Raw genomic sequence first — 57671 nt, forward strand, 5'->3', positions numbered from 1 at the left:
TGCGTCATTCGGCCCGTGCGGCGTTTGAGGACGAGCACGGCCGTCCCCAGCCCCCACCCACCCGGAGGGGGCTTGGCCTTGCGGCGCCGACCTCGCTTCTCGGCGCCGGTCGGCATCTCTCAGCCTGTCCGGCGTTTGAGGACGAGGCCCGTTCAGGGCCGATGCGGGGGTCTGGGGGCCGTAGGTCCTCAGGAGGGCGGGGTCGAAGGGGCGGTAGCCCCTGGGGGATGGGACGGGTAGGGGCGGCGGGGGCGAGGCCGGGGCCGGCACGCGCCCCGCCGAACCGTCCCTCAGGACGCCGTGGGCGACTCCGCGCCCGTGATCCCCTGCGCCGCCATCCGCGAGGACAGCGCGGTGTTGAAGCGAGTGAGGAGCGTGCAGAACGCCTCGCGCTCCTCCGGGGCCCAGTCGTGTGTCAGCTCGGCCATCAACTGACGCCGCGACGAGCGCACTTCCTCCAGCCGCGACTGCCCGCGCGGGGACAGCTGAAGCACCACGGCCCGCCCGTCCTCGGGGTGCGAGGTGCGCTTGACGAGTCCGGTGTCGACGAGCGGCGCGACCTGCCGGGTGACCGTCGACGAGTCGATCCCCATACTCGCGGCGAGCGCCTTGACGCCCATGGGGCCTTCCTTGTCGAGGCGGTTGAGCAGCAGGTATGCGGCTCGGTCCATGGAGTTGCGCACCTGCCCGACCCCACCGAGCCGGGTCTGTTCGGCACGACGGGCGAACAGCGCCACCTCGTGCTGCAGCGTGTCGAGGAGACCGCTGTCAGCGACGGTCGACATGTCCATCGACATTTCAGGTGTTGTGGGCATGGCCGGGGGCTCACTTCATGAAGGGGGTGCTGGGTTGGGGGACAGGGTACGCGGCCCGGACGCGGGCTGTACCGGCGCTGCGCAAACACATCTCGGTGCTTGGTCACACCAGGGCGTCGCGCCTGTGAACTGCGAGACTTGAGTCATGAGCTACAGCACGGCTGACTCCTTGCCGCCCGTCACCCTCGACGACGTGCGCGGCGCCCAGAAGATGCTGACGGGCGTGGCGCGGGTGACGGCGATGGAGGGCAGCAGGCACCTGTCCCAGCTGGTGGGCGCGCCGGTGCACTTCAAGTGCGAGAACCTCCAGCGGACGGGATCCTTCAAGCTGCGCGGCGCGTATGTGCGGATCGCCGGGCTGCTGCCGGAGGAGCGGGCGGCGGGTGTCGTGGCCGCGAGCGCCGGCAACCACGCGCAGGGCGTCGCCCTGGCGTCGGCGCTGCTCGGCGTGCGCTCCACGGTGTTCATGCCGAAGGGCGCCCCGCTGCCGAAGATCAGCGCCACCCGGGACTACGGCGCCGAGGTGCGCCTGCACGGCCAGGTGGTCGACGAGACGCTGGCCGCCGCGCAGGAGTACGCGGCCGAGACGGGCGCGGTGTTCATCCACCCCTTCGACCACCCCGACATCATCGCGGGCCAGGGCACGGTCGGCCTGGAGATCCTGGAGCAGTGCCCGGAGGTGCGGACGATCGTCGTCGGCATCGGCGGGGGAGGGCTCGCCGCGGGTATCGCGATGGCGGTGAAGACGCTGCGGCCGGACGTGCGGATCGTGGGTGTGCAGGCGGCGGGCGCGGCGGCGTACCCGCCCTCGCTGGCGGCCGGCCGCCCGGTCGCGGTCGACAACCCGGTGACGATGGCCGACGGCATCAGGGTCGGCCGGCCCGGTGACGTGCCGTTCCGGATCGTCGGTGACCTGGTGGACGAGGTCCGCACGGTCACCGAGGACGAGCTGGCCACCGCCCTGCTGCTCTGCCTGGAGCGGGCCAAGCTGGTCGTGGAACCGGCCGGGGCGAGCCCGGTCGCGGCACTGCTGAGCGACCCGGCCGCCTTCGAGGGCCCGGTCGTCGCGGTGCTGTCCGGCGGCAACGTCGACCCCGTGCTGCTCCAGCGCGTCCTGCGGCACGGCATGGCCGCGCAGGGCCGCTACCTGGCCGTACGGCTGCGGCTGACGGACCGGCCGGGCGCGCTCGCCACGCTTCTCGGGGTGTTGTCAGTGGTGGACGCTAACGTCCTCGATGTGAGCCACGTACGGACCGACCCACGGCTCGGGCTCACGGAGGCGGAGGTCGAGCTGCACCTGGAGACGAAGGGCACGGCGCACTGCGTCGAGGTCGGCCAGGCCCTGCGCGAGGCGGGTTACACGGTCATCGGCTGAGGTCAGGCCCCTCTTCGTCACTCGTTCGAGTAAGTTCATTGAGAGACGCGATACATCGCGTTATGGTGTGTCTGTATTGCATGGCAGTAATCCCCAACGACGTGGAGACTCATATGCCAGGCGCCATCTATGCCGAAGGCCTGGTGAAGACCTTCGGTGACGTAAGGGCTCTGGACGGCGTCGACCTCGATGTTCCCGAGGGCACGGTCCTCGGCCTGCTCGGGCCGAACGGCGCGGGCAAGACGACGACCGTCCGCTGTCTGACCACCCTGTTGCGTCCCGACAGCGGCTCGGCGGTCGTCGCGGGCATCGACGTCCTCAAGCATCCCGACGCCGTGCGCCGCTCCATCGGCCTGTCCGGCCAGTTCGCGGCGGTCGACGAGTACCTCACCGGCCGCGAGAACCTGCAGATGGTCGGCCAGCTCTACCAGATGAAGGCGAAGGCGGCGAAGGCCCGCGCGGCCGAACTGCTGGAGCAGTTCGATCTCGCCGACGCCGCCGACCGCCCCACGAAGACCTATTCCGGCGGCATGCGCCGCCGCCTCGACCTCGCGGCCGCCCTGGTGGTCTCACCGCCCGTGATGTTCATGGACGAGCCGACGACCGGCCTCGACCCGCGCAACCGTCAGCTGCTGTGGGAGGTCATCAAGCGACTGGTCTCGGGCGGTACGACCCTGCTGCTGACCACCCAGTACCTCGAAGAGGCCGATCACCTCGCGCACGAGATCGCGGTGGTCGACCACGGCCATGTCATCGCCACGGGCACCTCCGACCAGCTCAAGGCCCGCACCGGCGGCGAGCGCGTCGAGGTCGTGGTGCACGAGCGCGAGGACATCCAGTCCGCCTCCGAGGTGCTCCGCGGCTTCGGCAAGGGCGACACCACGGTCGAGGACCACATGCGCAAGCTCACCGTGCCCGTGACCGGGGGCGCCAAGCTCCTCGCCGAGATCATCCGCGAGCTCGACACCCGCGGCATCGAGATCGACGACATCGGACTGCGCCGCCCGACCCTCGACGACGTCTTCCTGTCCCTGACAGGACACGTGGCCGAGGTGAAGGACGAGGAGAACGGCAAGGAGACCGTCAAGTGAGTGCTCTCGACGCCGTGCGGGTCGCACCGGCCGCGAACCCGGTCAGCCAGTCCTTCCGGGACTCGATGGTCGTCGCGAAACGCAACCTGATCCGGATGTCCCGGATCCCCGAGATGATCATCTACGGGCTCATCCAGCCGATCATGTTCGTGGTGCTGTTCACCTACGTCTTCGGCGGCTCCATGCAGATCGGGGGCAGCACCAGTGCCGTCGACTACAAGAACTTCCTGATGGCGGGCATCTTCGCGCAGACCGTCACCTTCGCCACCGCCAGCTCCGGCGCGGGCATCGCCGACGACATGCACAAGGGGCTCATCGACCGCTTCCGCTCCCTGCCCATGGCCAGGGGGGCGGTGCTCACCGGGCGTACCTTCGCCGACCTCGTCCAGACCGCCCTGACCCTGGTCGTCCTGGCCGTGGTCGCCCTGCTGGTCGGCTGGCGGATCGGGTCGGACGGAAACACCAACGCCGGCCGGGTGCTGGGGGCCTTCGGGCTGCTGCTCCTGCTCGGGTACGCGTTCACCTGGATCGGCGCCCTGATCGGCATGTCCGTCCGTACTCCCGAGGCGGCCACGTCCAGCGGACTGATCTGGCTCTTCCCGGTCACCTTCATCTCGAACGCGTTCGTGGACACCAGCCATATGACCCCGTGGCTGCGTCACGTCGCCGACTGGAACCCCTTCAGCGCCACGGTCCAGGCCTGCCGCGAGCTCTTCGGCAACCCGGGGGTCTCGCCCTCGGACGCCTGGCCCATGCAGCACCCGGTCTGGGCCTCGCTGATCTACTCGGTCCTGATCATCGCGGTGTTCCGGACCCTCGCGGTACGGAAGTACCGCTCGGCGACGGCGTGAGGGACGAAACCCCTGGCGTGACGAAGCCCCCGGCGCCGCATGGGCGCCGGGGGCTTCGTCAAGGACATGCCGGGCGGGGTCGGCCGCCGTGCCGTCCGGGTCAGCCGCTGTAGGGCTCGGCCTTCAGGATCTTCACCGAGGCCTTCTTGCCGTTCGGCAGCTCGTACTCCGCGTCCTCGCCGACCTTGTGGCCGATCACGCCGGAACCCAGCGGGGACTGCGGGGAGTACGTCTCGATGTCGGCGCTCGCGTATTCGCGTGAGGCGAGCAGGAAGGTGAGCGTGTCGTCCTCGTCACCGTCGAAGGCGATCGTCACGACCATGCCGGGGGCCACCGCACCGTCCGCCGAGGCCGGCGCCTCGCCGACCTTGGCGTTCTCCAGGAGCTGGGTCAGCTGGCGCACGCGGAGCTCCTGCTTGCCCTGCTCCTCCTTGGCCGCGTGGTACCCGCCGTTCTCACGCAGGTCGCCCTCCTCGCGCGCGGCCGCGATCTTGGCGGCGATCTCCGTACGCGCAGGACCAGACAGGTACTCCAGCTCGGCCCTGAGCTGGTTGTACGCCTCCTGGGTCAGCCAGGTGACGTTCTCGCTGGTCTGGGTCACAGGTGCTCCTCGTAGGTACTGGGAATACAAAGCATCGCCCTACCCAGAAGGATGTTCCTTCACGGATGGGCGAAACCACGAGCCTAACAATTCAATGCCCGAAGGGGGAGGACATAAGCCATCAGAATCACGTCAACGCAGGTCAGGGCCTATGGATTCCGGGCGAATCCGGTCGGTGTCGACCACGGGCGGTCGGTTCCGGACGCGGTTCGGTCGTCGGTCGGTCGTGAGCCGGTCGCGGATCCGCCGGAGGTCCGTCGGGGGTCCGTCGCGGGCAGGCCGGGAGGGTCAGTCGGCGTGGCAGCCGAGCAGCTCGGCCGTCGTCCCCTGGGACGTCGTACGGAGTGTGACGACCTTGTCGATCCGGGTGGCGTCGCCGTCGAAGCGGAAGTCGGCCCGGCCGACCTCGGCGCCGCTCTCCGCCTGGGAGCGCAGCGTGCAGTAGCCGGAGGCGCCGGCGTCCTTGCGGACCTCCAGGTGGACCTTCACCGCGTCCTTGCCGGCGTCGAACTCGATCACCTCGGCGCTGATCTTGTTCTGGCCGACGTAGTGGTAGCCGAAGTAGCCGACCAGCGCCAGCAGGGCCACCCCGAGGGCGGCGCCGACGACCTTGAGCGTGCGGTCGGAGCGCGCGTCCGAGGAGCGGCCGTAGCGGCCCTCGGGCAGCCGCGTGCTCGCCATGCTCATGATCGTCCTCTCGGCAGGGGCGGGACGGATCTCCCAAAAGGGGCCTGCGTGCCGTACCCCGGAATTATCCGCCCCCCGATTCGGTCACTATAGAAGCCGCCGATCGCACCGGTTCACACCGGGCGCCGACTTATGAGGATTGAGTCTTGACTGACCAGTTGCGACTGATGGCCGTCCACGCCCACCCCGACGACGAGTCGAGCAAGGGCGCGGCCACGATGGCGAAGTACGTGTCCGAGGGGGTGGACGTGCTGGTCGTGACCTGCACGGGCGGGGAGCGCGGCTCCATCCTCAATCCCAAGCTGCAGGGCGACAAGTACATCGAGGAGCACATCCACGAGGTACGCAAGAAGGAGATGGACGAGGCCCGCGAGATCCTCGGGGTCAAGCAGGAGTGGCTCGGCTTCGTCGACTCCGGCCTGCCCGAGGGGGACCCGCTGCCCCCGCTCCCGGAGGGCTGCTTCGCCCTGGAGGACGTCGACAAGGCGGCCGGTGAGCTGGTGAAGCAGATCCGTCGCTTCCGTCCCCAGGTGATCACCACCTACGACGAGAACGGCGGCTACCCGCACCCCGACCACATCATGACCCACAAGATCTCGATGGTGGCGTTCGAGGGCGCGGCGGACACCGAGAAGTACCCGGAGGCGGAGTTCGGGCCCGCGTACCAGCCGCTCAAGCTCTACTACAACCAGGGCTTCAACCGCCCGCGCACCCAGGCGCTGCACGACGCGATGATCGCGCGCGGTCTGGAGTCGCCGTACGGGGACTGGCTCAAGCGCTGGGACGAGTTCCAGCGCGCCGAGCGCACGCTCACCACGCATGTCCCGTGCGCCGACTTCTACGAGATCCGCGACAAGGCCCTGATCGCGCACGCCACCCAGATCGACCCGGACGGCGGCTGGTTCCGCGTGCCGATGGAGCTCCAGAAGGAGGTCTGGCCGACGGAGGAGTACGAGCTGGCGAAGTCCCTCGTCGATACCTCCCTCCCCGAGGACGACCTCTTTGCGGGCATCCGCGACAATGCCTGACATGAGCGCAAGCGCAAGCCTGGCAATGACACACCTCACCACCCTCGCCAAGGAGGTGGACGAGGACAAGGTCACCCCCGGCGTCCTCGGCTTCATCGTCTTCGCGGTGATGGCGTTGGCGGTGTGGGGCCTGATGAAGTCCATGAACCGCCACATGAGCAGGGTCGACTTCAAAGAGGCCCCGGACCCGAAGGCGGACGCCGGGAACGCCCGGGACACCTCGGCCTCCGGCTCGGCGAAGCCGTAGCAGGGCTCACCGGGCGGGTGCACGTACGCCGTACCCGTCGGCGAGCGCGGGCGGCGTCTTCGCGGGTACGGTCCGTCACCCACAGGTGTGACGGACCGTACGGTCCGCGCGTCTACGTCCCGGCCGCGACGCCCACCCCCATCACCTCCCGCGCGTGGCGGTTGGGCACCATGCCGAGTCGCCAGGCCTGCCAGCCCTCCTCCAGGTTCACCCCGCGCTCCAGCAGGAGCAGATACGCCTCGACGTAGTCGCTCAGCTTTCCGTCCCGCAGCTCGTGCCCGGCGCGGCCCAACCGGGTCAGCTCCTCCTGTGCCACCGCCGTCCCGACCTCGACACCGCCCGGCGCCGCGTACGGCAGCAGCGTGCAGCGCAGGAAGCGGGCCCAGTCCTCGCCCCTGCGGTCGCCGTAGGACACGAACAGAGCGACCGCGTCCTCGCACAGGGTCAGCGCCTGCTGCGTACGGGCGTTCCCGGCGTCCACCACCGCCAGCTCCAGGCACGTCCATGCCTCGCCGTGGGCCACGCCGATGCGCTGGAAGTCGGCGCGGGCGTCGACCAGGAGCTGGCGCGCGAAACCGGAGTTGCGCAGGGAGCCCGTCTGGGCCGCCCGCTGGTCCCGTGTCACCCGCGCCGAGTGGTGCCGGGCGCACGCCAGGCCGTACACGTCCCGCATCCGGGAGAACATCGTGCGTGAACGTTCCAGCTCCCGTACCGCGAGGTCCAGGTTGCCCGTCTCCTCCAGGGCCTGGCCCAGGTAGTAGACGGACCATGCCTCGCCGCGCGCGTCCTCGTTGTCGCGGTGGTGGGAGGCCGCCTGGCGCAGGCCGTCCACCGCGGGGGACGGGTCGCCGGCGACCAGGCGGGCGCGGGCGAGCTGGGTCATCGCCCACGCCTCGCCCCGGGCGTCGCGGGTACGGCCGTACAGGTCCAGGGCCGTGCGCAGCTCCGACTCCGCGCGCGGTACGTCGCCCATGCGCAGGCCCAGCTGACCCAGCTGGAAGTGGGCCCAGGCCTCGCCGTGGATCGACTCGCCATCGCGGTGCAGGGCGAGGGAGCCGGTCAGCAGGTCCAGTGACTCGCGGACGCGGCCGCGGTCGCGTTCCACCGCCGCCAGCGCGTGCATCGTCCAGGCGCGGTCCGTCGCCAGAGCGGGCGCCGACTGCAGGTCCAAGGCCTCGCGGAGTTTCGTCGCCGCCTCGGTCAGGTTGCCCTGGTGGTGGAGGGTGATGCCGAGGGAACACAGGGCCCGGGCCGCGCCCGCGTCGTGATGGGCCTCCATGTAGAGGTCGACCACCGAGGTCAGGGTCGTGCGGGCCTTGTCGAGTTCGCCGAGCTGGCGGGCCGCGATGCCCGTACGCCACTGCACCGAGCGCACCAGCAGGCCCTGGTCCACGGCCTGCGCGAGCTCGCTGATCTCGCCGAGCCGGTAGAGGTCGCCGCGCAGCAGGCAGTAGTCGCACAGCGCGCCCAGCAGGTTCAGGACCGCCGCCTGGTTCACGTCCTCCGCGTGCCTGAGCGCCGCCGTGATGAAGCTCGACTCGTCGTCCAGCCAGCGCAGCGCGTCGTCCAGCGAGGTGAAGCCGTGCGGGCTGAAGCGGTCCGAGCGGGTCGACATGTTGCCGTCGACCAGGCGAAGCACCGAGTCGGCGAGGTCGGCGTAGTTCACGATCAGCCGCTCCTGCGCCGCCGTACGCTCCGCCGGGTCCTCCTCGTCGAGGAGGCGGGCGTGGGCGAAGGCGCGGACCAGGTCGTGCAGGCGGTAGCGGTTGCCGCGGACGTGGTCGATCAGGCCCGCATCGGACAGGGCCACCAGGTGGCGGGTCGCCTCCGCCTCGTCGGTGGCCAGCAGCGCCGCCGCCGCTGCCGCGCCCAGCGATGCCCGGCCCGCCAGCGCGAGCCGGCGCAGCAGGCGCCTCGCCGACTCCGACTGGTCGGTGTAGCGCAGCCACAGCACCCGCTCGACCGGCTCCACCGGGCCGTACGCCCCCAGGTCCGTCGCCAGCGTGCGCGGTGATCGCGGCCCCAGTGCCGAGCCCGCGATGCGCAGCGCCAGCGGCAGCCCGCCGCACAACTCCCTTATCCGGTCCGCGGATTCGGCGTCGTAGGGACCCGAGGAGTCCTGCGCCGCCGCGCTCAGTAGCTCCTCCGCGCCGGCCGCGTCCAGCGACCCCACCGGCAGCTGATGCACCCAGGCGGCGAGATCCGCGGGCAGGTCGAGGGGCTCGCGTGCGGTGACCAGGACCAGGCTGTCGCAGCGCTCGGGAACGAGGGTGCGGACCTGCTCCGGGTCCGAGGCGTCGTCCAGTACGACGGTGACCGGGAGGCCCGCGAGGTGCTGGTGGTAGAGCTCGGCGAGCCGCTTGACCTGCTGCTCCGCAGATGAACGCTCGCGGAACAGGAGCTGCTCGCGCGGGGCGCCCAAACGGTTCAGCAGATGCAGCAGCGCGTCCCGGGTGGACAGCGGCGCCTCCTCGGCGGTGTCGCCGCGCAGGTCCACCACGCACGCGCCGCGGAACTGGTCCTTCAGGTCGTGGGCCGCGCGGACCGCCAGTGCCGTACGACCGCTGCCGGGCGACCCGTGCAGGACCACGACCGTCGGCTTCGTCTCCGTACTCGCCCGCGCCGCCTGCACCCACTGCCGGATGCGGGCCATCTCCTGCCTGCGGCCCGCGAACGGTCCCGTCGGCTCGGGGAGTTGCCCGAACGACTGCGCCAACAGGTTCCGCCCACGGGCGGCGGCGCTCTTGTCGGCGCCCTTCAGCCGCGGCCCCGTCTTCTTCGGGCCGGTGGACGCGCTCAGCACCCGCTGCTGGTCGAGGAAGGGACGGATGCCCCGTACCTCCAGCGCCGTCAGCCACTGCAGCCGCAGCTGTTCCGGGCCGCCGGGCTGGCCCACGGCACCCGCGCGATGGTGCGCGGCCGGCAGATGCGTGCCGGCCACCTTCACGACCGTCGCCGCCGCGCCCACGACACCGACGGTCACGCCCGCGCCCACCGCGGTGCCCGTGCCCGTGCCGAGCGCCAGGTCGGTGACGACGGCGGCGAGCGCCGCGACGCCCGCCACCATCAGCGGCGTACTGCCGCTCTCCCGCGCGAACCGCTGCCCGAACGTCAGCCGGCCGGCCTCCGCCTCGTCCAGCGCGCGCGTATACGCCTCGTACTCCTCGGCCGCCGACTGCGCCATGGCGTCCAGCGCCCCACGCGCCCGTGACAGCAGCACCTGCCCGTCGGTGCGCCCGCCCGAGCGCCGCACTTCCTCCTCCACGGCCCGGACCAACAGCCGCTCGGCTTCCGCCCGATGGCTGTCTCGCATGTCACGTCCCCCTCCGGCGGCAACGGCGTTCTTGGTCAAGTGTGCTGCGGATGGCGCGTTGTGGGGAGAGGGGCGGGTGGTCGGGGGACGGGGAAGCTCGACGTCACCGTCTCGGGGACGCCTGCCGAGTGACGGACGGGGTACTGCGGCAGGATGGACCTCATGCCGAACCGACTGGCTCACGAGACGTCCCCCTACCTGCTCCAGCACGCGGACAACCCCGTCGACTGGTGGCCGTGGTCGGCCGAGGCCTTCGAGGAGGCACGCAAGAGCGGTAAACCGGTCCTGCTCAGCGTCGGCTACAGCAGCTGCCACTGGTGTCACGTGATGGCCCACGAGTCCTTCGAGGACCAGGAGACCGCCGACTACCTCAACGCCCACTTCGTCAGCGTCAAGGTCGACCGCGAGGAACGCCCCGACGTGGACGCCGTCTACATGGAGGCCGTCCAGGCGGCCACCGGCCAGGGCGGCTGGCCCATGACCGTCTTCCTCACCCCCGACGCCGAGCCCTTCTACTTCGGCACGTACTTCCCGCCCGCCCCCCGGCACGGCATGCCGTCCTTCCGGCAGGTGCTGGAGGGCGTCCGCAGCGCCTGGACCGACCGGCGGGACGAGGTCGCCGAGGTCGCCGGGAAGATCGTGCGGGATCTCGCCGGGCGGGAGATCTCCTACGGCGGCACCGAGGCACCCGGTGAGGAGGAGCTCGCGCAGGCGCTGCTCGGGCTCACCCGGGAGTACGACCCGCAGCGCGGCGGGTTCGGGGGCGCGCCCAAGTTCCCGCCGTCCATGGTGATCGAGTTCCTGCTCCGGCATCACGCGCGGACCGGGTCCGAGGGCGCGCTGCAGATGGCCCAGGACACCTGCGAGCGGATGGCCCGCGGCGGGATCTACGACCAGCTCGGCGGCGGGTTCGCGCGCTACTCCGTCGACCGTGACTGGATCGTGCCGCACTTCGAGAAGATGCTGTACGACAACGCCCTGCTGTGCCGGGTGTACGCCCACCTGTGGCGCTCCACCGGCTCGGAGCTGGCCCGCCAGGTCGCCCTGGAGACCGCCGACTTCATGGTGCGGGAACTGCGTACCGCGGAGGGCGGGTTCGCCTCCGCGCTCGACGCCGACAGCGACGACGGGACCGGCAAGCACGTCGAGGGCGCGTACTACGTGTGGACTCCGCGGCAGCTGCGCGAGGTGCTCGGCGACGACGACGCCGAGCTCGCCGTTGACTACTTCGGCGTCACCGAGGAAGGCACCTTCGAGCACGGCTCCTCCGTCCTCCAGCTCCCGCAGCGGGAAGGTGTGTTCGACGCCGAGAGGATCGCCTCCGTGAAGGAGCGCCTGCTCGCCGCGCGGGCCGACCGCCCCGCCCCCGGCCGTGACGACAAGATCGTCGCCGCCTGGAACGGCCTCGCGATCGCCGCCCTCGCCGAGACCGGCGCCTACTTCGACCGCCCCGACCTGGTGGACGCCGCCCTCGGCGCCGCGGACCTCCTCGTACGGCTGCACCTGGACGAGCACGCCCGCCTCGCCCGCACCAGCAAGGACGGCCAGGTCGGCGCCAACGCGGGTGTGCTGGAGGACTACGGCGACGTCGCCGAGGGCTTCCTCGCGCTCGCCTCCGTCACCGGTGAGGGTGTCTGGCTGGACTTCGCCGGGTTCCTGCTCGACCACGTCCTGGCCCGCTTCGCCGACGAGGAGTCCGGCGCCCTCTACGACACCGCCGCCGACGCCGAGCAGCTGATCCGCCGCCCCCAGGACCCCACCGACAACGCCGCCCCCTCCGGCTGGAGCGCCGCGGCCGGCGCCCTGCTGGGCTACGCCGCGCAGACCGGCGCCGAGCCCCACCGCGTCGCCGCCGAGAAGGCGCTGGGCGTCGTCAAGGCCCTCGGCCCGCGCGTCCCCCGCTTCATCGGCTGGGGGCTCGCCGTCGCCGAGGCCAACCTCGACGGGCCGCGTGAGGTCGCGGTCGTGGGACCGGCGATGGACGACCCCGCCACCAAGGCCCTGCACCGCACGGCACTCCTGGGCACTGCCCCGGGGGCGGTCGTGGCCGTGGGAACTCCGGAGAGTGGCGAGTTCCCGCTCCTCGCCGACCGTCCCCTGCAGCAGGGTCAACCCGCCGCTTACGTCTGCCGTAACTTCACCTGCGACGCCCCGACCACCGATCCGGACCGGTTGCGAACCGCTCTGAGCAGCTGAAACGGCAGTGTGCGCGGGGCAGTTACGCGGCCCGTGTTCGAATTGTTCACTCTCGGGGCTCGTTGTGACGAAACGAGCTCTTCATCCAAACAGCCTGCGTACTTCACAGATCCCCCCTACTGTCTACACAGTTCCGCGACAGATGTGACGTGCTGTCGCGGCAGGGGGCATTGGGGATCTGGGGGGATCTGTTGCTGACGTCTGTCTTTATAGCCGTCGTCTCGCTGGCCTTGTTCTGGATGGCGGCTTTCACCCTGTGGTGGCAGATGCACGCGTGGCGTACGCCCGAGGTGCTCGCCTCCACCCGGTTCAGCAGACCGGACGGCGGCGAGCACGTGTCGTTCTCGCTGCTGCTCCCGGCCCGGCACGAACAGGCCGTGCTGGACCACACCATCCAGCGGCTGCTGGAGTCCACACACACCGACTTCGAGATCATCGTCATCGTCGGGCACGACGACCCGGAGACCACCGAGGTCGCCGAGCGGGCCGCCGCTCGCGACCCACGGGTCCGCGTCGTCGTCGACACCCACGAGAAGAAGAACAAGCCGAAGGCCATGAACACGGCGCTGCCGCACTGCCGCGGCGACGTCGTCGGGGTCTTCGACGCCGAGGACCAGGTCCACCCGGAGCTCCTCGCCCACGTCGACCACGCGTTCCGGACGACGAAGGCTGACGTGGTCCAGGGCGGCGTCCAGCTGATCAACTTCCACTCCAGCTGGTACAGCCTGCGCAACTGCCTGGAGTACTTCTTCTGGTTCCGGTCGCGCCTGCACCTGCACGCGCAGAAGGGGTTCATCCCGCTCGGCGGCAACACCGTCTTCGTACGCACCGACGTGCTGCGGGAAGCCGACGGCTGGGACCCGAACTGCCTCGCCGAGGACTGCGACCTGGGCGTCCGGCTCTCCAGCGTCGGCAAGAAGGTCGTCGTCGCCTACGACTCCGACATGGTGACCAAGGAGGAGACGCCCGGCAGCCTGATGTCGCTGCTGAAGCAGCGCACCCGCTGGAACCAGGGCTTCCTGCAGGTCTACCGGAAGAAGGACTGGAAGCAACTGCCCACCTTCGGGCAGCGGTTGCTCGCCCGGTACACCCTCATGACGCCGTTCATGCAGGCCTTCACCGGGCTCGTCATCCCGCTCAACATCGCGATCGCGGTGTTCCTCGACGTGTCCGTGACCGTCGCCTTCATCACCTTCCTGCCGGCCGTCACCGCGCTCGTCACCTTCGTCTTCGAGGTCGTCGGACTGCACGACTTCGGCAAGCAGTACGGACTGCGCGTCCGCTTCGTCCACTACCTGAAGCTCATCGTGGGCGGTCCCTTCTACCAGGTGCTCCTCGCCGGGGCCGCCGTCCGCGCCGTATGGCGTGAGCAGCGCGGCCGCAACGACTGGGAGCTGACCACCCACGTCGGCGCGCATCTCACCACCGCCGAAGCGACCCGTGACCTCCGAGAGGACGTCCCTGCGTGACCTCCACCCTTCCCGCGGTGACCACTCCGAAGGTCCCCGCGCAGAGACAACCTGTCCCCATCGAGCGTTCGGCCAGTCGAACGAGCCCGCCGCTCCGCCTCCGCTCCTCCCGCCCCGACCTGGTCCTGTGCGGCGTGCTCCTCGTCGCGATCCTCGTCGTCCAGGGCTGGAACATCGCCGACTACCCCACCCTCAGCGACGACGAGGGCACCTACCTCGCCCAGGCCTGGGCGGTCCAGGAGGGCCGGGGTCTGGCCCACTACACCTACTGGTACGACCACCCGCCCCTCGGCTGGATCCAGATAGCCCTGCTGACCTGGATACCGGCCGCGCTCAGCCCCGAGTCGATGACCGTCGGCACCATGCGCGCCGCGATGCTCGTCATCAGCGCGGTCAGCGCGGTCCTCGTCTACGTGCTCGGGCGGCGGCTCTCCCTGCCGCGCTGGGCGGCCGGGCTCGGCATGGTCCTGTTCGGACTGTCACCCCTGTCGGTCGTCCTCCAGCGAGAGATCTTCCTCGACAACCTCGCGGTGATGTGGACGCTCCTCGCGTTCGCGCTCGCCGCCTCCCCGAGCCGCCACCTCTGGCACCACTTCGGCGCCGGGATCGCGGCCGCGACGGCCGTACTGACCAAGGAGACGATGCTCTTCGTCCTCCCGGCGGTCTTCGTCACCATGTGGCGGCACAGCCACCGCGACACCCGCAAGTTCGCCCTCACCGGCGCCGTCACGGCCTGCGCGCTGATCGGCCTCTCGTACCCCCTGTTCGCCCTGCTGAAGGGCGAGCTGTTCCCGGGCAGCGGCCACGTCTCGCTCTGGGACGGCATCAAGTACCAGATGACCAGGCCCGGTTCGGGCTTCATCCTCGACCAGGGCTCCGGCTCCCACGGCGTCCTGCGGTCCTGGCTCTACTACGACCGCGTCCTCATCCTCGGCGGCCTCGCGGGCGGCCTGCTGCTCCTGGCCACCTGGCGCTGGTCGGTCACGGCCCGGTCGCTGGCGGGACCGTCGTTCGCGGTGGTGATCCTCGCCCTGGTGGCCATGCGCCCCGACGGCTACCTGCCCGCCATGTACGTCATCCAGGCACTGCCCTTCCTCGCCCTGGTCCTCGCCGGAGGAACGGCCTCCGTCGCCCACGCCGTGCTGCGGCGATGGCGCTCCGAGGCCGAGAAGCGGTACGTCACCGGCGGGCGGTACGCCCTCGCGGCCGTGCTCGCGGTCGCCGCCGGCGCCTATGTCGTCCCGCGCTGGTACGACGGCGACCGCACCGCCGTCACCGCCGACGCCAACGCGCCCTACCAGGCCGCCTCGAAATGGCTGGCCACGGAGGTTCAGGACCCCGAGGACACCCGGGTCCTCGTCGACGACGCGCTGTGGCTGGACCTGGTGCACGCCGGGTACAAGCCCGGGCTCGGCGCCATCTGGTTCTACAAGGCCGACCTCGACCCGGCCGTGACGAAGACGATGCCGCGCGGCTGGAAGGACCTCGACTACGTGGTCGCCTCGCCGACGGTACGGCGGGACGCGGTCGACCTGCCCAACGTGAAGGCGGCGATGGAGCACTCGACGGCGGTCGCCGTGTTCGGCCGCGGCGCGGACCGCATCGAGATCCGCCAGATCCAGACAGCCTCCGGAGGCGTTCGATGAGCCAGGAACACACCGCCCCCGAGGAGCTGGGCGATCCGGCCGTGGAGGTCGCCGAGGTGGCCGAGCCGGGCGCCGTCACCATCGTCGTACCGACCTTCAACGAGTCGGCGAACGTACGGCAGTTGTTGCACCGGATCACCGAATCGGTGCCGTCCCGGCTGCCCTGCGAGGTCGTCTTCGTGGACGACTCCACCGACGACACCCCGCAGGTCATCAAGGAGGCCGCGCAGGACTGCCCGTTCCCCGTCACCGTCATCCACCGGGACGAACCGGTCGGCGGGCTCGGCGGCGCGGTCGTCGAGGGGATGAAGGCCGCCGGGTCGGACTGGATCGTCGTCATGGACGGCGACTGCCAGCATCCGCCGTCCCTGATCCCGGAGTTGGTCGCCACCGGCGAACGCGCGAACGCCGGTCTCGTCGTCGCCTCCCGGTACATCAAGGGCGGCAGCCGGGCCGGACTCGCGGGCAGCTACCGCGTGGCCGTGTCACGTGGAGCGACCTGGCTGACCAAGTCCCTGTTCCCGCGCCGGCTGCACGGCATCAGCGACCCGATGAGCGGCTTCTTCGCCATCCGCCGCAGCGACATCACCGCGGAGGCGCTCAAGCCGCTCGGCTACAAGATCCTGCTGGAGCTGGCCGTGCGGAGCCGCCCGCGCGCGGTCACCGAAGTGCCGTTCGTCTTCCAGGAGCGGTTCGCGGGGGAGTCCAAGTCCACGGCGGCGGAGGGGCGCCGCTTCCTGCGGCACCTCGCCGGGCTGCGTACGGCCGACCCGCTGGCCCGGATGGTGGTGTTCGGGCTGATCGGGCTGACCGGGTTCGTGCCGAACCTGACCGCGCTGTGGGCGTTGACGCAGGCGGGGCTGCACTACCTCCCCGCCGAGATCGTCGCCAACCAGTTCGGCGTCGCCTGGAACTTCCTGCTCATCGAGAAGCTGCTGTTCCGCGACCGCCGCCGGCACCGCCACTGGGCCGACCGCACCGTACGGTTCGCGCTGCTCGCCAACGCCGACCTGGTGCTGCGCATCCCGCTGATCGCGCTGCTCGTCGGCCAGTTCGGGCTGGCCGTACTGCCGGCCACCGCGCTGGCCCTGGTCATCACCTTCGTCCTGCGCTTCGCCGGTACGGAAGCGCTGGTCTATCTGCCGCGCAGGAGCCGCACAGCAAGGAGTTCAGCGTGAGATCCAGCCGTATGAGAGCAGGACGGAGAACGGCCCTGCTGGCCGCGATGGGCCTCACCGGAGGCCTGCTCCTCACCTCACCCCAGCCCGCCTCCGCCGCCAACCTCATCAAGAACCCCGGCTTCGAGACCGCCGGCACCGGCGACATGCCCTACTGCTGGAAGAAGTCCGGCTGGGGCGACAACGACTTCGCCTTCGAGACGACGGCGGACGCTCACAGCGGCTCCAAGGCGATGAAGGTGTCCCTCACCCGCCGCGTCGACGGCGACCGCAAGGCGCTGATCACCGAGTCCGCCGAGTGCGCGCCCGTCGTCACCGTGGGCAAGCAGTACGACCTGGGGCTCTGGTACAAGTCGACCACCCCGGACACCGCGATCACCCTCTTCCGGCACGACGCCACCGCCGGATGGCAGTACTGGACCGACCTCAAGACGCTGGAGCCGGCGGCCGGCTGGACCGAGGCCACGGTCCGTACGCCCGAGGTGCCCGCCGGCACCGACCGGATCGCCTGGGGCGTCTCCGTCTACGGCACCGGCTCCGTCACCACCGACGACTACACGATGGACCAGGTCGCCGACCCGGTCCCGGACCCGGTGTGCACGGGCACGGCTCAGGAGTGCGCGAACGGCCGCTGGGACGTGCTGCCCACGAAGAACCCCGTGCGCTCCATGCACTCCGTCGTCCTGAACAACGGCAAGGTGCTGCTGATCGCGGGCTCCGGCAACGACCCGGAGAAGTTCGCGGCGGGCACGTTCACCAGCGCGGTCTACGACCCGCAGAACGGCACGTACAAGCAGATCCCCACGCCGAAGGACATGTTCTGCGCCGGCCACGTCCAGCTGGACGACGGGCGGGTGCTCGTCATGAGCGGCAACAAGGGCTATCCGTCGGCCGACGGCAAGATCGGCTACCAGGGCTACAAGGACTCGTACCTCTTCGACCCGGTCACCGAGACGTACAGCAGGACGAACGACATGAACGACGGCCACTGGTACCCGTCGGCGACGATCCTCGGCAACGGTGACGTGATCTCGTTCGGCGGGCTGAAGGAGGACTCCACCGGCTCGGTGACCGCCGAGCGGTGGTCGGACGCCGAGCAGCGCTGGCTGCCGACGTGGCAGGTCAACCAGACCTGGTCCTTCTGGGGCCTGTACCCGTCGATGATCCTGATGCAGGACGGCCGCCTGTTCTACTCGGGCAGCCATGTCTTCGGCAACAACATCCCGGGCACCGGATCGGCGATCTACGACTACGACGCCAACACGATCACCCAGGTCCCCGGCCTGCAGAACAAGGACGAGCGCGACCAGTCGGCGAGCGTGCTGCTGCCTCCGGCCCAGGACCAGAAGGTCCTCACCATCGGCGGCGGCAACATCGACTCCAACCCGGACGCGAACCGCCTCACCGACGTCATCGACCTCAAGCAGCCCAACCCGTCCTACGTCGCCGGCCCGCCGCTCCCGCAGGGCACCGTCGACCTCGGCGGCGGCAAGGTCCCGCAGACCGGCAACCAGGGCAAGATGTACGCCTCCGCCGTACTCCTGCCGGACGGCAAGGTCCTGGAGACGGGCGGCGCCCTGCACAACCGGGCCGACCCGGTGTACGAGTCGTCGCTCTACGACCCGGCGACCAACACCTTCGACCCGGTGGCCACGGACCCGGAGGAGCGCGGCTACCACTCCTCCGCCTTCCTGCTGCCCGACGGCCGGGTGATGACGACGGGCGACAACCCGGGCAACGGCACCTGGAACCACGACGTGTCGGTCTACACCCCGCCCTATCTCCTCAAGGGCGAGCGCCCGACGATCACTTCGGTCATCGACACCGAGTGGACGTACGGCGACACCCAGCGGATCACCGTCGACCGTCCCATCGCCAAGGCCGAGCTGATCCGCCCGGCCGCCGTCACCCACTCCTCCGACCCCAACCAGCGCTTCGTCGACCTGCCGCTGTCGGTGGACGGCAACAACGTCGACCTGAACGTGACGAGCAACCCCAACCTGGCGCCGCCCGGCTGGTACATGCTCTTCGCGGTCGACGCCAACGGCGTCCCGTCGGTCGCCAAGTGGGTGCACCTGCAAGGACCGCAGGCCCTCACCGCCACGGATGCGTCGGCTCACGTCCATGACTTCGCCGACGACCTCAAGGGCAAGGTCACGGGCCCCGGCAAGAAGCGCACGTCCCAGAAGGTCAGCCCGACCGTCTCCGGCTGCGACCGCCACTACGGCTCCGCCAACGTGTGCGTGCCGACGGACTTCCCGCCGACCGTGAAGACGACGACGAAGTCCCGCTGCGACTGGCTGAAGGCGAACGACTACGGCCGCCTGAAGGTCAACGGCAGGGACGACCCGCTGCGGCTGGACCGGAACGGGGACGGAATCGCCTGCGGCAAGAAGGATCTAACGAGGCGCTGACGCGCCCCGAAGGGGCGCGGGGCTGTATCGATTTGCGGCGCCGCCGCGCGGGCGCGACCAGCCACAGCGGCGCCGCAGTTCCCCACGGCGCTCAACCATCAACGGCGCTCCGAGCGGAGCGACATCGCGTGCTCCACGATGGCCACCAGCTGTTCGTGGTGCGCGCCCTTCCAGTACGCCCGCCCGCACCGGGTGCACTGCGCGAAGACGTCGTACGACCGCTGCGTCCCGCCCTCCAACTGGTCCGCCACCTCCTCCTTGGTGGCCTCCTTGAGCAGCCCGTTGCAGGCGGTGCAGCGCGTCCAGGGACGCAGTTCGGGCCGGAACCGGTCGAGGATGTCGCGGAGCTGCTCCTCGGGCCGGGTGCTGTAGACGAAGGCGCCGGCCCACAGCTCACGCCGGCGCAGCAGCCCCCGGTCCCGGCTCAGCATCACCCGCTGCTCGGCGGCCGAGCGGGCGGCGAGCGCCGGGTCGCCGATGTCCGTCGACTCGTACGCCGTGTCCACGCCGAGCAGGCGCAGGCGGCGGGCGAGGGTGCCGAGGTGGACGTCGAGCAGGAAGCGCAGGGGAGCGCCGGGCACCCTTTGGGGGCGCTGGACGGGCCGTACGGTCACGGACTCGCCCGCCGCCGGGACGTGCGCCACCGGCACCTCGCGGCCGTCGACGATCAGGGTGCCGACCTCGGTCAGCGGGACGCCGAGGGACTCCACGACATGGCCGAGGGCCGAGACGCCGTCGGTGGTCACCTGGGCGGCCCCGCCCTCGCGCCGTCCGTTCGGCAGGAACAGACGCAGCTCGGGGGCGAATTCGACGTGGATCTCGGGTCCGTTCACCTGGTCAGGATGTCACGGCCGGGGGCTCGTGCCTCAGCTGTTTTTCGCGGGGAGACCGTGCTCGATCACGTCCAGGGCGCGGTCGAGGAGGTCGCGGAGATCGTCCTTGAAGTCGTTCTCGGCCCAGTACAGGGAGATCTCCGCGAGGCCACCGATGAGGGAGTTCGTGAAGACCCGCACCTCGAAGTTGTCCCGCGGCAGGCCGGTGCGATCGGCGACGGCCTCGGAGAGCATCCGGCCGGTGACCGACATGCTCTCCAGCATGCGGGAGCGCACCGCGGGGACCTGGACCATGAGGTGCGACCGCAGCCGGGTGGCCTCGGGCTCCTGCTCCAGCCCGGTGCTGATGGCCAGCCTCATGACGTACCGCAGTGACTCCATCCACGGCTCGTCCGCCGGCCGCTTGCGCAGTTCGTCCAGCAGGATCGGGTCGTACTCGTCCGTGAGGACGATGTCCTCCTTGGTCGGGAAGTAGCGGAAGACCGTGGACGGCGACACCTCCGCGCGCTCGGCGATCTGCTCGACCGTGGTGGCGTCGTAGCCCTGTTCCTCGATCAGGGCGTAGGTCGCGGTGCGGATCGCCATCCGGGTCTTGATCTTCTTCCGCTCACGAAGTCCCAGCTGAGGGCCGTCGGGGAGGGGGAGGGAACCTGCGGGTGTCATGGGGCTCATTGTCGAGCATCGGCCTGCGCGTCAGCCATGTCAGGAGGCGTGGAGGTCTCGGTCGGACGAGGTGTGGCCGGCAGGAAAGCCGCCGCCAGCAGCGCGGAGACGAGGGCCGCGATGCCGCACACCAGCAGGACCACGCCCATGCCGTGGACGTAGGCGCTGTTCGCGGAGGCGGCGAGCTCCGCTGCCTTTTCGGGGCTCGCCCGCTCGGCGACGAGGTGCGCCGCGACCACGGACTCCCCGGCGGTGTCGGCGGCCTGCGCGGGCAGCCCGGTGACGTCGAGCCGGTCCCGGAAGGCGCCGGCGAGCAGGCTGCCGAGCAGCGCGATGCCGATCGCACCGCCGACCTGACGCATGGTCATCAGCAGTCCGGAGCCGCTGCCGGCGCGGTCGCGGGGCAGGGCGCTCAGGCCGCCGTTCATGGCGGGGATGAGCGAGAGGCCGAAGCCGAGGCCGGTGATGGTGAGCCACAGCGCGACGAATCCGTAGCCGGAGTCCGCGGTCGTACGGCTGCCGAGGATCCCGGCGAAGGCCAGCACCACCAGGCCCGCGCTCACCGCGGCACGCGCACTGAAGCGGGCGACGACCTGCGGGGCGAGGCGGGAGGCGACGAGCAGTCCGCCCATCATCGGCAGCAGCCGTACGCCGGTGCCCAGCGCGTCGTGGCCGAGGACGGCCTGGAGGTAGGGCGGCAGCACGAACAGCAGGCCCGTCAGGATGAACGTCACCAGGGTCGCGGCGACGGTGTTGAACAGGAAGCCGCGGTGGGCGAGCAGGGTCATGTCGAGCATGGGGCGCTCGACCCGGCGTTCGCGCAGCACCAGCGCGGCGATCAGGAGCACGGCCGCCCCGAGCATGCCCAGGACCACCGGGTCGCCCCAGCCGCGGGTCGGCGCCTCGATGATCGCGTAGACGAGGGCGCCGAGCCCGGTCACGGCGAGCGCGGTGGAGAGGGTGTCGACCTTCGGGGAGGCGGGGTCCTTCGTCTCCGGGAGCAGGAAGACGCAGGCGGCGATGCCGATCGCGGCCATCGGGACGTTGATCAGGAAGACCGAGCCCCACCAGAAGTGGTTCAGCAGCCAGCCGCCGATGATCGGGCCGAGCGGCAGGCCGAGCGCGGAGGCGGCAGAGGTGATGCCGACGGCCTTGGTGCGCTCCTCGGGGCCGAAGAGCGTGGGCAGCACGGAGAGCGAGAGCGGGGTGACCAGAGCCGCGCCCACGCCCATCACCGCACGCGCGGCGATCACCGCGTTCACGTCGTCGGCGAGCGCGCCGACCAGCGAGCCGGCGAGGAATATCCCGAGGCCGGTGATCAGCATCCGCCGCCGCCCGAAGCGGTCTCCGAGCAGGCCCGCGGGCAGCATCAGCGCGGCGAAGACGACGACGTACGCGTCCGCCATCCACTGCTGTTGGCCGGTGCCGGCGCCAAGATCGGCGGCCATCGTCGGCAGCGCCACGTTGAGGATCGTCATGTCGAAGCCGAGTGTCAGCATGCTGGCGACGAGGGCGCCGAGCGCCCACCAACGGCGAGGGTCCGGAGTGGCAGTTTCCATGAAATGAGAGTAGCTCTCAAAATAGAGTGACTGTCAATCGGTTTCGGCATGCAAAAAGGGCCACGGCTCGCAAGCCGTGGCCCTGAACGAAGCTGCGCGTGGGTCACCCGTGCTGGTAAGCCACCAGCGAGATTCCGACGTAGTGCGTGATGAAGGCCGCCAGGGTGAAGGAGTGGAACACCTCGTGGAAGCCGAACCAGCGCGGTGACGGGTTCGGGCGCTTGATGCCGTAGATCACGCCGCCCGCGCTGTAGAGCACGCCGCCGACGATCACCAGGACCAGCACCGCGATGCCGCCGGTGCGCATGAAGTCCGGCAGGAAGAAGACGGCCGCCCAGCCCATCGCGATGTAGCAGGGGGTGTAGAGCCAGCGCGGGGCGCCGACCCAGAAGACGCGGAAGACGATGCCCGCGGCCGCCGCGGCCCAGATGCCCCACAGCAGCCACTGACCCTTGGCCCCCGGCAGGAGCAGCATCGTCAGCGGCGTGTAGGTGCCCGCGATGATCAGGAAGATGTTCGCGTGGTCGAGTCTGCGCAGGACGCCGTCCATGCGCGGGCTCCAGGTGCCCCGGTGGTACAGCGCGCTCACGCCGAACAGCAGGCAGGCCGTGAGGGCGAAGATCCCGCAGGCGATACGGCCTCTCGTCGAGTCCGCGAGGGCGGTGAGCACCAGGCCCGCGACGAGCGCGGCCGGGAACATGCCCAGGTGCAGCCAGCCGCGGAGCTTGGGCTTGATCTCGTCCGTGAGGTGCTGGGCGTGGTGCGCGATCTGGTGTGGCAGGGAGGACGCGGCGGGACCCCGGCCGGCGGCCGGTGAGTCCGTGGGCGCGTCGGGGGCGGGCGACGTCATGCGGGGCATCGTACCTACGGGTCCGTAAGTGACGTATCAGGGTGGCCAGATGACCGCTCGGAAGTGGCCATCGTCTCATGGGGTACCCGGAATGGGCGCACCCGGGGTGAAGCCGTGGTGACGCATCGAAAACATCTGGATGAGTGGCGATGCTCACGCCGCTCACCTGTGACGCCCTCTGGACATATGCGCAGACGCGTCGGATGATCAAATGAGTGCGGTCGGCACCGGATGAGCGCGGAAGATCGGGTTGGCGGATCCAGTCCTCCCGTCCGCGAAGCATCCGGGTCGCGGCCCCCACGGGGCATACAAGGGCATATTCAGGACAAAATCCCTCACTTAGGAGCAACCGTGGCGCGCGACATCGCGGCTCCCCCCGTCGTCCCCACAAACCACCAGGCACTGGTCTCGTGGGTGAACGAGATCGCTGAACTGACGCAGCCGGACAGCGTGGTCTGGTGTGACGGATCCGAGGCCGAGTACGACCGCCTGTGCGAGGAGCTCGTCGCGAAGGGCACCTTCAAGAAGCTCGACCCGATCAAGCGCCCCAACTCGTACTACGCCGCCTCCGACCCGACCGACGTCGCGCGCGTCGAGGACCGGACCTTCATCTGCTCCGAGAAGGAGCAGGACGCGGGACCGACGAACCACTGGATGGACCCCGCCCAGATGCGTGAGGTCTTCTCCGGCGAGAAGGGCGTCTTCCGCGGCTCGATGCGCGGCCGGACGATGTACGTCGTCCCGTTCTGCATGGGCCCGCTCGGCTCGAAACTCTCCGCGATCGGCGTCGAGATCACCGACTCGGCCTACGTCGCCGTCTCCATGCGCACCATGACCCGCATGGGCCAGGCCGTCCTCGACGAGCTCGGTGAGGACGGCTTCTTCGTGAAGGCCGTGCACTCCGTCGGCGCCCCGCTGGAGGAAGGCCAGGAGGACGTCCCCTGGCCCTGCAACCAGACCAAGTACATCTCCCACTTCCCGGAGAGCCGCGAGATCTGGTCCTACGGCTCCGGCTACGGCGGCAACGCCCTGCTCGGCAAGAAGTGCTACGCCCTGCGCATCGCCTCCGTCATGGCCCGTGACGAGGGCTGGCTCGCCGAGCACATGCTCATCCTGAAGCTGACCCCGCCCACCGGTGAGTCGAAGTACGTCGCCGCCGCCTTCCCGAGCGCCTGCGGCAAGACCAACCTCGCCATGCTGGAGCCCACCATCTCCGGCTGGACCGTCGAGACGATCGGCGACGACATCGCCTGGATGCGCTTCGGCGAGGACGGCCGTCTGTACGCCATCAACCCCGAGGCCGGCTTCTTCGGCGTCGCGCCCGGCACCGGTGAGCACACCAACGCCAACGCGATGAAGACGCTGTGGGGCAACTCGGTCTTCACCAACGTGGCGCTGACGGACGACGGCGACATCTGGTGGGAGGGCATGACGGAGGAGACCCCGGCCCACCTGACGGACTGGAAGGGCAACGACTGGACGCCCCGGTCGGAGACGCCGGCCGCCCACCCCAACGCCCGCTTCACCGTTCCGGCCTCCCAGTGCCCGATCATCGCGCCCGAGTGGGAGGACCCCAGGGGCGTGCCGATCTCGGCGATCCTCTTCGGCGGCCGCCGCGCCACCGCCGTACCGCTGGTGACGGAGTCCTTCGACTGGAACCACGGCGTGTTCCTCGGCGCCAACGTGGCGAGCGAGAAGACCGCCGCCGCCGAGGGCAAGGTCGGCGAGCTGCGCCGCGACCCGTTCGCGATGCTCCCCTTCTGCGGCTACAACATGGGCGACTACATGGCCCACTGGGTCGACGTGGCCAAGGGCAAGGACCAGTCGAAGCTGCCGAAGATCTACTACGTCAACTGGTTCCGCAAGAACGACGAGGGCAAGTTCGTCTGGCCCGGCTTCGGCGAGAACAGCCGTGTCCTGAAGTGGATCGTCGAGCGCCTGGAGGGCAAGGCCGAGGGCGTCGAGACCCCGATCGGCATCCTCCCGGCCAAGGGCGCCCTGGACACCAACGGCCTCGAACTGGGCGACTCCGACCTCGACTTCCTCCTCACCGTCGACAAGGAGGTCTGGCGCGAGGAGGCAGCGCTCGTCCCCGACCACCTCAACACCTTCGGCGACCACACGCCGAAGGAGCTGTGGGACGAGTACCACGCGCTGGTGCAGCGCCTGGGCTGAGCACAGCCCCCGAAGACGCCGCGGCCGGCTCCGATCGTGCCCTGACCAGCAACATCGTCACGGCCGGCCGCGGTGACCGCACCGAACAGCACCACAGACCGGCGAGGTTCCGTACAACGGCGTGCGGGGCTCTGGGCCTGTCGCTGCGTTCCCGTCCGCATCGAGGGAAGCGCGCGGTGACAGGCCCTCGCCTGTATCCGGCAACCTTCTGCCGTCGCGCCCCTTGATCGCAGGATCTTCATGGCTGTTACATGTTCAACACACGAGTGTCACTGATCTCAGTGAGCACTCAATTCAGCCTGTGGGGGGCACAGTTGAATACAGCACACCGTCCCAGACGCCTCGCGGCCACGCTGCTCGCCGCCACACTCGCCGGGACCGGCCTGACCGTCGCCGCCGCACCCGCGGCCCACGCGGCGGCCTCGGACGCCGTGGTCAAGCTGCCGATCTCGTCGTACTCGGCGCTGGCGGTCGACAACGTCCACGAGCGGATCTTCGTCGCGGACAGCAACACCAGCTACTCCGGGAACAGCGGCACCATCGCCGTCTACAACTTCCAGGGCGAACGCCTCACGACGATCACCACGACCAACCATGTCTCGGGCCTGGCGCTGAGCGCCGACGCGTCCAAGGTCTACGCCGGTCTGCGCGACCGGATCGAGTCGTACGACACCACCACCTTCCAGAAGACCCACGTCGCCTACGCGAACACCGACACCTGCGGTCGTGATCTCGCCCACTCCGGCGGCCAGTTGTACTTCACGACGCCGTACTCCCAGTACGTCTCCCAGTGCGCCACCGCCGGCACCTACGTGGACGGGGTCGTCAACGGCGCCCTCACCCGCACCGGCTGGAACGACTCCGGCGAGCTCCAGCTGGAGTCCGGCCCCGGCAACAGGATGCTCATGGGCCAGCCGCTCAACGCGAACGCGCCCAACCCCTTCGTCACGGTCTTCGACACCAGCGGCGACAGCCTCGTACGCAATGCCGCGCGCCGCTTCGCCGACAGCGACGGCAAGGGCGCCCTGGACTTCAAGGACATGGCGTTCTCCCCGGACGGCGCCAAGGTCGCCGTCGCCGACGCCGCGTACGGCACCCGGCTGCTGAACGCCGACGACCTGTCGGACGCGGCGACCGGCTACCAGGCGCTGCCGTCCGGCGCCGCCGCCAGCTCGGTCGCCTTCAGCGGCGACGGCAAGTACATCGCGCGCGGCGCCTCGGCCACCGGCTCCACGCCCGACCTGCTGGTCCAGCCCGCCGACCCGGCCGACGCCACCGCCCCGCTGGAGTTCGTCTTCGAGGGCAGCCTCGACGGCGACAAGGTCGTACCGCGCGGCATGGAGTGGTCGGCCGACGGCTCCCGGCTGTTCGCGGTGACCACCAACGCGGTCGGCACCCAGTACTGGCTGCACATCATCCAGCCCCCGGCCGTCCAGTACGACGCCCGCTTCACCGGCGGCCTCACGCACAGCCCCGCCCAGGCCGTCGCGGGCGAACCGCTCGCCGTGCGCGGCAAGCTGGAGCAGGACGGCCCGGCGCCCGCCGAGCCCCTGAAGGTCAATGCGACCCGCACCGACGCCACCGGCGCCCACGACCTGGGCACCTTCACCGTCAAGGCCGACGGCACGTTCACCGTCCTCGACGAGCCCGACCTCGTCGGCGACGCGACCTACACCGTCTCCTACCTCGGCGACCTGACCCACCGCCCCGCCGAGGACGTCACCACCACGGTGTCCGTCGGCAAGGCGCCCACGTCGATCGCGCTCACCGCGCCCGAGGAGGGCTCGCTGAGCACGGGCGTCGAGATCACCGGCACCTTCACCGCACAGGGCAAGGCGCTGCCCGACCGGGCGGTCCTCAAGGTCACCCGGATTGACCGGCTCGGCACCGGCACGCTGTCGTCGGTGACGGTCGGCGCCGACGGCACGTTCACGATCAACGACCTGCCGCGCACCCGGGGCGACGCGGACTACACGGTCAGCTGGCCGGGCGACGACCTGCACAGCGCGTCGTCCGCCTCGGCGACGGTGTACGTCAGGCGGTAAGGCCGCCTCCGGTCCCGCCCCGGTCCTCCAGATAGCGGGTGTGGGACTCCTGGCGGCGGGCCTCCACCTCGCGCAGGCCCGCCGCCAGGCGCTCGGCGTCCTTCTTCAACAGGCCGAGCTGGCGCTCCAGATGGAGTTCGGGCGACTCGGTGCCGGGCGTCATCCGCGTCCACCACCGCGTCCGTACGAAACTGTCGACGGCCTCGGGAAGATCGCGCCGCACGATCCGGGAGAGCACGTGCACGCCCTCCGGGTCGTGCGCGAGCAGCTCGGCCACCCAGCCCCGGTCGAGCAACGCGCCCAGCAGCTCGGTGAGTTCACGCAGTCGCGCGGCCACCGTGACCGACAGCTCGACGTCCGTCAGATAGCCGCGCAGCCTCTCGAAGTCGTCCCGCACTTCGTCGAGTTGGGCCGACGGATCCGGGAAGTCGGGCAGCGCGGGCCGCTCCGGCGGGGCGATCAGCGCGCCCGCGCCGTAGAGGCCGGCGACGACGACGGGCCAGTACGGCCCCGCGACCCCCGCGAAGGTCAGCACGAGCCCGACGACCCCGCACGCGCTCCCCGCGATGTTCTTGCGGGACTCCAGGTACGCCAGTGCCTTGCCCGGAGCGGACTCATTGGTAGCCACGGATCTCCTCGAAGGCGCCGTCCAGCGAGCCCTCCTGGGCGTCGAAGAGGCGGCCGCCGGTCAGCTCGGCGATGTGCTCCAGCTCGGACCGGTCGGAGTCGCCGAAGAGGATGGGGAAGACGGGGATCTGCTTCCCGGCGGGCGTCAGACCGTTCCGGTAGAAGGTGTCGAACTCCCCGGCGTCCGCGCCCGCCGTGTTCTCGCCGTCCGTCATCAGCACGATCGACGTGAACGTGTCCTTGTCGGTGCGCAGATGGTCGTACGCCTTCTGCAATGAGGTGAAGATCGCGGTGTCGCCCTCGGCTTCGAGCTCCTTGGTGTCCTTCCTGATCCCGTCGAGACCGGCCTTCGGATCCGCCGGGTCGACGACATGGGTCCGCACGCTCTTCACGTCCGACCCGAAGGGCATCAGCGTGACCTCCTCGCGTTCGCGGAAGTCGCCGGTGAGGTCGGTGAGCGCCCGCTTCAGCTGCTCGAGGCGGTCGCCCTCCATGGAGCCCGAGGTGTCGAGTACGTAGACGGTCCTGGACGGGCGGCGCAGATCGTTCTCGTACGAGTCGAGCAGGCCGTCGGCGACGGAACGGCTGCCCGGGAAGGGCAGTTCGCGTCGGCGGCTGGTGTCGAGGCCGGACGCGGGCGGGACCGAGGCGACGACCGGGCGGCGGTGGGTGCGCTCGGTGATCAGCCGCTGGATGTCCTCGGTGCGCAGCGCCTCGGTGATGCGCCGGACGTCCTCGCGGATCGCCGCGTTCGTCGAGGCGAGGGAGGAGAGCGGGTAGTCGGCGGTGACGACGCCGTCCTTGGGGCGGATCACGGTCAGGCCCGGGATGCCCTTGAGGACGGACTCGTAGTTGAGCAGGGCGTCGACGTTCCCGCGCCGCTCGTACGCCGTCGCCAGCCAGCCCGAGGAACCCGACGTCAGCTTCTGCCCCTGGAAGAACTCCTTGAGGCGGGGCGTGGCCCTGTCGACGTCCGTGTCGGTGAGCGCGGACTGGGCGCCCGAGAGGGCCGAGGCGACCGAGACGAGCGTGGCGAAGCCGGAGTTGGAGCGGGCGGGATCGGTCATGCCGTAGGTCAGCCTGCCGTCCTGGACGGCCTGCTCGATCTGCGACCAGGTGACGTCCTCGGGCTGCCAGCCCAGCGAGCCGAGCGTCGTCGACCTGACCCCGACGGCGACCGGGCTCGACATGACCGGCGTCTGCGACACGACCTTCTTCGCCGCGTCGGGGCGCAGCCGCAGATAGTCGTTGGAGGACAGCCACAGCGCGTCGTACTGCCCGTCCGCCTTGCCCTTCGCCAGCAGTTCCACCGCGTCGAGGGTGCCCATGTAGGTGGGCCGCACCTTGATGCCGGTGTCGTCGGCGATCCGGTCGAGGACCGGGCTCATGTCACTGAGCTCGCTGGAGGCGAGGACGCGGAGGGTGCCGGGCTGCGGGGCGTTCGGGTTCGGGTCGTCGTCGGCCTGTTGCGAGGTGCAGGCGGTCAGCAGGGCCAGCGCGGCGAGCGCGGGGGCGAACAGTCGTGCTCTCATCCGAGCCCGCCTTCCAGCGCACCCTGGGAGCGGCTGCGCTCCAAGTAGGCGCTCGCGTGCCGCAGTTCCGCGGTCAGGTTCTCCACCGTCGTCGCCATCGCCTCGGTCGCCTGGACCTTGTAGGTGTCGATGGCGTCGAGCGTGCGGTAGATCTGCTGGAAGGCGCTGCGGAGGGTCTCCGCTCCCACCGCCGGGTCGGCGGCGATGCGCTGGATCTCGCCGCCCTGCGTGGCGAGCATCTCGGCATTGCCCCGAATGAGCTCCTCCGTGGTCCCGCGCAGGGCGTTGACCTGCTCGACGACCTTCTTCTGGTTGTCGAGCGCGGACGCCAGCATCACGGAGATCCGCAGCGCCGAGACGGTGGTCGTGGCCGCCCGGTCGACGCCCTTGATCAGCTCCTCGTTGTTGCGTCGTACGACGTCCATGGCGAGGTAGCCCTGCGCGCACACGGCGAGCTGGGTGAGCAGGTCCTGGTGCTTCTGCCGGACCGGGAAGAGGACGTCGGCCCGCAGGGAGTCCGCCTGCTGCGGGTCGCTCCCGTCGACCCCGGCGATGTGCCGCTCGACGGCGGTGTCCAGGGCCTGTGTGAGGACGACGTACTCCTGGAGCTTGCCCATGGTCTCCCACAGGCGCACCCGCTCGGTCTGCAGCGCGGCGTTGTCCCGGCGCAGCTCGTCCTGTCCACCCCGCAGGGACCCCACGATCTTGTTGAGGGTCCCCTGCGCGGAGGCGTACTTGGCGACGTGGTCGCGCAGCCTGTTCCCGCCGGGGAGCCGGGAGAGGAACTTGCGCCCCTTGGCGGCGGGCAGATCCCTCGGATCCAGGTCCTCGACCACCCGCCGCAGTTCCACGAGCGAGCCCGCGACCTGCGATTGGGCGTCCCCGCCCTTGTCGGGCAGGCTCCGGACGGTCCTCTCCAGCATGCGGTTGGACTGCGCGGCGGCGGTGCGCATCTCACCCGCACCCAGGGCGGTGATCTCGCCGACCTTGCCGGCGAACTCGGGGGAGCGGGCGTCGAGCGCCGCGAGCTCCTCCACATAGGCGGAGGCCTTCTCGGCCATGTCGGTACGGACGGCGTCGTCCACGGGGACGAGCCCGCCCGCCTTCTCCCGCGGCACCGTGGCCACGGGCTCGGGCGGCGTGAGGGTGAAGGTGTCGTCGTTGCTGTTCATGAGCTGCTGTCCCCCTTATCCGCGCGCCCGTCGCGCCAGCTCGTGCAGCACCTTGGCGGTGGGCACGGGCGCCTGGCGGACGCCGGTCAGCTCCTGCTTGAGGTAGGTGGTGTCCGAGGTGAACTCGGCGGCGCCGCCCTGCGGCCGGAAGCCGTGCCGGACCACCAGCTCGCGCAACTTCGGGTCCGAGGAGAGGAGTTCGGCCACTGCCTTGCCATTCTCGGTGAGCGGTACGGCGGTGTGGTCGCTGTTGACCGTGGTGTCGGGGTAGAGGACGACCAGGTCGTCGGGCTTCTGCCCGTCCGCCGACAGCGAGGCGACCTGCGACTCGTAGACCACGACGAGCGGATTGCCGGCACCGCTGACGAAGTCCCGGAAGGCGGCGTCGCTGCCGGCCTGCTGGGCGCCCTGCACACTGACCAGCTTGCGCAGCAGCGGTGCGGTGCGATCGACCTCGGCGTCGGTGGCGACGACCTTGCCGCCGTTCGCGACGTAGGAGGCGGCCGCGAGATAGAGGGCGCCGGAGTTGGAGGTCTCGGGGTCGGTGCTGGACAGGTAGAGCGTGCCCGTCAACTCCCCGTACTTCTCGGCCCCCTTGAGCTGCTGCCAGGTGCGGTCGGTGCGGGCGGCGTCCAGATAGGCGGCCATCCTCAGCGTGCCCCGGTGCGCCTCCTCCAGCGCGGCGAGGCCGTTCGCCGCGAGCACCTCGGCGGCGTTCTTGTGCGCCACGACGACCAGGGGCGAGTAGAAGGGGCGGGGGAGGGCCCCCGTCACCTTGTACTTCGCGGCGAGTTCGGCGGCCGGCGCCTGGCTCGACGGCAGCGCGAGGTCGTACCCCTTGAGGTCCAGCCCCTCCATGGCCCACGACCCGGAGGTCTCGGCCTTCACGGTGTAGCCCTTGGCGGCGAGGGCCTTCACCACGTCGGGATCGGCGAAGAACTCCGCCTTCTCCGATCCGATCACCGCGCGCACGGTCTTCGTTGCCGTGCCGTTGTCCTCATCACTGCGACCCGCGACGACGGCGGCCACCACGCCACCGATCAGCAGAACCGCGAGGACGATCCCTGCGATACGTCTCACGCAGGGAAGAGTGCTCCCGGAATCCAACGTTCCCCGCCGAAAGGGGTGAACGGCAGGCGTCGTGCCGGTCTCGGTACAACACGGGGGGCGGCAACGCCCCGCTTTTCAGGGGCGCGGGGCTGCGTCGATATGCGGCTCCGCCGCGTGGGCGCGACAAGCCACACCGAACCGCAAGCCGCGACACGACAGCTCCCCTATGGCGAGGGCGAATGTCGGCCAAAGCCAACGCAGTGAACTCGTGGCGCCCGGTCCGCGCGTCGCTGCGGGTGCACGCGGACCGGGGCCGTTCAGGGGGTGTCAGCCGACGCCGGTCAATTCCTCCGACTCGGCCAGCGCGGCGGCATGCGCGTCCATACGCTCGGCGGCGAGGATCGCGGCAGCCGTATCCGCACGAGACGCGGCAACGACCAGCGCGCGGCCCGCGAGGGCGTGTGCCCGCTGGTGCAGGGCGGTGAGGTCGGTGCCCGAGGGTGCCGCGGACATGCGGGCCGGCGTCACCCCGCTCCGCAACCGGGTCACCTGCGCGGCGAGCCGCTCGGCCGCCTCGTCCACGTCGGCGGAGGGCGCCGCCGCGCGCAGCTCATCGGTGACGGCCAGCAGCGCCGCGAGGTGCCCCGCGAGCTGGATGTCCAGCTCCTCCTCGCGCGAACGGTGCGGAAAGTCGGAGGTCGAGCCGGCCATCGTGCTGTGGACCGACTTGGTGCGGATCGGTTCGTACATGGATGGCCTCCTGTGCTGTCAGGAAGCCATCCTAGCTTAGATTCCGTCTAAAGTTGAGCGAGCGCAAAAGATCTACGGCTGGCTGTATCCGTCCAGGAATCGCCCGATCCGCCCCACCGCGTCCCGTAGATCCGTGACCGTCGGCAGGGTCACCACCCGGAAGTGATCCGACTCCGGCCAGTTGAAGCCGCTGCCCTGGACGACCATGATCTTTTCGCGCCGCAGCAGGTCCAGGACCATTCGCCGGTCGTCCTTGATCTTGAAGACCTTGGGGTCGAGGCGCGGGAAGAGATACAGCGCCCCCTTCGGCCGTACGCACGTCACCCCGGGGATCTGTGTCAGCAGCTCGTACGCGACATCCAGCTGTTCCTTCAGCCGCCCCCCGGGCAGCACCAGGTCATTGATGGTCTGCCGTCCGCTGAGAGCGGCCACGACCCCGTGCTGACCGGGCATGTTCGCGCACAGCCGCATGTTCGCGAGGATGGTGAGGCCCTCGATGTAGGAGTCGGCGTGGGCGCGGGGGCCCGAGATCGACATCCAGCCCACCCGGTACCCGGCGACCCGGTAGGCCTTCGACATGCCGTTGAAGGTGAGGGTGAGCAGGTCGGGGGCGACGGCGGCGGTCGGGGTGTGCGTGGCGCCGTCGTACAGGATCTTGTCGTAGATCTCGTCGGAGCAGACGAGGAGGTTGTGCCGGCGGGCGATGTCCGTCAGCCCCCGGAGCATGGCCTCGTCGTACACGGCCCCCGTCGGGTTGTTGGGGTTGATGATGACGATGGCCTTGGTGCGGTCGGTGACCTTGCGCTCGATGTCGGCGAGGTCGGGCATCCAGTCGGACTGCTCGTCGCACCGATAGTGCACGGCGGTGCCGCCGGACAGGGACACGGCGGCGGTCCACAGGGGGTAGTCGGGCGCGGGCACGAGAACCTCGTCCCCATCATCAAGCAGCCCCTGCATCGCCATGACGATGAGCTCGGAGACGCCGTTGCCGATGAAGACGTGCTCGACGTCGGTCTCGATGCCGAGGGTCTGGTTGTGCATGACGACGGCCCGGCGCGCCGCGAGCAGCCCCTTCGCGTCGCCGTAGCCATGGGCCGTCGACACGTTGCGGAGGATGTCCTCCAGGATCTCGGGCGGACACTCGAAACCGAACGCGGCCGGGTTCCCGGTGTTCAGCTTGAGGATCCGATGCCCCGCCGACTCGAGCCGCATCGCCTCCTCGAGCACCGGGCCCCGGATCTCGTAACAGACGTTGGCGAGCTTGGTCGACTGGATCACCTGCATGTCAAGGAGCTTACGGCCCGGTAAAGCCCACCGGGCCGTGTTTTCCGACACGTGAGACGCGGGGGTTTGGGCCGTTATCGCCGGTGGCTGTCCCACGGGCCGCTCCCGTCCCTAGAATGCGCGGTCATGTCCAGGCCACCCAAGCGCGAAAACGAGCCACCGCAGGCGCCGCCGAACGTGTACCTCCCGCAGCCGACGGCATCCCCCGCCTACGAGGAGTACGCGGATCCGGCGGCGGCACACGGCTGGCAGAACGCGTACGACGAGACGGCGCAGCTGCCGCCGGTGGCCGACGCGGGCACTGGGGCACTGGGCGGGGCGGCCCCCGTGAGGGCTGAGGTCGGCGGCGAGGGTGCGGGGGACGGTTACGACTACAGCTATAGCTATAGCTACAGCTACAGCTACGGCCCGAATGCCGACTACGACCATGACCATGACCACGACCTCGACCACGACTACGGATTCGGCGACGGACGCCCTGGTCGGCGGGGCGAGGGTGCGGGCCGGGGCACGCGGCGCAAGCCCAGCACCTGGCAGTCGCGTCGCGTGGCGGTCATGGCCGGTGCGGTGGGCGTGGTGTCGGCGGCGGCGCTGATAGCGGGGTTCTCCCTGTCCGGCTCTTCGCCGGAGGATGACGTGCAGGTCAAGCAGGACCGGACGAGCCCGACGGCGGATGACCCGGCGGACCCGGCGGACCCGACGGAACCGTCCGATGGCACGTCGGCCGGCGCCCGCCCGCCCGACGCCACCGAGCCGTCACGCTCTTCGCCCGCCACCGCCTCGGCGAGTCCCTCGGCCACCGACGACCCCACGGACAAGGCCGGCACGCCCTCACCCACCCCGTCCACGAGCAGCACGGCCCCCACCACACCCACGGCCTCCCCGACCACGCCCGACCCGGGAAACGCCAACGGCAATCCCGGCCGCGGGCAGGGCAACACCAAAGGGCCCAAGTAGCGGAAGCCGCTCAGGGCGTGAGGTGCTTGGCGACCGCCCTGACGAGGTCGGTCTTGGCAACCTGCAGCGCGAAGCGCCCGCCGCTGTCCGGGACCGGTTTCGCGTACCAGGGCAGCCCCCGGCGACGCCACTTGGCCGGCGTCACCTTCTCCGGGAGCAGCTCAGGCAGAGGCCAGGACCAGTCCCCGAGCCGGAGCTCAAGACGGCGCTGCCGCCCTGCCCGTCCTCCAGTACGGCGGCCAGGGAGCCGTCGGGGCGTGCGGAGGGAGTGCTCCGGCCGGTGAACTCCAGCTCGGTGGCCGCGTCGGCAGGCGGAGTTCGTCCTCGGCCCGAGTGCCGGCACCGTCGATGGCGCGGACATCGAGGCCTCCCAGGGCGCGTGAGCCCCCGGTGTGCCCGCTGTGGTGATCTCACCGTCCTCTCGTGAACGTCCTGCGCCGCCGGCTCAAAACCCCCCGATCGCCGTGATAGGGAAACCCCTACGGCTTGAACTCACCGGTAAGTAAGTCCTTGTCCGTACCCCCCTCATGTGGTGACAATGCGCATGACAAAAATGCGGGTGACCGGAAGTTCTTCGGTCACCCCTCTTCGTATGAGGGGACCCCCACATGAGAAAACCGCTCGGCGCCGCCCTCCTCGCCCTGGCGATAGCCGGGGCCGGCGCCGTACCCGCGGTCGCGGCTCCCGGGGACTCGGCCGAGTCCTTCGGCAAGAGCGCGGACACGGCCGGTGTCACGTCTGTGGTCAATGACGCCGTCGCATCCACCGCGCAGACCCTCGACCAGGTCCTGAACCCCAAGGTCCAGGCCGTCAACTTCGCGGGCACCGTCGCGCTCAGCAACTGTTCCGGCTCCGTCGTCCGCTTCTCGGACTCGGAGGACAACGACCCGGCGCTGGTGATGACCAACGGCCACTGTCTGGAGACCGGCATGCCCGGACCCGGCCAGGTCGTGGTCGACCGGGCCTCCAGCCGTACCTTCAGTCTGCTCAACTCCTCGGGCAGCCGGGTCGCCACCCTGCGGGCCAGCAAGATCGCCTACGGGACGATGACCGACACGGACGTCGCCTTCTACCAACTCACCACCACGTACGGGCAGATCAAGAGCTCGTACAACATCAACGCGCTCACCGTGGCCGAGACCCACCCGGTCGCCGGCACCGCCATCACCGTCGCCTCCGGCTACTGGAAGCGGCTGTACAACTGCAACATCGACGGGTTCGCGTACCGCCTCAAGGAAGGCGACTGGACCTTCAAGGACTCCGTCCGCTACACCTCCGCCTGCAACACCATCGGCGGCACCTCCGGCTCCCCGGTCATCGACCAGGCCACCAACAAGGTCGTCGCCGTCAACAACACCGGCAACGAGGACGGCGAGCGCTGCACGGTCAACAACCCGTGCGAGGTCGACGAGAGCGGCAACGTCACCGTCCGCCAGGGCATCAACTACGCCCAGCAGATCTACCAGATCCCCGCCTGCTTCGGCGTCGACAACAAGCTCGACCTGAGCGCGAGCGGGTGCGTGCTGCCCAAGCCGTAACCCGGCTACGCGGTTCCACGGATCGCCCGTCCCGCCAGTACGTCCGTGCGGCGGCCGTCCTCGATCACGAAACGGCCGTCGATCAGGACGTACGGGATGCCCGTCGGTAGCGTGCGTGGCTCCTCGAAAGTGGAGCCCGCCGCTACCGTCGCCGGGTCGAACAGCACCAGGTCCGCCCGGTGGCCCTCGCGGACCAGCCCCCGGTCCGGCAGCCGCAGCCGCGCCGCCGGGCGCGAGGTCAGATGGGCCACGCACTCCTCCAGGGACAGGATCCCCAACTCCCGTACGTACCGGCCGAGGTAGTGCGGGAACGTGCCGTACGCCCGCGGATGCGGCTTCGTACCGCGCAGGATGCCGTCCGAGCCGCCCATGTGCACGCGGTGCCGCATGATGGTCCGTACGTTCTCCTCGTGGCCCACGTGCTGCAGGATCGTCGAGCCCAGCCGGTCCGCCAGGAGCAGCCGGCGAGCGGTCACCCAGGGGGCCTCGCCGCGTGCGGCCGCCGACTGTTCGACCGTACGGCCGACGAAGTCCCCGAGCGCCGGGTCGCTCACGCCCGAGATCTCGATCGTGTCCCACTCGATCGGCACGCCGTGGCAGCCGTCCGCGCCGATGACCTCCATGTGGTGGCGGATGCGCTCGGCCGTCGCGTCGTCCGAGAGGCGGGCCAGGATCGCCTCGGGTCCCCCCTCGCTCGCCCAGCTCGGCAGCATGGCGACGAGAGTTGTGCAGCCGGGGGTGTAGGGGTAGGTGTCGAGGGTGATGTCGGCTCCGGACTCCAGCGCCTTGTCCAGGAGGGAGAGCAGCTCCGGCGCCCGGCCCTTGTTCACGCCGAAGTTCATCGTGGCGTGGGCCAGGTGGAGGGGGCAGCCCGCCTCCCGCGTCAGGGCCACCATCTCCTCGTACGCCTCCAGGGCGCCGGCCCCGTACGAGCGGTGGTGCGGGCAGTAGTAGCCGCCGTACGACGCCACCACCCGGCACAGCTCCGTCAGCTCGGCGTCCTTGGCGTACATGCCCGGCGTGTACGTCAGCCCGGACGACATGCCGACCGCGCCCTGCTCCATGCCCTCGGCGACCAACCGCCGCATCCGGTCCAGCTCGTCCGGCGTCGCCTCCCGGTCCTCCCAGCCGACGGCGAGCGCGCGGACCGTCCCCTGGGGGATGAGGTACGCCGCGTTCACGGCGATGCCCCGGCCTTCGAAACCGGCGTCGAGGCGGTCCAGGTACTCGCCCACCGTCCGCCAGTCGAAGTCGATGTCGTCGCCGGAGCCGTTCCAGCCGGTGATCGCGCGGCGGACCTCGGCGAGGGTGCGGTCGTCGACGGGGGCGTACGACAGGCCGTCCTGGCCGATGACTTCGAGAGTGACCCCCTGTGCGGCCTTCGCGCTGTGGTCGGGGTCCCGGAGCAGCGCCAGGTCGCTGTGGGCGTGCATGTCGATGAAGCCGGGGGAGAGGGCGAGACCCTCCGCGTCCAGTTCCCGGCGTGCCTTGGGCCGTTGGCAGCCGGCGGCGGCCGCCTCCTGGACGATGGACACGATCCGGCCGCCGTCCACGACCACATCGGCGCGGTAGGACGGACCGCCGCCGCCGTCCACGACCTCCGCGTCCCGAATGACGAGCTCTTCCACGACCGCCACCCCCTAGAAGAACGTGCGGATGTAGTCGACGACCGTCCCGTCCGCCTCCGCGACCGGAATCAGCTGCCACTTGTCGAACGACGTGCACGGATGGGACAGCCCCATGCCGAGCCAGTCCCCGACCTCCAGGTCCGCCTCCTGCGTCGTACGCAGCCAGGCGTGCTGATCCGACAGGGCGGTGACCGAGATGCCGGTCGCCGGGCGTTCCGGACCGCCCTCCCGGCGGACCACCTGGGCGAACGGCAGATCGAGGTCGTACGCCGCGTCCCGCTTGCCCGCGTTGACGAAGGCCTGCTCGGGGGAGGGGCGGGAGACGACCTGGGCCCACAGCCGGAAGGCGGGTTCGAGGGCGCCCTCCTCCGGGACCCGGTTGAACGGCGTCAGCTTGCGGTAGTGGCCGTCGTCGTGCGAGACGTACGCGCCCGAGCGCAGCAACTTCAGGACGGGCAGGGAGAGTTCGGGCATCTCGGTGAACACCTCCGCCACCGCGTCGAACCATGCGCTGCCGCCCGCGCTGACGACGATCTCGTCCAGCCCCGCGAACCGCCCCGCCTTGTCGAACTCGACGGCGAGGGTGACGAGCCGGCGCAGCCATGCGTGCACCCGCTCGGGGTTCGCCTGCGGAACCTCGCCCTCGTACCCCGCGACGCCGACCAGCCGCAGCGTGGACACGGCGGCCACCGCGTCCGCGACGGCCGCGCATTCGGCTTCCGTACGCACGCCGGTACGGGCGCCGTCACCGGCCGCCAGCTCGACGACGACGTCCAGCGGGCGACCGGCCCCGGCGTCCCGCAGCGCCGCGTCCATCTGCTCCACGCCGCGCACGGAGTCGACGTAACAGAGGAGACGGAAGTCCGGATCGGCGGCCAGCTCGCCGGCGATCCAGCGCAGGGCGGCCGCGTCCACCAGCTCGTTCGCGAGGAAGACCCGCTGGGTGCCGTACGCCCGCGCCACCCGCACCTGGTGCGGCACCGCGAGCGTGATGCCCCACGCCCCGTGCTCGATCTGCCGCTGGAACAGCTGGGGGGCCATGGAGGTCTTGCCGTGCGGCGCGAAGGCGAGGCCGTGGCGCGCGGCGTACGTCTCCATGAGGTCGAGGTTGTGCTCCAGGCGCTCGGCGGAGAGCGCGAGCACGGGGGTGGCGAAGCCGCCGGTGAAGAGGTTGCGGCGCTGGGCGGCCAGCTCGCCGACGGTCAGGCCGTCGGCGTCCGGGGGGAGGCCCTTGAAGCGGTGGTCGACGCGGTCCTCTGCGAGGCGGGCGAGTGCTTCGGAGGGGGTGTCGGCTGTCATGGAGCCTCCCTGATCTGGGGGGTTGCATTGTATGCAACGCTCATTGCGTATAGCGCTTACGGCTGTCTAACATCTCGGCCAACGCGGGGTCAACGGAGCCGCGTCCCGCGCAACCGCCGAGGAGCCACGACGATCGTGACTGTCACCGGACCGTGCAATGCCCTCGACGTCGTCGACGTTGTCGCGCTCGGCGAGTCCATGGTCACGTTCCTGCCCACCCGTCCGGGACGCCTCGCCGATGTGCCGTCGTTCGAGCGGGGGATCGGGGGTGCGGAGTCCAATGTCGCGTGCGGGCTCGCCGCCGCCGGGCACTGCGTGCGGTGGGTGAGCCGGGTGGGGGCGGACGGGTTCGGCGACCACTTGGTGGAGGCGATCGGGGGGTACGGCGTCGACGTCTCGGCCGTACGGCGGGATCCGGCGCGGCCGACGGGGGTGTACTTCCGCACGGCGGGAGACCGGGGCACGGCGGCCCATGAGGTGGCGTACTACCGGGCGGGTTCGGCGGCGTCGGCGATGTCCGTGGAGAACGTGGACCTTGGCGCGGTGCGTTCGGGGCGGGTACTGCATCTGTCGGGGATCACGGCGGCGCTGTCGGGTGGGTGCCTGGAGCTGCTGCGTGAACTCGTCGCCCGGCGGCCCGGTGGCCCGCTCATCTCCTTCGACGTCAACTACCGCCCGGGGCTGTGGCGGGACGCCGACGGGCCGAGGGTGCTGCTGGAGCTGGCGCGGGCCTGTGACTTGGTCTTCGTGGGTGCCGACGAGGCGGAGGCGGCTTGGGGGGTGACCGGGGGGCCGGAGGCGATCCGCGCGCTGCTGCCGGAGCCGGGGGTGCTGGTGGTGAAGGAGGGGGCGAGGGGCGCGACACTCTTCGACCACGCAACTGAGGCACCACGGCACACGCCGAACCCGCAAGCGGCCGCCCGACCGACTGCCTCCGCCGGCCCGCGGCGGGCCGACGGGCCGGCCCCGCTCGCCCAGCTGCGGCCGGCCGTCGGGCTGGGCCCGTCTGCTCAGCCGGGGTCGGTCGACGGGCCTGAGCGATCCGTCCAGTCGCGAGTAGCCGATGGGTCGGCCCCGTTGGCTCAGTCGCGGTCGGTCGATGGGTCGCATCCGTCCGCTCAGCCGGGGGTAGCCGACCGCTCGGCCCTGTCCATCCAGTCGCGGGGAGCCGATGGGCCGGACCCGGCCGCTCAGCCGCCGCCGGTCGACAGGCTGGACCCGTCCGCCCAGCCGCGGGCATTCGTGCCGCCCAGGGTGGTGCCCGACCCAGAGAAGGGCGGCGCCCCGTCGGGGCCGGGTTGCGCGACCCACCCCCGCCCGGCCCCCACGCCGGGTGACTCGCAGACCCACTCCGCCGAAGCTGCCTCGCCGGGCCCCGCACAGCCAACCGTCTTCGTCCCCGCCCCCCACGTCCACATCGCGGCAGCGACCGGCGCGGGCGACGCCTTCGCCGCCGGATTCCTCTCTGCCACCCTGCACGGGCTGCCGGTCCGCGACCGGCTGAGGCACGCCCACCTCTGGGCCGCCGCCACCCTCACCGCCCCCGGCGACCTCGCCCCACCCCCTTCCCGCGACCACGCCGACCGCCTGGTCGCCCTCGACGACGCCGCGTGGGAGAAACTTCGACTCGGCCCCGGCTGGACGCAAGCCGCAGAAGAACGGGCCGACGAGGAGGTACGTACGCCATGAGCCAGACCGTCGACCGCGCGCTGAGCATCCTGCCGCTGCTCGCCGAGGGGCCCGCCGACCTCGGTCAGGTCGCCGACCGGCTGGGGGTCCACAAGTCCACGGCCCTGCGCCTCCTGCGCACCCTCCACGAGCACGGCATGGTCTACCGCCAGTCCGACCAGCGCTACCGCCTCGGCGCCCGCCTCATCGCCCTCGCCCAGGAGGCGATGGAGAACCTCGACATCCGCGAGATCGCCCACCCCCATCTCGTACGTCTCAACGAGCAGTGCGGCCACACCGTGCACCTCGCCGTGTACGAGGAGGACGAGGTGCTGTACATCGACAAGGTCGAGAGCCGCTACCCCGTGCGGATGTACTCCCGGATCGGCAAACCGGTCGCCATCACCGTCGCCGCCGTCGCGAAGCTGCTCCTCGCCGACCTGCCCGAGCACGAGCGCCGGGCGCTGGCCGACAAGCTCGACTACCCCCTGTACACGGCCCGTTCCACCCCCAACGCACCCGCCTTCCTACGGGAGTTGGACAAGGTGCGCGAACAGGGCTGGGCCACCGACCTCGGTGGCCACGAGGAGTCCATCAACTGCGTCGCCGCACCGATCCGCGGCGCCGACGGCCGGGTCGTCGCCGCGATGTCGGTCTCCGCGCCGAACGTCGTCGTCACCGCCGACGAACTCCTCACCCTGCTCCCGCTGGTGCGCCGTACGGCGGACGACATCAGCGGCGAGTACTCCGGCAGGACCTCAGCGAAAGGCACCGCATGACCGAGAAGATCGCGCTCACCCCGAAGACCCACACCGCCCCGCCCGCCAAGTTCTCGCACGGCGTGAAGAAGGGGAACATCCTCCAGGTCGCGGGCCAGGTCGGCTTCCTCCCCGCGGTCGAGGGGCAGTCCCCGACGCCCGCCGGCCCCACCCTGCGCGAGCAGACCCTCCAGACCCTCGCCAACGTCAAGGCGATCCTGGAGGAGGGCGGCGCCTCCTGGGACGACGTCATGATGATCCGCGTCTATCTGACGGACGTCGCCCACTTCGCCGAGATGAACGAGATCTACAACGCCTACTTCGAGGCACAGGGCCTGACCCAGCCGCCCGCCGCGCGCACCACGGTGTACGTCGGCCTGCCGGCTGGGCTGCTCATCGAGATCGACGCGCTGGCCGTACTCGGCTGACGCCCACCCCTCCTCACACACCCCCCGCACGCCGTACACGGCATGGCGTCCGTCACCCCTGGGACGCCATGCCGCGATCCCCCCTGCCCGAAAGCTCGATGTACTTACCGCGAGGACCCCCGAATGTCCCCCTTGTCCCTCCCGCTCGCCGCATCCGCCCCAGCCGAGACACCACCCCACACCGGCGGACTGCTCCTCCTCATCGACGGTACGGCCGGACTGCTGACGGTCGCCGCCCTCGGCATCGCCCTGCTCCTGTTCCTGATCATCAAGGCGCGCCTGCAGCCCTTCGTGGCCCTCCTCGCCGTCTCCATAGCCGTCGGCCTGATGGCGGGCCTGTCGGTCACCGAACTCTTCGGTACCGTCCAGCGGTCCGACGCGGTGTCGACCATCGAGTCCGGCATGGGCGGCATCCTGGGCCATGTCGCGATCATCATCGGCCTGGGCACCATGCTCGGCGCGATCCTCGAAGTCAGCGGCGGCGCTGAGGTGTTGGCGTCCCGTCTGCTGAACCTCTTCGGTGAGAAGCGCGCCCCCCTCGCCATGGGTCTGACCGGCCTCATCTTCGGTATCCCGGTCTTCTTCGACGTCGGCATCTTCGTCCTCGCACCGATCGTCTACGCGGCGGCCAAGCGCTCGGGCAAGTCGATCCTGCTGTACTGCCTGCCGCTGCTGGCCGGCCTGTCCATGACCCACGCCTTCCTGCCCCCGCACCCCGGTCCGGTCGCGGCAGCCGGCCTGCTCCACGTCGAGCTCGGCTGGGTCATCCTCATGGGCGTCGTCTGCGGCATCCCGGCGGTACTGGCCGCGTGGGCGTTCTCCGGCTGGATCGGGCGGCGCATCTTCGTCGCCGTACCGCAGGACATGGTCGAGGCGGCGGCCGAGGCGAAGCAGGCGGTGATCGACGAGCAGCGGGCGGCCGGGGTCGAACCGCAGGAGAAGCCGGTCCCGCTCGGCACGGTCCTCGGCATCATCGGTACGCCGCTGGTGCTGATCCTGGCGGCGACGTTCTCCTCGATCGCCCTGGACCCGTCCACCACCCGCTCGGTGATCGAGTTCTTCGGCAACCCGTTCGTGGCCCTGACGATCGCCCTGCTGCTCGCATACTACCTGCTGGGCATCCGCCGCGGCTGGTCCCGCAAGTCCCTGGAAACGGTGTCGACTTCCTCGCTCAAGCCGGTCGGCAACATCCTCCTGGTCGTCGGCGCGGGCGGTGTCTTCGGCGCCATCCTCAAGGCCAGCGGTGTCGCCCAGGCCCTCTCCGACACGTTCAACGACGTGGGCCTTCCGGTGATCGTCCTGCCGTACCTGATCTCGGTGGTCCTGCGGGTCGCCCAGGGCTCGGCGACGGTCGCCATCGTCACGACGGCCGGCATCGTCGCCCCGCTCCTCACCGAGGGCGACCACTCCCAGCCCTTCGTCGCCCTCGTCATCATGGCCATCTCGGCCGGCTCGATCTTCGCCTCGCACGTCAACGACGGCGGCTTCTGGATCGTCGCCAAGTACTTCGGCATCAGCGAGCGGGACACGTTGAAGACGTGGACCGTGCTGGAGAGCGTGCTGTCGGTGGCCGGGTTCGTGGCCGCGGCGGTGTTGAGCTTGTTCGTGTGACGGCTGTGGCGTGTTCCTGCCGGGTCGCCTCGGGCGTCAACGACGGCGCCCGCGCGCGGAGCGCGCTGATGGATGCAGAGAGCCTGATCGTGTAACGATGCGGGGGCTGGTTGCGCGGGACACAGGGTTGTCGACCATACTGCTGCGCTGTGGAGCAGCGCATAGGTTCAGGCAGCCAGCCCCTGGAAGGCGCCGGGTTCGACCCGGCCTTCATCCCCGGGCTCACCTCGCCCGCGTCAGCCAGGCCGGAAGGCGTGAAGCCGCAGGGCGTCAAGGACGAGGACGTGACCGAGGAAGCCGTTTCCGAGGAGACGGAAGCCGAGGTGACCGAATCCGACGAGGAGGCCGAATCCGCGGAGACGGACCTCGAAGTCGCCGACGAGGCCGAGGACGATGACTTGGAGGGGGACGACGACGAGGACGAGGCGCCCGTCGACGGCCCCGTCTTCGACGCCGCCGACCGACGGGCCCGTATCGTCGCCGACCACAAGGGCGTCCGTCTCTCCCTGGACGACCAGGAGTGCGACTTCCGTTGGGACGAGATCGGCGCGATCGAGACGGAGGCCCCGCGCTTCGGGAAGCGTTTCACCGTCACGGTGCACACTCCTGACCGTCGCTGGTACCCGATCGAGATCGAGGCGACGGCCAGGAGCCGCTTCAAGGAGTGGGACGAGCAGTTGGACGCGGTTCTGGACGCCTACTTCGAAGACGGTGCCGAGGAAGCGGACGCCGAGGAAGCCGACGCCCGGTAACTAGCTGCAGTACTGGGCTTCCTTGCCGATCGACCGGTACATACAGTCCGCGTTCTCCAGTAGCTGCAACACCGCATCCCGGTTCCGGGACGTCTCCCGCTCGATCACCTCGTCGGGCGGGTAGAAGCCCCCACCCGCACTGGACGACGGGTACATCTCGAAGGTGTACCCGAAGATCTTCTGGCTGCCCCACAGCCAGTCGTCGATCGACCCGTCGGTGATGTACAGGTCACTGGACTGCTCCGCCGTATATCCGTTGCTGGCCGCCATCTTCTGCCCGACGGTCGCGAACGCGTTGCGGTCGTCGGCGGTCATGCCGGTCGTCGTGTCGGAGTACGTGTACCCGAAGGGCCACAACACCAGCTCGCTGTAGGTGTGGAAGTCGACTCCGGCCTTGATCTGCTGAACCCCGCCGACCACGCGGCTGCGCACGAAGTTGGCGACGACCTTGACCTCCGGCGCCGACTCGGCGGAGGCGCCCCGGTAGGTGTCCGAGGACGGCGATCCCGACGAACCGCCGCAGCAGCCCCACCGGTAGTTCCAGTTCCGGTTCATGTCCGTCCCGACGTACGACGAACCGGAGTTGGGCTGCCGGTTCTTGCGCCACGACCGGTACGAGCCGGTGGCGATGTCGTACTCGCCGCCGTCCGGGTTGAGGTCGGGCACGATCCAGATCTCGCGGTTGTTCACCATGCTGGTGACCCGCGAGTCGGTGCCGTAGTCGGAGGTCAGCTCGCGCAGCAGATAGAGCGCCATCTCGACGGTGAGGTGCTCACGGGCGTGCTGGTGGTGGGTGAAGAGGACCTCCGGCTCGGACTCGTCGGTCCCCACGTTGTCGCTGATCTTGATGGCGACGATGTTCCGGCCCTGGTACGACTGCCCGATCACGCGCTGGCTCGCGATGGAGGAGTTGGCCGAGACGAGGGAGTTGATCTCGCTCGTCATCTCCGCGTAGTTGTGATAGCGCGAGTCGCCGGACGGGAAGTCGTAGAGGCGGACGTCGTCCTCGCCGGAGGAGCGGTCGGGGACCGCGCCGAGCGGGGTGACGTCGTAGCCGAGGTCGCGCAGCTTCTTGATCTGGTCCGTGCGGCCGGAGACGACGACACCGTGGCCGTGGACCTCGTCCACGGTCACGCCCGTCCGCTGAAGTGCGGTGCGGTCCTTGGCCGTCGAGTGCATGTGCACCTCGTACTGCCGGGCGTCATCGGTCGAAGAGGCCGCCTTGGAGGCGCTGTCGGCGTTCGCGGAGACGTTGGCGGACAGGGGCGCCGCCAGGGCGAGAGCGAGCAGGGTGGCGAGCGCGGCGGCACGTCTGCCGCTGCGGGCGCCTGAGCCGCGTGTGCGAAGTCGCATGAATTCTCCTTGTGGGAGTGGGGGGTGGGGTTCACTGCGACGTACTGCGTCGTGCGGGTGTGGCGCTCATCGTGAGCTGCTGGCATGGACAGGTCAAGGGCGACACGGTGATTGATGGCGTGAACCATTCGAAAATCAGCCGCGCAGTGTACGCGCGCGCACCGCGCGCCGAGCTTTCCCGGACGAAATTCACCCGGGGGTGTGAGCCGGGTGTGCGTGCCGGTGTGGGGGCGGGGGAGGGTGAGGGTCCGCGCAAGGGGGAGCGGTGGGAGCGGCGGCAATGGCGGGGACCGGCGCACCCTCCGGCTCCCTTGCCTCCCGACCGACCCCTCCGCTTCCCGGCTCCGTCGGGTTCCCCGACTCCTCGGTTCCCCGGCCCCTCGACTCCTCGGATCCTTGCTCCCTTGCTCCTCGGCTCCCTTCGACACCACCCCGGAGGAACGGCTGATCATGGGCGGATCAGCGCCACGACGGGATCACCAACTGCCGGTCGAGACGACCAGCTTCGTCGACCGGCGCGACGAACTCGCCGCCGGACGCGAGCTGTTGGCCAGGACCCGGCTGGTCACGCTGACCGGCCCCGGCGGCGTCGGCAAGACCCGCCTCGCCACCCGCATCGCATCCGGCGTCCGGCGCGCCTTCCCGGACGGGGTACGCGTCGTGCACCTCTCCGGCCTCCATGACCCCGCGCTCGTCCCGCTCGCCGCCGCCGACGCGCTCGATCTGCACGACCACACCGCGCAGCCGCCGCTCCAGGCGCTGGTGGAGCGGGTCCGGGACCGTCGCCTGCTCCTGCTCGTCGACAACTGCGAACACCTGCTGCCGGCCTGCGCCGAACTCGCCGCGGCCCTGCTGCACGGCACCACCGGCGTACGGATCCTCGCCACCAGCCGCCACCGCCTGGGCCTCACCGAGGAACACCTCCTGGAGGTACGGCCCCTGCCGGTCCCCGACCCGGACGGCGACCTCTCCGGCCCCGAGGGCTGCCCGGCCCTGGCCCTCTTCGCCGACCGAGCCGCCGCGGTGGTCCCCGGCTTCCGCCTGACCGCCGCGAACCGGGCGGCCGTCGCCCGCCTGTGCCGCCGCCTGGACGGCCTCCCCCTGGCCATCGAGCTCGCCGCCGTCCGTATGCGCGTGCTCGACGTCGGCCAGCTCCTCGACCGCCTCGACGACCGCTACCGCCTCCTCACCGGCGGCAGCCCCGCCGCCCTGCCGCGCCACCAGACGCTGCGCGCGGCGGTCGACTGGAGCCACGAACTGTGCACCGAGCGCGAGCAGTTGGTGTGGGCGCGGTTGTCGGTACTGGCGGGGAGCTTCGACCTGGAGACGGCGGAGGCGGTGTGCGATCCAGCCCTTCCGGCGTTCGAGGAGCGGGGGGCGAGGGGGCGGAGCCCCCTGGCCGGGGTCGAAGGGGCGGAGCCCCTTGAGGATGGGACGGGTAGAGGCGGCGGGGGCGAGAACCCCCCGGCCACCACTCCGCACATCCACCCCGACGACGTCCTGGACGCCGTCACCGGCCTCGTCGACAAGTCCGTACTGTCCCGGGAGTCCGGCCCCGACGGCATCCGCTACCGCCTCCTCGACACGCTCCGCCACTACGGCCTGGACCGCCTGCGCCGACTCCCCGGCGAGGAGCCCGCGGCCCGCCGCCGGCAGCGCGACTGGATGCTGCGGCGCGCCACCGCCTGCGAGAGCGCCTGGTTCGGCCCGGGCCAGCGCGAGATCGTCGCCCGCCTGCGCGCCGACCAGGACAACCTCCGCACCGCACTCGACTTCAGCCTCGCCACCCCCGGCGAACGCCTCGCCGGACTGCGCCTGGTCGGCACCCTGTGGTTCTACTGGCACGCCTGCGGCGCCCCCCGCGAAGGCCGCTACTGGCTCGACCGCGCCCTGGCCGCCAACCCGGAACCGACCCGGGAACGGGCCCGCGGCCTGTGGATCGCCGGGCTCCTCGCCGCCGCCACCCATGACCTCGCCGAAGGACTCGCCCTCGCCCGGGAAGCCCGCGCCCTGGCCCGAGACCTCGACGACCAGGCCGAGGCCGCCCACGCCGAGTACGTCATCGGCGTCATCACCCTCTTCATGGACGACCTGCCGACCGCGCTGAAACACTTCGAGGCCAGCGTCGCCCGCGGCCCCGTCCCCGGCCAGCACCTCAGCCTGCACGGCCTCGACCAGGTCGAACTCGCCTGCGCCCTGGGGTTCCTGGGCGAGGCCGAGCGCGCCGTCGAGGTCTGCGAGCGGGCCCGCCGGACGTGCGAACGGCACGGCGAGGAGTGGGTGCACTCATACGTCCTGCGGATGCTCGCCCTCGCCCACACGGTGCAGCGCGACTGGCGCCGGGCCGAACACCACGCCCGGCACGCCCTGCGCCTCAAACTCGCCGTCCACGACGTCACCGGCATCGCCCTCACCCTCGACCTCCTGGCCCACGTCGCCACCCAGGCGGGCGCCCCCGAGCGTGCGGCCGTCCTGCTCGGCGCCGCCGACCGCGTCTGGGCCGGCATCGACCGCGACCGCTGGGGATCGGCGGCCCTGAACCAGGCCCGCCGCGACAGCGAGACCCGGGCCGGCGAGGCCCTGGGTCGGCCCGACTTCCAGCGGGCGTACGAACGCGGCGCCGCACTCGACCTGGCGGAGGCCGTCGAGTACGCCGTCCATGACCGCGGACAGCCCCAACGGCCCGCAGCCGCACACAAGACGAACGGGCGAACCCATTCCCACCACCCCACCGCCGGCGTCCGCCTCACGCACCACGCCACCGGCGCCCGCCTCACCCGCCGCGAGACCGAGGTCGCCGAACTCGTCGCCCAGGGACTCGCCAACCAGCAGATCGCCGACCGGCTGGTCATCGCCCGCCGCACCGCCGAAGGCCATGTCGAACGCATCCTCGGCAAGCTCGGCTTCAGCAACCGCAGCCAGATCGCGGCCTGGATGGCCGCGCAACGCTGAGACCCCCACCCGTCGGAACCCACCCCAGAGGGAGCCAGGACCCGTGACCACTCGACCCGCCCCGGCCCAGCCCGGATTCGACCACCGCATGACCGTCTTCGAGTCCGACGACGAGTTCCTCGCCGCCGCCCTCCCCTTCCTCACCGAAGCCCTCGCCGCCCCCGGCGAACCCCCGCCCGTGGCCATCGCCGCCCCCGGCAACCTGGACCTCCTGCGCGACGCCCTCGGCACCGACGTCAAGAGCGTCGGCCTCGTCCCGCACACCGAGTGGTACACCGGCTCCGCCGCCAACGCGGTCGCCCAGGGTGCCGGCCATCTCGCCGCGCACGCCGGCCCGGGCGGCCGTATGCATCTGCTCATGGAACCCGTCTGGGGCGGCCGGGCGGGCCGTTCGCCGCGGGAGACCGCCGAGTGGATCCGCTACGAGGCCCTCGCCAACCTCCTCTTCGCCCCGCTCGCGACGACGGCCCTGTGCGCCTACGACGGCCGCGTCGCGGGCTCCGCGATCGTCGCCGCCGCCCGCCGCGCCCACCCCGGCACCGGGGTGTACGAGGATCCCGTCCGGCTCGCCGCCGAACTGGACGCCGTACCGCTGCCCCCGCCCGCCGCCGACGCCGAGCGCCTGACCGGCCCCGCCCTCACCGGTGACGCCGTACGCAGCCGGGCGGGCGCGCGAGGGCTGAGCGCCGCGGACGCGGAGTTGTTCGCCACGGCCGTCACCGAGGCGGCCGCCGCCCTCGGCCCGGTCGACGGCGCCGTGCTGTGGGGAGAGGCCCCGGCCTGCGTCTGCGAACTGCGTACCGCGCACCGCGTCGACGACCCGCTCGCGGGCTTCGTACCGCCGCCGAGCGCGGAACTGGAACCCGGGCAGGGACTGTGGTTCGCCCGGCAGGTGTGCGCGTACGTCGACGTCCGGGACGACCGGGACGGGGCGAGCGTACGGCTGCAGTACGGGTAGCGGAATCCCCGTACCGGAACCGGTGCAGGTATGGAATCAGGTATTCCTCCCCGTGCGCCCCTACCCCGGGCGCGCCACCCTGTACCCATGCTGTACCTCGACGGGGCGCGCTTCCCGGATCCAGGTCCTCAGTACGGTTCGTATCCCCAGCCGCCCATGGGGGCCGGCCATCTGAGCGTCGACTACGACCCCCGTCCCTCCGCGGTCCGCGAGGCCCGCGCGGAGGTCCGCCGGCAGTTGGAGGGATGGGGACTCGCGGACCTGGACGACCTGGTGGACGTGGCCGAGCTGCTGGTGAGCGAGTTGGCCACCAACGCCCTGCTGCACTCCGCGAGCCGCTTCGGGCTCACCCTGTTCGCCGCGCACGGGGTCCTGCGCTGCGAGGTCCGGGACGGCGGCCGGCGCGTACCGATGGTGCTGGACGCCGGCGCCTCGGAGAGCGGCCGGGGGATGTTCCTGGTGGACGCGCTCGCCCGGCGCTGGGGCTGCCACCAGGACGGGTCGGGCAAGACGGTGTGGTTCGAGCTCGCGACGTGCGGGTCGGACGGCTGTGGTCGGCGACAGCCGTAGCGCCCGCCCCGAACACCCATGAGCACATCGGGTGGAGATCGCGCACGCCCTCTTGTCCGACCGGCTCCTTTGAGCTTTCTTGACCACCATGGCGGAAACCACGGGAAACACAGAGGCATCCCAGGCCGGTGAGGCGGACTCCCGGCCCCGTAAGTCCAGTTGGCGGTACATCGGTCCCGGCATCGTCGTCGCCGCGACCGGCGTCGGCGCCGGCGACCTCGTCGCCACCCTCATCGCGGGCAGCAACTTCGGCTACACCCTGCTCTGGGCGGCGATCATCGGCTGCCTGGTCAAGATCTCCCTCGCCGAGGCGGCGGGCCGCTGGCATCTGTCCACCGGCCGCACCCTCTTCGACGGCTGGGCGAGCCTCGGCCGCTGGACCACCTGGTTCTTCGCCGTCTACGTCGTGATCTGGGGCTTCGTCTACGGCGCGGCGGCCATGTCGTCGAGCGCGCTGCCGCTGCAGGCGCTGTTCCCGAACGTGATGGACCTCGAATGGTGGGCCATCGCCTGCGGGTTGGTCGGCCTGGTCTTCGTCTGGTTCAACAAGTACGCCGTCTTCGAGAAGGTCATGACGGTCCTGGTGGGCGTCATGTTCGTGGTGACGGTGTACCTGGCGATCCGCGTCACGCCCAACCTCGCGGACGCCTTCGCGGGCCTGCTGCCCGTCCTGCCCGACGAGAAGGACTCGATCCTCAACACCCTCGGCCTGATCGGTGGCGTCGGCGGCACCATCACTCTTGCCGCGTACGGCTACTGGGTCAACGCCAAGGGCTGGACGGACACCGGCTGGATGAAGGTGATGCGGCTCGACAACCGCGTCGCGTACGCCACGACGGGCATCTTCGTCATCTCGATGCTCTTCGTCGGCGCCGAGCTGCTGCACTCCGCGAACATCGCCATCGCCAGCGGCGACAAGGGCCTGGTCCAGCTCGGCGGCATCCTGGAGGACGAATACGGCACGGCGACGGCCAAGTTCTTCCTGATCGGCTTCTTCGCCACCTCCTTCACCTCCCTCATCGGCGTCTGGCACGGCGTGAGCCTGATGTTCGCGGACTTCGTGACCCGCTACCGGGGGCGGGCGCAGCTGAAGGGCGAGGAGGTCGCCTCGGGCGAGCGGGAGCGGTCCTGGCCGTTCCGCGCCTACCTGCTCTGGCTGACCTTCCCGCCCATGGTCCTGCTCTTCCAGGGCCAGCCCTTCCGCCTGATCATCATCTACGGCGTCCTGGGCGCGGCCTTCCTGCCCTTCCTCGCCGGCACCCTGATCTGGCTCCTGAACTCCTCCCGCACCCCGAGCCAGTGGCGCAACGGCCCGCTCAGCAACGCCATGCTGGCGATCGCCGGCCTGCTGTTCCTGGTGCTGTGCGTGAAGCAGATCTGGGACCAGCCGTGGGCGGAGTTCTTCTAACGGCGGCCTAGCGGAACCGGTCCCACTCGGGGCTGAGGGCGATCTCCCGGAGCTGCTTCATGGTCAGGGCGGGGGTCGCGCGGGTCGGGGCGTCGTGCTGGGTGCCGGAGTTGAAGGCGCTGATGACGACCCGGAAGCCGTCCGCCCCGGCGCGGAGGGTGTCGACGGTCCACATCACGGCGCCGTCGACGCCCTTGTCGCCGCCGCTTTGCCGAGAGGCGACCTTGGTGCCGTCGGGGAGCGTCTCGGCGTCGTCGCCGAAGAGCTGGTCGACGGTCTCCTTGTCCCCCATGCCGTGCTGGACGTCGATCTGCACGTAGCTCCTGCCCTTGCCGTCGTCGAGGACGAGATACGTGTAGTCGCTGCCCTTCTCGACGACCTCGACGCCCTTGGGCAGCAGCGGTACGAGCGTGGCGAGCACCGAGTCCACGCCCGGTTCGACTCCGGTGCTCGGCGGGGCCGACGGCTTCGGCTTCTTCGGGTCCTCGGGGATGAACTCGACGTACTTGCGCCACACCTGGGCCGTCACCAGCTCCTTCAACTGGGCGGTCGACAGGGGAGGTTCGCTTCTGCTGACCGGCGCGTCCTTCTCGGCGGCGGCGTTCCACTCGCTGACGGAGACATGCTGTCCCTCGGGGGTGATCAGGTCGGCCGACCACATCTTGGTGTCGACGCGCCGGTCGGGATACTCGTACCCCTGGAACAGCTTGAGCAGCGAGCCGTCGGCCAGCCTGGTGGAGACGCAGCTGTCGTGCGGGACCAGCGTCCTGTCCGGGCAGTCGGTCGTCTCGCGGGCCTGGTCGCTGCCGGGCTCGACGCGGTCCAGGCTGACGCCGACGGCCCCCGGGCCCTGGCCGTCGTCGTACACGAGGTGGACGTACGGCGGCAGCTTCGAGTCCTCGGTGCCCCGTGCCCGCTGCTCGCTGAACTTGCCCTCGGGGAGCAGATCCTCGAGCGTCGCGATGAGTTCGCGGGCCGTCAGGGGGACGGGGGACGACGTCGGGGTGCCGGACGGCTGCTCGGCCACGCCGGAACTGGACGGCAGCGGGGCGGGCGAACCGCCCCAGGGCACCAGCAGCGCCCCGCCCACCGCGACCGCCGCGATCCCGGCGGCGCCGCCCACCACCGCGGCCCGCCGCCTCACCCGCAGCCGCCGACCTCGCGCCTGTCCGGCGGCGACCAGCGCGGCCCGGTCGGCGTCGAAGCGCTCACCGGCGTCGTGCAGGGCGTGACTGAGCCGCCCCTCGAAGCGGTCCTCGTCGTGTTCCACAGGCATGGCAAACCACCGTTTCTCGGGAGTGGGGTGAGGGAGGTCGTAGGAGGAGGCGGGAGGTCGGAGGAGAGCGCCGGGGTCAGGAGGTCGCGTACTCGCCGAGGTCCTCGCCCAGCAGCTGGCGCAGCCGTCCCAGCGCCCGGGTGCACCGTGTCCGCACCGCGGCGGAACTGGCGTTCAGGGCGTCGGCGGTCTCCTCGACGGACCGGTCCTCCCAGTACCGCAGGACGACCACGGCCCGGTCCTTGGCGGGCAGCCGGGCGAGTGCCTGGAGCAGGGTCAGCCGCAGCGACACGTCCCCGTGGCCGCCGTCGGCCGCGGCCCGGTCGGGAATCGCGTCCGTGGCCCGCTCGGTGCTGCTGCGCCGCCGCTGATGGGTGAGGAAGGCGCGGGTGAGGACGGTCTGCGCGTACCCGGCGGGGTTGTCCACCCGGGACACCCGTCCCCAGCGGACGTAGATCCGGCCGAGGGTCTCCTGGACGAGGTCCTCGGCGAGGTGGGTGTCCCCGGCGGTCAGCAGACAGGCCGACCGGTACAGATGCCCGGCTCTGGCCGCCGCGAACTCCGCGTACTCGTCCGCGCGGGCCTGTCTCATGCGTTCCCCCTGTTGCTGTGCGCCGGCTGCCGATGAGGTCCTCACCTCACTGACGCGGCAGGGCTGGAAGAATGTTTCACCGCAGCACCGAATCAGTTCCAGCGAGTACCCCGCGAGTACGAGGACCGAGGACCCCACGGATGACCGAGCAGCCACCCCCACCCGGCCCCGGCTTCGGCCCACCCCCACCGCAGTTCGCTCCCGCCCAGCCTCCGTACGCAGCTGCCCAGCCTCCGTACGCGCCCGTACAGCCCCCCTACGCCCCGGTCCCGCCCCAGCAGGCGCCGGCTCCGCAGGGCCCGGAGTTCCTGGCGATCGACAAGCGCAACGCGGTCGTGATCGACGCGTCCGGCGTCGCCTTCGAGATGGCCGGCCTCACCATCGAGTTCCACTGGCCCGAGGTCCGCAGCGTCCACTACAAGGCGAGCCCCGACGGCAAGGCCCTGATGGTCGCCGTGATCCACATGGACGGCAGGTTCTACGAGTGCGTGGTGGAGGCCAAGCCCCGGGCCCGGCTGCAGGAGTGGTTCCCGCAGCTGGCCTGGGTGCTCGGCCACTACCGGCCCACGGGGTGAGGGCTCCTACGGCAGCCCGTGCACATGCGGACCGACGGCGCTGGACCAGGCGTTGCCCGCCGTCGCGTCCCAGTTCGTCGACCAGGTCATCGCGCCCCGCAGGTCGGGATAGGTCCGCGACGGCTTGAAGGTCCCGCACCCCGTCCCCTTGGTCAGGCAGTCCAGGGCGTTGTTCACGACCGACGGTGACACGTACCCGCTGCCCGCGCCCCGCGTCGAGGCCGGCAGCCCCAGCCCCACCTGGGACGGGGCGAGCCCGCCCTCCAGCTGGATACAGGCCAGGGCGGTCAGGAAGTCCACCGAGCCCTGGCTGTAGACCTTGCCGTCGCAGCCCAGCATCGATCCGCTGTTGTAGTACTGCATGTTGACGACCGTGAGGATGTCCTTGATGTTCAGCGCGGTCTGGAAGTAGGCGTTCGACGTCGACTGCATGTCGATGGTCTGCGGCGCCATCGTGATGATCAGCGACGGGCCCGCCTTCGCCGAGAGCGAGCGCAGCGCCTGCGTCATGTAGGTCGCGTTGAGGCCGTTCTCCAGGTCGATGTCGACGCCGTCGAAGCCGTACGTCTGCATCAGGGAGTACACCGAGTTCGCGAAGTTCGTCGCCGACGCGGCGTCGTTCACCGCCACCGTGCCGCGCTCGCCGCCGACCGAGACGATGACCTTCTTCCCGGCGGCCTGCTTCGCCCTGATGTCGGCCTTGAACTGGTCGACCGTGTAGCCGCCGAGCCCGGCCGAGTCCAGGTTGAAGGTCACCGCGCCCGGCGTGGAGGTCGCGTCCGCGAAGGCGACGGCGATGATGTCGTACGCGGACTGGACGTCGGCGAGCTTCTGGACCGTCGCCCCGTTGTCGAAGTTCTGCCAGTACCCGGTCACCGCGTGCTTGGGGAGGGAGGGGCCGGGGCCGGTCGGCGTGTTCGTCGTCGCCGTCACCGCCGCCGACTTCGGCGACTCACCGGCCGCGTTGGCCGCCGTGACCTGGAAGGAGTACGACGTCGAGGCCGCGAGCCCGGTCACGGTGGCCGAAGTGCCGGTCACGGCCGTCACCTTCGTCCCGTTGCGGTAGACGTGGTAGCCGGTCGCGCCCGGCACGGTGTTCCAGGCCAGGGAGACCGAGGACGAGGTCGTGCCCGAGACGCTGAGGCCGCTCGGCGCTCCGGGGATCGTGGGGGAGGGGTCGGTGCCACCGCCGCCGTCGGGGCCGTGGACCGACACGTCGTCCGCGTAGTAGGCCGCCTGCCCGTACCAGCCGTGCGTGTACACCGTCACCGAGGTCGTGGCGGCGCCGGTGGTGAAGGTGGTCGACAACTGCTTCCAGGTCGTCGTGTCCGGCGTCCAGGTCGAGACGTCGGTCGTGCCGGTGCCCGTCACACCGAGGTAGGTGTAGCCGCCCTGGACCCAGGCGCTCAGCGTGTACGTCGAGTTGGGCTTCACCGCAACCGCCTGGGTGCAGCGGGCGTTGTCCTGCCCGGCCGGTGTGGCCTTCAGCGCGGCCGAGCCGCCGTGCACCGGTGCGGAGACGGTCGTGCCGCTGTTCGCGGAACAGGTCCAGTCGCTCAGGCCGGACTCGAAGCCGGCGTTCTTGGCGTTGTTGACGTCCGCGGCCGAGGCGTGGCCCGCGGGGAGGAGGGTGAGGGCGAGGGCGGCGGTGAGCGCGGCCATCACCCCGAAGCGGCTGCGTATGGACATGACAAGAGGCATGCTGAACAACTTGGTCCAGACCAATTCGCGTGTCAAGGGATGCGGGTAGTGAAGAATTTGTGTGCGTAACCTGCCCCGATTTGGCGTGAGTTGTGCGAGAGGAGTTCCTTCCCGGGCTCAGAGAAGCTGTTCTCCGGCCGCAGAGCCGTGGATACAGTGCTCAAATAGTCACGCAATGAAGTCACCGGGGAGCTGCGCGTGCCAACTGCCATTGCCGTGACCAGCGCCGACATGGCGCTGCCGGCGCAGGACGAGCGAACCGTGCCCGCCGTCGTGCTCGGGGACCTCGGCCGGGAGCCGCTGGACATGTCGTTGGCGGACCTGCAGACCCTGATCGAGCAGCACGGTCATGTGGTCGTCGTCTGCTCCCAGGCCGCCCCACGCGAGGTGGTGCAGCGGCTGCGCACCGTACGGTCCCTGCTGGAGAGCGACCGTATCGCCCTGTTCCGCCCGGAACTGCCCCCGCTCGGACTCGCCGTCCTCGCCCGCCAGTTGCGGCAGCTGGCCTCCTGCGACCTCAGCCCCGGCGTCCTCGCCTCGGCCGGCCGGCTGCTCACCCACTACATCCACGCCGGGGCCCTGCTCGGCTCCGTCGCCAAGCTGGACCGCATCCCCGTCGACCTCAAGTCGCACGCCAAGTCCTGGGTGCCCGGCAGCCAGTTCGGCGTGCTCGCCCACCCGACACCGCAACTGGTCCGGATCGCCCCCGGAGCCACCCTCAGCGGCCCGGAGTTCCGTACGTCGATGCTGGTCGCCCAGGGGCAGCTCCAGTCCGACTGGGTCACCTCCAACCTGGTCAAGGTCTGGAACGCGCAGGGCCTGCGCGAGGCGGCGCTGCCCGCCGAGTCGGCCACCTGGTGGGGGACGCCCAAGCTGATCGAGTTCTGCGCGTACCTGCCCGACCTGTCGGTGCTTTACCAACTGGTCACCTCGGTACGGCAGAACACCTGTCACTGGTGCGGCATCGACGTCATAGGCGACCGCTGCGTCTTCTGCTCCGCCGTCCCGCCCGCCCACGAGCAACCGGCCCGCGCCGGCTGACCGGACCCCGGCCGCCATGGCCGCCCCGACCCCAACCCGACCGCTCCCGACCGATTCCCCCAATGAGGTTGTACGGTTCATGAACTCCCGTCAGCGCCGTGGCGTGATACTCCTGCTCCTGTCGATCGTGTGCGCCCTCGGTGCCTTCGCCGGCGTCCTGTCCGTCATCAACGACGTGAAGTCCAAGGTCGGTCCCGAGGTCACCGCCTACCGGGTCAAGGCGAACGTCGCCCCCTACACGCAGCTCGGCGTCGGCCAGTTCGAGAAGATCGAGATGCCCGAGCGGTGGCTGTCGGAGAACGCGATCACCAACATCCGCGAGATCCAGGGCAAGATCGCCGTCACGACCCTCCGGAAGGGCTCCCTGCTCCAGAGCGACATGATCGTCGACCAGCCCGCCCTGAAGTCGGGTGAGCAGGAGGTCGCCATCATGATCGACGCGGCGACCGGCGTGGCCGGCAAGATCACCCCGGGTTCCACGGTCAACGTCTACGCCACCTTCCAGGGGCAGCGCGACGGCGACCCGGACCAGTCGAAACTCATCGTGGAGAACGCCAGGGTCATCGACGTGGGCGAGCTGACCGCGCTCAAGCCCGACGCCGACGAACGCGACCGCGAGCCCACCGACGCCGTCCCGATCACCTTCGCGCTCCAGACCATCGACGCCCAGCGCATCACCTACGCCGAGTCGTTCGCCGACGAGGTCCGGCTCGCCCTGGTGGCACCCGGCACCGGCTCCGACGTCGACGCCACGGACCGCACGTACGAACTCGCCAAGGACAAGTGAGAGGCCCCCATGCCCACGAGGATCCTCCCGGCCGTCGGCGACGCGGACGCGGTCCGGTCCCTCACGACGCTGCTCAGCCAGCTCCCCGACGCCGAGCCGGTGGCCCCGGTGGCCGACTCCACCCAGCTCGTCGACACCCTCGCCCGCCTGGCCGCCGAGTCCATCGACGAGCTGCCCGAGGTCGTCGTCGTCCACGAACGCATCGGACCCGTCCCGGCCCTGGAACTCATCCGCGACGTCGCCCTGCGCTTCCCGGCGGTGGGCGTCATCCTCGTCACCTCCGACGCGAGCCCCGGCCTCTTCCAGGCCGCCATGGACTACGGGGCGCGGGGCCTGGTCGCCCTGCCCCTGCACTACGAGGAGCTGGC

The 57671-nt window shown here is 70.6% G+C and carries 48 protein-coding genes and 1 pseudogene (1 of these 49 only partly in view); 28 read left to right on the forward strand and 21 right to left on the reverse strand.

What is annotated here, in order from left to right:
* Positions 1–290: 290 nt before the first annotated feature.
* Positions 291–797: a MarR family winged helix-turn-helix transcriptional regulator gene (locus tag ACIREI_RS24435; protein ID WP_403336769.1), complete on the reverse strand. Its 507-nt coding sequence runs from the start codon at positions 795–797 to the stop codon at positions 291–293.
* Positions 798–960: 163 nt separating this feature from the next.
* Here ACIREI_RS24435 and ilvA point away from each other — a divergent pair, with 163 nt between their 5' ends.
* The 3 genes from ilvA (at position 961) to ACIREI_RS24450 (ending at position 4132) form a co-directional block, all read left to right on the forward strand.
* Complete coding sequence (gene ilvA, locus ACIREI_RS24440; protein WP_403336461.1) at positions 961–2190, forward strand: threonine ammonia-lyase; 1230 nt, start codon at positions 961–963, stop codon at positions 2188–2190.
* Positions 2191–2303: 113 nt separating this feature from the next.
* Positions 2304–3281 (forward strand): ATP-binding cassette domain-containing protein, encoded by a 978-nt coding sequence (locus tag ACIREI_RS24445; protein ID WP_403336464.1) that lies wholly within the window; start codon positions 2304–2306, stop codon positions 3279–3281.
* Entirely contained in the window at positions 3278–4132 is an 855-nt protein-coding gene (locus ACIREI_RS24450; protein ID WP_403336466.1) for an ABC transporter permease, read from the forward strand. Before ACIREI_RS24445 ends, ACIREI_RS24450 begins: the two co-directional genes overlap by 4 nt.
* 100 nt (positions 4133–4232) lie before the next feature.
* On the opposite strand, the gene greA is transcribed toward ACIREI_RS24450, so the two are convergent.
* Together greA and ACIREI_RS24460 are read right to left on the reverse strand one after the other, a co-directional pair.
* A complete protein-coding gene (greA, locus tag ACIREI_RS24455) occupies positions 4233–4733 on the reverse strand; it encodes a transcription elongation factor GreA (protein ID WP_351742178.1) in 501 nt (166 codons plus the stop codon).
* Positions 4734–5021: 288 nt separating this feature from the next.
* Complete coding sequence (locus ACIREI_RS24460; protein WP_403336470.1) at positions 5022–5420, reverse strand: DUF4307 domain-containing protein; 399 nt, start codon at positions 5418–5420, stop codon at positions 5022–5024.
* A 146-nt stretch (positions 5421–5566) separates the two neighbouring features.
* Between ACIREI_RS24460 and mca the strand changes: the two genes are divergently transcribed.
* Positions 5567–6448, forward strand: a complete 882-nt coding sequence (mca, locus tag ACIREI_RS24465) for a mycothiol conjugate amidase Mca (protein WP_403336473.1) — start codon at positions 5567–5569, stop codon at positions 6446–6448.
* Entirely contained in the window at positions 6441–6695 is a 255-nt protein-coding gene (locus tag ACIREI_RS24470; RefSeq protein ID WP_403336476.1) for a hypothetical protein, read from the forward strand. The genes mca and ACIREI_RS24470 overlap by 8 nt, the downstream gene beginning before the upstream one ends.
* Before the next feature lie 112 nt (positions 6696–6807).
* On the opposite strand, the gene ACIREI_RS24475 is transcribed toward ACIREI_RS24470, so the two are convergent.
* Entirely contained in the window at positions 6808–10008 is a 3201-nt protein-coding gene (locus tag ACIREI_RS24475; protein ID WP_403336478.1) for a tetratricopeptide repeat protein, read from the reverse strand.
* Between the two features lie 162 nt (positions 10009–10170).
* Between ACIREI_RS24475 and ACIREI_RS24480 the strand changes: the two genes are divergently transcribed.
* From ACIREI_RS24480 to ACIREI_RS24500, 5 genes are all read left to right on the forward strand, one after another.
* Positions 10171–12204: a thioredoxin domain-containing protein gene (locus ACIREI_RS24480; protein WP_403336480.1), complete on the forward strand. Its 2034-nt coding sequence runs from the start codon at positions 10171–10173 to the stop codon at positions 12202–12204.
* Positions 12205–12395: 191 nt separating this feature from the next.
* Positions 12396–13673: a glycosyltransferase gene (locus ACIREI_RS24485; RefSeq protein ID WP_403336483.1), complete on the forward strand. Its 1278-nt coding sequence runs from the start codon at positions 12396–12398 to the stop codon at positions 13671–13673.
* Positions 13670–15319 carry an ArnT family glycosyltransferase gene (locus ACIREI_RS24490; RefSeq protein ID WP_403336486.1) on the forward strand — a complete coding sequence of 550 codons (1650 nt, stop codon included), beginning with the start codon at positions 13670–13672 and terminating at the stop codon, positions 15317–15319. The genes ACIREI_RS24485 and ACIREI_RS24490 overlap by 4 nt, the downstream gene beginning before the upstream one ends.
* Positions 15316–16497, forward strand: coding sequence for a glycosyltransferase (locus tag ACIREI_RS24495; RefSeq protein ID WP_403336489.1), 1182 nt, complete (start codon positions 15316–15318; stop codon positions 16495–16497). The genes ACIREI_RS24490 and ACIREI_RS24495 overlap by 4 nt, the downstream gene beginning before the upstream one ends.
* A gap of 11 nt (positions 16498–16508) precedes the next feature.
* Positions 16509–18911, forward strand: a complete 2403-nt coding sequence (locus ACIREI_RS24500) for a galactose oxidase-like domain-containing protein (RefSeq protein ID WP_403336771.1) — start codon at positions 16509–16511, stop codon at positions 18909–18911.
* Positions 18912–19009: 98 nt separating this feature from the next.
* Here the strand turns inward: ACIREI_RS24500 and ACIREI_RS24505 are convergent, their stop codons facing one another.
* From ACIREI_RS24505 to ACIREI_RS24520, 4 genes are all read right to left on the reverse strand, one after another.
* On the reverse strand, positions 19010–19744 hold the full coding sequence (locus tag ACIREI_RS24505; protein ID WP_403336492.1) for a Mut7-C RNAse domain-containing protein: 735 nt from the start codon (positions 19742–19744) through the stop codon (positions 19010–19012).
* 33 nt (positions 19745–19777) lie between these two features.
* Entirely contained in the window at positions 19778–20407 is a 630-nt protein-coding gene (locus tag ACIREI_RS24510; RefSeq protein WP_403336495.1) for a TetR/AcrR family transcriptional regulator, read from the reverse strand.
* A gap of 5 nt (positions 20408–20412) precedes the next feature.
* On the reverse strand, positions 20413–21966 hold the full coding sequence (locus ACIREI_RS24515) for a DHA2 family efflux MFS transporter permease subunit (RefSeq protein WP_403336497.1): 1554 nt from the start codon (positions 21964–21966) through the stop codon (positions 20413–20415).
* A gap of 103 nt (positions 21967–22069) precedes the next feature.
* On the reverse strand, positions 22070–22816 hold the full coding sequence (locus ACIREI_RS24520; protein WP_403336500.1) for a hemolysin III family protein: 747 nt from the start codon (positions 22814–22816) through the stop codon (positions 22070–22072).
* 351 nt (positions 22817–23167) lie between these two features.
* On the opposite strand from ACIREI_RS24520, the gene ACIREI_RS24525 reads away from it, so the two are divergent.
* Positions 23168–24991 (forward strand): phosphoenolpyruvate carboxykinase (GTP), encoded by a 1824-nt coding sequence (locus ACIREI_RS24525; RefSeq protein WP_403336503.1) that lies wholly within the window; start codon positions 23168–23170, stop codon positions 24989–24991.
* Positions 24992–25305: 314 nt separating this feature from the next.
* Positions 25306–27036: an Ig-like domain repeat protein gene (locus tag ACIREI_RS24530; protein WP_403336506.1), complete on the forward strand. Its 1731-nt coding sequence runs from the start codon at positions 25306–25308 to the stop codon at positions 27034–27036.
* Here ACIREI_RS24530 and ACIREI_RS24535 read toward each other — a convergent pair.
* The 6 genes from ACIREI_RS24535 to ACIREI_RS24560 all read right to left on the reverse strand — a co-directional run bounded on the left by ACIREI_RS24535 (position 27026) and on the right by ACIREI_RS24560 (position 33451).
* Positions 27026–27631 (reverse strand): hypothetical protein, encoded by a 606-nt coding sequence (locus tag ACIREI_RS24535; protein ID WP_403336774.1) that lies wholly within the window; start codon positions 27629–27631, stop codon positions 27026–27028. The two genes, ACIREI_RS24530 and ACIREI_RS24535, sit on opposite strands and share 11 nt — an antisense overlap.
* A gap of 19 nt (positions 27632–27650) precedes the next feature.
* Entirely contained in the window at positions 27651–29195 is a 1545-nt protein-coding gene (locus ACIREI_RS24540) for a substrate-binding domain-containing protein (RefSeq protein ID WP_403336508.1), read from the reverse strand.
* Positions 29192–30367, reverse strand: coding sequence for a toxic anion resistance protein (locus tag ACIREI_RS24545; RefSeq protein WP_403336511.1), 1176 nt, complete (start codon positions 30365–30367; stop codon positions 29192–29194). The genes ACIREI_RS24540 and ACIREI_RS24545 overlap by 4 nt, the downstream gene beginning before the upstream one ends.
* 15 nt (positions 30368–30382) lie before the next feature.
* On the reverse strand, positions 30383–31447 hold the full coding sequence (locus ACIREI_RS24550; protein ID WP_403336514.1) for a hypothetical protein: 1065 nt from the start codon (positions 31445–31447) through the stop codon (positions 30383–30385).
* A gap of 297 nt (positions 31448–31744) precedes the next feature.
* Positions 31745–32167 (reverse strand): hypothetical protein, encoded by a 423-nt coding sequence (locus ACIREI_RS24555; protein WP_403336517.1) that lies wholly within the window; start codon positions 32165–32167, stop codon positions 31745–31747.
* A gap of 72 nt (positions 32168–32239) precedes the next feature.
* Positions 32240–33451: a pyridoxal phosphate-dependent aminotransferase gene (locus ACIREI_RS24560; RefSeq protein ID WP_301997258.1), complete on the reverse strand. Its 1212-nt coding sequence runs from the start codon at positions 33449–33451 to the stop codon at positions 32240–32242.
* 126 nt (positions 33452–33577) lie between these two features.
* On the opposite strand from ACIREI_RS24560, the gene ACIREI_RS24565 reads away from it, so the two are divergent.
* On the forward strand, positions 33578–34408 hold the full coding sequence (locus ACIREI_RS24565) for a hypothetical protein (RefSeq protein ID WP_403336520.1): 831 nt from the start codon (positions 33578–33580) through the stop codon (positions 34406–34408).
* A 10-nt stretch (positions 34409–34418) separates the two neighbouring features.
* On the opposite strand, the gene ACIREI_RS24570 is transcribed toward ACIREI_RS24565, so the two are convergent.
* Positions 34419–34553: a hypothetical protein gene (locus ACIREI_RS24570; protein WP_403336523.1), complete on the reverse strand. Its 135-nt coding sequence runs from the start codon at positions 34551–34553 to the stop codon at positions 34419–34421.
* Positions 34554–35016: 463 nt separating this feature from the next.
* Here ACIREI_RS24570 and ACIREI_RS24575 point away from each other — a divergent pair, with 463 nt between their 5' ends.
* Positions 35017–35946 (forward strand): serine protease, encoded by a 930-nt coding sequence (locus ACIREI_RS24575; protein WP_403336525.1) that lies wholly within the window; start codon positions 35017–35019, stop codon positions 35944–35946.
* Positions 35947–35951: 5 nt separating this feature from the next.
* Here ACIREI_RS24575 and ACIREI_RS24580 read toward each other — a convergent pair whose 3' ends face one another.
* Entirely contained in the window at positions 35952–37574 is a 1623-nt protein-coding gene (locus ACIREI_RS24580; RefSeq protein ID WP_403336528.1) for an amidohydrolase family protein, read from the reverse strand.
* Positions 37575–37586: 12 nt separating this feature from the next.
* Positions 37587–38873, reverse strand: a complete 1287-nt coding sequence (locus ACIREI_RS24585; RefSeq protein WP_403336531.1) for an amino acid deaminase — start codon at positions 38871–38873, stop codon at positions 37587–37589.
* Between the two features lie 135 nt (positions 38874–39008).
* Here ACIREI_RS24585 and ACIREI_RS24590 point away from each other — a divergent pair.
* From ACIREI_RS24590 to ACIREI_RS24615, 6 genes and pseudogenes are all read left to right on the forward strand, one after another.
* Positions 39009–39747: pseudogene (locus ACIREI_RS24590) on the forward strand (sugar kinase); the annotation flags it as partial.
* Between the two features lie 383 nt (positions 39748–40130).
* Entirely contained in the window at positions 40131–40562 is a 432-nt protein-coding gene (locus ACIREI_RS24595; RefSeq protein WP_403336777.1) for a PfkB family carbohydrate kinase, read from the forward strand.
* Entirely contained in the window at positions 40559–41320 is a 762-nt protein-coding gene (locus tag ACIREI_RS24600) for an IclR family transcriptional regulator (RefSeq protein ID WP_403336534.1), read from the forward strand. The genes ACIREI_RS24595 and ACIREI_RS24600 overlap by 4 nt, the downstream gene beginning before the upstream one ends.
* The gene (locus ACIREI_RS24605; RefSeq protein ID WP_403336537.1) at positions 41317–41727 is read left to right on the forward strand and encodes a RidA family protein; all 411 of its coding nucleotides are present in this window, start codon (positions 41317–41319) and stop codon (positions 41725–41727) included. The genes ACIREI_RS24600 and ACIREI_RS24605 overlap by 4 nt, the downstream gene beginning before the upstream one ends.
* A 123-nt stretch (positions 41728–41850) precedes the next feature.
* Entirely contained in the window at positions 41851–43338 is a 1488-nt protein-coding gene (locus ACIREI_RS24610) for a GntP family permease (protein WP_403336540.1), read from the forward strand.
* A 149-nt stretch (positions 43339–43487) separates the two neighbouring features.
* The gene (locus ACIREI_RS24615) at positions 43488–44090 is read left to right on the forward strand and encodes a hypothetical protein (RefSeq protein ID WP_403336543.1); all 603 of its coding nucleotides are present in this window, start codon (positions 43488–43490) and stop codon (positions 44088–44090) included.
* On the opposite strand, the gene ACIREI_RS24620 is transcribed toward ACIREI_RS24615, so the two are convergent.
* Positions 44091–45443: a M14 family metallopeptidase gene (locus ACIREI_RS24620; RefSeq protein WP_403336544.1), complete on the reverse strand. Its 1353-nt coding sequence runs from the start codon at positions 45441–45443 to the stop codon at positions 44091–44093.
* 450 nt (positions 45444–45893) lie between these two features.
* Here ACIREI_RS24620 and ACIREI_RS24625 point away from each other — a divergent pair, with 450 nt between their 5' ends.
* The 4 genes from ACIREI_RS24625 (at position 45894) to ACIREI_RS24640 (ending at position 51331) form a co-directional block, all read left to right on the forward strand.
* Positions 45894–48395 carry an ATP-binding protein gene (locus tag ACIREI_RS24625; protein WP_403336546.1) on the forward strand — a complete coding sequence of 834 codons (2502 nt, stop codon included), beginning with the start codon at positions 45894–45896 and terminating at the stop codon, positions 48393–48395.
* 43 nt (positions 48396–48438) lie between these two features.
* Positions 48439–49353 (forward strand): anti-sigma factor RsbA family regulatory protein, encoded by a 915-nt coding sequence (locus tag ACIREI_RS24630; RefSeq protein ID WP_403336549.1) that lies wholly within the window; start codon positions 48439–48441, stop codon positions 49351–49353.
* Between the two features lie 156 nt (positions 49354–49509).
* Positions 49510–49923 carry an ATP-binding protein gene (locus tag ACIREI_RS24635; protein ID WP_403336780.1) on the forward strand — a complete coding sequence of 138 codons (414 nt, stop codon included), beginning with the start codon at positions 49510–49512 and terminating at the stop codon, positions 49921–49923.
* An 88-nt stretch (positions 49924–50011) separates the two neighbouring features.
* Positions 50012–51331 carry an Nramp family divalent metal transporter gene (locus ACIREI_RS24640; RefSeq protein ID WP_403336552.1) on the forward strand — a complete coding sequence of 440 codons (1320 nt, stop codon included), beginning with the start codon at positions 50012–50014 and terminating at the stop codon, positions 51329–51331.
* Between the two features lie 7 nt (positions 51332–51338).
* Here the strand turns inward: ACIREI_RS24640 and ACIREI_RS24645 are convergent, their stop codons facing one another.
* Positions 51339–52607 carry a hypothetical protein gene (locus ACIREI_RS24645; protein ID WP_403336554.1) on the reverse strand — a complete coding sequence of 423 codons (1269 nt, stop codon included), beginning with the start codon at positions 52605–52607 and terminating at the stop codon, positions 51339–51341.
* 76 nt (positions 52608–52683) lie between these two features.
* Positions 52684–53199 carry a SigE family RNA polymerase sigma factor gene (locus ACIREI_RS24650; RefSeq protein ID WP_403336557.1) on the reverse strand — a complete coding sequence of 172 codons (516 nt, stop codon included), beginning with the start codon at positions 53197–53199 and terminating at the stop codon, positions 52684–52686.
* Between the two features lie 140 nt (positions 53200–53339).
* Here ACIREI_RS24650 and ACIREI_RS24655 point away from each other — a divergent pair, with 140 nt between their 5' ends.
* Positions 53340–53774 carry a hypothetical protein gene (locus ACIREI_RS24655; protein ID WP_403336560.1) on the forward strand — a complete coding sequence of 145 codons (435 nt, stop codon included), beginning with the start codon at positions 53340–53342 and terminating at the stop codon, positions 53772–53774.
* Between the two features lie 6 nt (positions 53775–53780).
* Here the strand turns inward: ACIREI_RS24655 and ACIREI_RS24660 are convergent, their stop codons facing one another.
* Positions 53781–55463 (reverse strand): chitinase, encoded by a 1683-nt coding sequence (locus ACIREI_RS24660; RefSeq protein WP_403336563.1) that lies wholly within the window; start codon positions 55461–55463, stop codon positions 53781–53783.
* Positions 55464–55706: 243 nt separating this feature from the next.
* On the opposite strand from ACIREI_RS24660, the gene ACIREI_RS24665 reads away from it, so the two are divergent.
* The 3 genes from ACIREI_RS24665 to ACIREI_RS24675 all read left to right on the forward strand — a co-directional run.
* On the forward strand, positions 55707–56516 hold the full coding sequence (locus ACIREI_RS24665; protein ID WP_403336783.1) for a hypothetical protein: 810 nt from the start codon (positions 55707–55709) through the stop codon (positions 56514–56516).
* A gap of 79 nt (positions 56517–56595) precedes the next feature.
* Complete coding sequence (cpaB, locus tag ACIREI_RS24670; RefSeq protein ID WP_403336566.1) at positions 56596–57303, forward strand: Flp pilus assembly protein CpaB; 708 nt, start codon at positions 56596–56598, stop codon at positions 57301–57303.
* 9 nt (positions 57304–57312) lie between these two features.
* Positions 57313–57671: the beginning of a CpaE family protein gene (locus tag ACIREI_RS24675; protein WP_403336569.1), read on the forward strand. Its footprint extends 907 nt past the window's final position; only the first 359 of its 1266 coding nucleotides appear in the window; it begins with the start codon at positions 57313–57315; the stop codon falls past the right edge of the window.

This window comes from Streptomyces sp. NPDC093591 (assembly GCF_044764885.1).
Classification (GTDB): Bacteria; Actinomycetota; Actinomycetes; order Streptomycetales; family Streptomycetaceae; genus Streptomyces.

Excerpts from the sequence above, each read along its gene's own strand:
- ACIREI_RS24435 (WP_403336769.1), bottom strand. The coding sequence starts at position 797 with ATGTCGATGGACATGTCGACCGTCGCTGACAGCGGTCTCCTCGACACG.
- ilvA (WP_403336461.1), top strand. The coding sequence starts at position 961 with ATGAGCTACAGCACGGCTGACTCCTTGCCGCCCGTCACCCTCGACGAC.
- ACIREI_RS24445 (WP_403336464.1), top strand. The coding sequence starts at position 2,304 with ATGCCAGGCGCCATCTATGCCGAAGGCCTGGTGAAGACCTTCGGTGAC.
- ACIREI_RS24460 (WP_403336470.1), bottom strand. The coding sequence starts at position 5,420 with ATGAGCATGGCGAGCACGCGGCTGCCCGAGGGCCGCTACGGCCGCTCC.
- ACIREI_RS24470 (WP_403336476.1), top strand. The coding sequence starts at position 6,441 with ATGCCTGACATGAGCGCAAGCGCAAGCCTGGCAATGACACACCTCACC.
- ACIREI_RS24475 (WP_403336478.1), bottom strand. The coding sequence starts at position 10,008 with ATGCGAGACAGCCATCGGGCGGAAGCCGAGCGGCTGTTGGTCCGGGCC.
- ACIREI_RS24480 (WP_403336480.1), top strand. The coding sequence starts at position 10,171 with ATGCCGAACCGACTGGCTCACGAGACGTCCCCCTACCTGCTCCAGCAC.
- ACIREI_RS24495 (WP_403336489.1), top strand. The coding sequence starts at position 15,316 with ATGAGCCAGGAACACACCGCCCCCGAGGAGCTGGGCGATCCGGCCGTG.
- ACIREI_RS24500 (WP_403336771.1), top strand. The coding sequence starts at position 16,509 with ATGAGAGCAGGACGGAGAACGGCCCTGCTGGCCGCGATGGGCCTCACC.
- ACIREI_RS24510 (WP_403336495.1), bottom strand. The coding sequence starts at position 20,407 with ATGACACCCGCAGGTTCCCTCCCCCTCCCCGACGGCCCTCAGCTGGGA.
- ACIREI_RS24515 (WP_403336497.1), bottom strand. The coding sequence starts at position 21,966 with ATGGAAACTGCCACTCCGGACCCTCGCCGTTGGTGGGCGCTCGGCGCC.
- ACIREI_RS24520 (WP_403336500.1), bottom strand. The coding sequence starts at position 22,816 with ATGACGTCGCCCGCCCCCGACGCGCCCACGGACTCACCGGCCGCCGGC.
- ACIREI_RS24540 (WP_403336508.1), bottom strand. The coding sequence starts at position 29,195 with ATGAGAGCACGACTGTTCGCCCCCGCGCTCGCCGCGCTGGCCCTGCTG.
- ACIREI_RS24545 (WP_403336511.1), bottom strand. The coding sequence starts at position 30,367 with ATGAACAGCAACGACGACACCTTCACCCTCACGCCGCCCGAGCCCGTG.
- ACIREI_RS24555 (WP_403336517.1), bottom strand. The coding sequence starts at position 32,167 with ATGTACGAACCGATCCGCACCAAGTCGGTCCACAGCACGATGGCCGGC.
- ACIREI_RS24560 (WP_301997258.1), bottom strand. The coding sequence starts at position 33,451 with ATGCAGGTGATCCAGTCGACCAAGCTCGCCAACGTCTGTTACGAGATC.
- ACIREI_RS24565 (WP_403336520.1), top strand. The coding sequence starts at position 33,578 with ATGTCCAGGCCACCCAAGCGCGAAAACGAGCCACCGCAGGCGCCGCCG.
- ACIREI_RS24575 (WP_403336525.1), top strand. The coding sequence starts at position 35,017 with ATGAGAAAACCGCTCGGCGCCGCCCTCCTCGCCCTGGCGATAGCCGGG.
- ACIREI_RS24585 (WP_403336531.1), bottom strand. The coding sequence starts at position 38,873 with ATGACAGCCGACACCCCCTCCGAAGCACTCGCCCGCCTCGCAGAGGAC.
- ACIREI_RS24600 (WP_403336534.1), top strand. The coding sequence starts at position 40,559 with ATGAGCCAGACCGTCGACCGCGCGCTGAGCATCCTGCCGCTGCTCGCC.
- ACIREI_RS24605 (WP_403336537.1), top strand. The coding sequence starts at position 41,317 with ATGACCGAGAAGATCGCGCTCACCCCGAAGACCCACACCGCCCCGCCC.
- ACIREI_RS24610 (WP_403336540.1), top strand. The coding sequence starts at position 41,851 with ATGTCCCCCTTGTCCCTCCCGCTCGCCGCATCCGCCCCAGCCGAGACA.
- ACIREI_RS24620 (WP_403336544.1), bottom strand. The coding sequence starts at position 45,443 with ATGCGACTTCGCACACGCGGCTCAGGCGCCCGCAGCGGCAGACGTGCC.
- ACIREI_RS24625 (WP_403336546.1), top strand. The coding sequence starts at position 45,894 with ATGGGCGGATCAGCGCCACGACGGGATCACCAACTGCCGGTCGAGACG.
- ACIREI_RS24635 (WP_403336780.1), top strand. The coding sequence starts at position 49,510 with ATGGGGGCCGGCCATCTGAGCGTCGACTACGACCCCCGTCCCTCCGCG.
- ACIREI_RS24640 (WP_403336552.1), top strand. The coding sequence starts at position 50,012 with ATGGCGGAAACCACGGGAAACACAGAGGCATCCCAGGCCGGTGAGGCG.
- ACIREI_RS24645 (WP_403336554.1), bottom strand. The coding sequence starts at position 52,607 with ATGCCTGTGGAACACGACGAGGACCGCTTCGAGGGGCGGCTCAGTCAC.
- ACIREI_RS24650 (WP_403336557.1), bottom strand. The coding sequence starts at position 53,199 with ATGAGACAGGCCCGCGCGGACGAGTACGCGGAGTTCGCGGCGGCCAGA.
- ACIREI_RS24655 (WP_403336560.1), top strand. The coding sequence starts at position 53,340 with ATGACCGAGCAGCCACCCCCACCCGGCCCCGGCTTCGGCCCACCCCCA.
- ACIREI_RS24660 (WP_403336563.1), bottom strand. The coding sequence starts at position 55,463 with ATGTCCATACGCAGCCGCTTCGGGGTGATGGCCGCGCTCACCGCCGCC.
- ACIREI_RS24665 (WP_403336783.1), top strand. The coding sequence starts at position 55,707 with ATGGCGCTGCCGGCGCAGGACGAGCGAACCGTGCCCGCCGTCGTGCTC.
- cpaB (WP_403336566.1), top strand. The coding sequence starts at position 56,596 with ATGAACTCCCGTCAGCGCCGTGGCGTGATACTCCTGCTCCTGTCGATC.